Annotated in this window: 46 protein-coding genes (1 of these 46 running past the window's edge); 21 read left to right on the top strand and 25 right to left on the bottom strand. The window is 74.5% G+C overall.

Going from position 1 to position 57,671, the window contains the following annotated elements; translation table 11 throughout:
• Positions 1-673 carry the 5' portion of an AraC family transcriptional regulator gene (locus IF30_RS0124910; protein ID WP_030242510.1) on the bottom strand. The gene continues 203 nt to the left of window position 1, outside the view, so 673 of the gene's 876 nt are visible here — the first part of the coding sequence; its start codon is at positions 671-673; its stop codon lies beyond the left edge, outside the window.
• A gap of 212 nt (positions 674-885) precedes the next feature.
• Positions 886-2,313, bottom strand: coding sequence for an NADP-specific glutamate dehydrogenase (gene gdhA / locus IF30_RS0124905; RefSeq protein ID WP_051711071.1), 1,428 nt, complete (start codon positions 2,311-2,313; stop codon positions 886-888).
• Positions 2,314-2,582: 269 nt separating this feature from the next.
• Here gdhA and IF30_RS0124900 point away from each other — a divergent pair, with 269 nt between their 5' ends.
• Positions 2,583-3,212 carry a GTP cyclohydrolase II gene (locus tag IF30_RS0124900; protein ID WP_030242507.1) on the top strand — a complete coding sequence of 210 codons (630 nt, stop codon included), beginning with the start codon at positions 2,583-2,585 and terminating at the stop codon, positions 3,210-3,212.
• Positions 3,213-3,312: 100 nt separating this feature from the next.
• Here the strand turns inward: IF30_RS0124900 and IF30_RS41955 are convergent, their stop codons facing one another.
• The 3 genes from IF30_RS41955 to IF30_RS0124870 form a co-directional block, all read right to left on the bottom strand.
• Positions 3,313-6,756 (bottom strand): protein kinase domain-containing protein, encoded by a 3,444-nt coding sequence (locus IF30_RS41955; protein ID WP_037901117.1) that lies wholly within the window; start codon positions 6,754-6,756, stop codon positions 3,313-3,315.
• Between the two features lie 287 nt (positions 6,757-7,043).
• Positions 7,044-9,161 carry a putative bifunctional diguanylate cyclase/phosphodiesterase gene (locus IF30_RS0124880; RefSeq protein ID WP_030242501.1) on the bottom strand — a complete coding sequence of 706 codons (2,118 nt, stop codon included), beginning with the start codon at positions 9,159-9,161 and terminating at the stop codon, positions 7,044-7,046.
• Between the two features lie 250 nt (positions 9,162-9,411).
• Positions 9,412-10,218 carry an SAM-dependent methyltransferase gene (locus tag IF30_RS0124870; protein WP_030242499.1) on the bottom strand — a complete coding sequence of 269 codons (807 nt, stop codon included), beginning with the start codon at positions 10,216-10,218 and terminating at the stop codon, positions 9,412-9,414.
• 244 nt (positions 10,219-10,462) lie between these two features.
• Here IF30_RS0124870 and IF30_RS0124865 point away from each other — a divergent pair, with 244 nt between their 5' ends.
• From IF30_RS0124865 to IF30_RS0124830, 8 genes are all read left to right on the top strand, one after another.
• Complete coding sequence (locus IF30_RS0124865) at positions 10,463-11,089, top strand: SRPBCC family protein (RefSeq protein ID WP_078891659.1); 627 nt, start codon at positions 10,463-10,465, stop codon at positions 11,087-11,089.
• Positions 11,086-12,321 (top strand): aminotransferase class I/II-fold pyridoxal phosphate-dependent enzyme, encoded by a 1,236-nt coding sequence (locus tag IF30_RS0124860; RefSeq protein ID WP_158835455.1) that lies wholly within the window; start codon positions 11,086-11,088, stop codon positions 12,319-12,321. Before IF30_RS0124865 ends, IF30_RS0124860 begins: the two co-directional genes overlap by 4 nt.
• Before the next feature lie 215 nt (positions 12,322-12,536).
• Positions 12,537-13,892 (top strand): ergothioneine biosynthesis glutamate--cysteine ligase EgtA, encoded by a 1,356-nt coding sequence (egtA, locus tag IF30_RS0124855; protein WP_324605652.1) that lies wholly within the window; start codon positions 12,537-12,539, stop codon positions 13,890-13,892.
• Positions 13,889-15,334 carry an ergothioneine biosynthesis protein EgtB gene (gene egtB / locus IF30_RS0124850; protein WP_078891657.1) on the top strand — a complete coding sequence of 482 codons (1,446 nt, stop codon included), beginning with the start codon at positions 13,889-13,891 and terminating at the stop codon, positions 15,332-15,334. Before egtA ends, egtB begins: the two co-directional genes overlap by 4 nt.
• Positions 15,334-16,083 carry an ergothioneine biosynthesis protein EgtC gene (gene egtC, locus IF30_RS0124845; protein WP_030242489.1) on the top strand — a complete coding sequence of 250 codons (750 nt, stop codon included), beginning with the start codon at positions 15,334-15,336 and terminating at the stop codon, positions 16,081-16,083. Before egtB ends, egtC begins: the two co-directional genes overlap by 1 nt.
• Before the next feature lie 47 nt (positions 16,084-16,130).
• Complete coding sequence (egtD, locus tag IF30_RS0124840; protein WP_030242488.1) at positions 16,131-17,102, top strand: L-histidine N(alpha)-methyltransferase; 972 nt, start codon at positions 16,131-16,133, stop codon at positions 17,100-17,102.
• A 242-nt stretch (positions 17,103-17,344) separates the two neighbouring features.
• Complete coding sequence (locus tag IF30_RS0124835; protein ID WP_030242487.1) at positions 17,345-18,769, top strand: sugar porter family MFS transporter; 1,425 nt, start codon at positions 17,345-17,347, stop codon at positions 18,767-18,769.
• Positions 18,770-19,166: 397 nt separating this feature from the next.
• A complete protein-coding gene (locus tag IF30_RS0124830) occupies positions 19,167-20,282 on the top strand; it encodes a nitric oxide synthase oxygenase (RefSeq protein ID WP_051711078.1) in 1,116 nt (371 codons plus the stop codon).
• 131 nt (positions 20,283-20,413) lie between these two features.
• Here the strand turns inward: IF30_RS0124830 and IF30_RS0124825 are convergent, their stop codons facing one another.
• Positions 20,414-21,058, bottom strand: a complete 645-nt coding sequence (locus IF30_RS0124825) for a TetR/AcrR family transcriptional regulator (RefSeq protein ID WP_030242482.1) — start codon at positions 21,056-21,058, stop codon at positions 20,414-20,416.
• A gap of 265 nt (positions 21,059-21,323) precedes the next feature.
• On the opposite strand from IF30_RS0124825, the gene IF30_RS0124820 reads away from it, so the two are divergent.
• The 4 genes from IF30_RS0124820 to IF30_RS0124805 all read left to right on the top strand — a co-directional run bounded on the left by IF30_RS0124820 (position 21,324) and on the right by IF30_RS0124805 (position 26,310).
• Entirely contained in the window at positions 21,324-22,487 is a 1,164-nt protein-coding gene (locus IF30_RS0124820) for an acyl-CoA dehydrogenase family protein (RefSeq protein ID WP_030242479.1), read from the top strand.
• Between the two features lie 45 nt (positions 22,488-22,532).
• The gene (locus tag IF30_RS0124815) at positions 22,533-23,732 is read left to right on the top strand and encodes a thiolase family protein (protein ID WP_030242478.1); all 1,200 of its coding nucleotides are present in this window, start codon (positions 22,533-22,535) and stop codon (positions 23,730-23,732) included.
• A gap of 166 nt (positions 23,733-23,898) precedes the next feature.
• On the top strand, positions 23,899-24,657 hold the full coding sequence (gene fabG / locus IF30_RS0124810) for a 3-oxoacyl-ACP reductase FabG (protein WP_030242476.1): 759 nt from the start codon (positions 23,899-23,901) through the stop codon (positions 24,655-24,657).
• A gap of 282 nt (positions 24,658-24,939) precedes the next feature.
• Positions 24,940-26,310 carry a S53 family peptidase gene (locus tag IF30_RS0124805; RefSeq protein ID WP_030242473.1) on the top strand — a complete coding sequence of 457 codons (1,371 nt, stop codon included), beginning with the start codon at positions 24,940-24,942 and terminating at the stop codon, positions 26,308-26,310.
• A 165-nt stretch (positions 26,311-26,475) separates the two neighbouring features.
• Here the strand turns inward: IF30_RS0124805 and IF30_RS0124800 are convergent, their stop codons facing one another.
• The gene (locus tag IF30_RS0124800) at positions 26,476-28,713 is read right to left on the bottom strand and encodes a hypothetical protein (protein WP_030242471.1); all 2,238 of its coding nucleotides are present in this window, start codon (positions 28,711-28,713) and stop codon (positions 26,476-26,478) included.
• A 412-nt stretch (positions 28,714-29,125) separates the two neighbouring features.
• On the opposite strand from IF30_RS0124800, the gene IF30_RS0124795 reads away from it, so the two are divergent.
• The gene (locus IF30_RS0124795) at positions 29,126-29,665 is read left to right on the top strand and encodes an HAD domain-containing protein (protein ID WP_030242469.1); all 540 of its coding nucleotides are present in this window, start codon (positions 29,126-29,128) and stop codon (positions 29,663-29,665) included.
• Between the two features lie 186 nt (positions 29,666-29,851).
• Here the strand turns inward: IF30_RS0124795 and IF30_RS43910 are convergent, their stop codons facing one another.
• The 13 genes from IF30_RS43910 to IF30_RS0124735 form a co-directional block, all read right to left on the bottom strand.
• The gene (locus tag IF30_RS43910; protein WP_051711066.1) at positions 29,852-34,021 is read right to left on the bottom strand and encodes a LysM peptidoglycan-binding domain-containing protein; all 4,170 of its coding nucleotides are present in this window, start codon (positions 34,019-34,021) and stop codon (positions 29,852-29,854) included.
• Positions 34,021-34,467 (bottom strand): hypothetical protein, encoded by a 447-nt coding sequence (locus IF30_RS0124785; RefSeq protein ID WP_158835452.1) that lies wholly within the window; start codon positions 34,465-34,467, stop codon positions 34,021-34,023. Before IF30_RS0124785 ends, IF30_RS43910 begins: the two co-directional genes overlap by 1 nt.
• A gap of 166 nt (positions 34,468-34,633) precedes the next feature.
• Positions 34,634-35,104, bottom strand: coding sequence for a TadE/TadG family type IV pilus assembly protein (locus IF30_RS0124780; protein WP_107054508.1), 471 nt, complete (start codon positions 35,102-35,104; stop codon positions 34,634-34,636).
• Positions 35,101-35,475, bottom strand: coding sequence for a TadE/TadG family type IV pilus assembly protein (locus IF30_RS0124775; protein WP_037901115.1), 375 nt, complete (start codon positions 35,473-35,475; stop codon positions 35,101-35,103). The genes IF30_RS0124780 and IF30_RS0124775 overlap by 4 nt, the downstream gene beginning before the upstream one ends.
• A gap of 38 nt (positions 35,476-35,513) precedes the next feature.
• Positions 35,514-35,798 (bottom strand): hypothetical protein, encoded by a 285-nt coding sequence (locus IF30_RS41950; protein ID WP_037901112.1) that lies wholly within the window; start codon positions 35,796-35,798, stop codon positions 35,514-35,516.
• 92 nt (positions 35,799-35,890) lie between these two features.
• A complete protein-coding gene (locus IF30_RS0124770; protein ID WP_051711062.1) occupies positions 35,891-36,769 on the bottom strand; it encodes a type II secretion system F family protein in 879 nt (292 codons plus the stop codon).
• Positions 36,766-37,728 (bottom strand): type II secretion system F family protein, encoded by a 963-nt coding sequence (locus IF30_RS0124765; RefSeq protein ID WP_063752768.1) that lies wholly within the window; start codon positions 37,726-37,728, stop codon positions 36,766-36,768. Before IF30_RS0124765 ends, IF30_RS0124770 begins: the two co-directional genes overlap by 4 nt.
• Positions 37,728-39,371, bottom strand: coding sequence for a CpaF family protein (locus tag IF30_RS0124760; protein ID WP_234322831.1), 1,644 nt, complete (start codon positions 39,369-39,371; stop codon positions 37,728-37,730). Before IF30_RS0124760 ends, IF30_RS0124765 begins: the two co-directional genes overlap by 1 nt.
• Positions 39,361-40,809 carry a hypothetical protein gene (locus IF30_RS50625; protein ID WP_063752766.1) on the bottom strand — a complete coding sequence of 483 codons (1,449 nt, stop codon included), beginning with the start codon at positions 40,807-40,809 and terminating at the stop codon, positions 39,361-39,363. Before IF30_RS50625 ends, IF30_RS0124760 begins: the two co-directional genes overlap by 11 nt.
• Positions 40,809-41,666 carry an SAF domain-containing protein gene (locus IF30_RS0124750; RefSeq protein WP_051711060.1) on the bottom strand — a complete coding sequence of 286 codons (858 nt, stop codon included), beginning with the start codon at positions 41,664-41,666 and terminating at the stop codon, positions 40,809-40,811. Before IF30_RS0124750 ends, IF30_RS50625 begins: the two co-directional genes overlap by 1 nt.
• A gap of 64 nt (positions 41,667-41,730) precedes the next feature.
• Positions 41,731-42,510: a hypothetical protein gene (locus tag IF30_RS0124745; protein WP_158835450.1), complete on the bottom strand. Its 780-nt coding sequence runs from the start codon at positions 42,508-42,510 to the stop codon at positions 41,731-41,733.
• Between the two features lie 167 nt (positions 42,511-42,677).
• Positions 42,678-43,157 (bottom strand): hypothetical protein, encoded by a 480-nt coding sequence (locus tag IF30_RS0124740; RefSeq protein WP_158835448.1) that lies wholly within the window; start codon positions 43,155-43,157, stop codon positions 42,678-42,680.
• A gap of 280 nt (positions 43,158-43,437) precedes the next feature.
• Entirely contained in the window at positions 43,438-44,292 is an 855-nt protein-coding gene (locus IF30_RS0124735) for a hypothetical protein (RefSeq protein ID WP_030242442.1), read from the bottom strand.
• Between the two features lie 232 nt (positions 44,293-44,524).
• On the opposite strand from IF30_RS0124735, the gene IF30_RS0124730 reads away from it, so the two are divergent.
• The 5 genes from IF30_RS0124730 to IF30_RS0124710 all read left to right on the top strand — a co-directional run bounded on the left by IF30_RS0124730 (position 44,525) and on the right by IF30_RS0124710 (position 48,984).
• Positions 44,525-44,968, top strand: coding sequence for a pyridoxamine 5'-phosphate oxidase family protein (locus IF30_RS0124730; protein WP_037901109.1), 444 nt, complete (start codon positions 44,525-44,527; stop codon positions 44,966-44,968).
• A gap of 182 nt (positions 44,969-45,150) precedes the next feature.
• Positions 45,151-45,603, top strand: coding sequence for a MaoC family dehydratase (locus IF30_RS0124725; protein ID WP_030242437.1), 453 nt, complete (start codon positions 45,151-45,153; stop codon positions 45,601-45,603).
• A 294-nt stretch (positions 45,604-45,897) separates the two neighbouring features.
• Positions 45,898-47,139, top strand: a complete 1,242-nt coding sequence (locus tag IF30_RS0124720; protein WP_030242435.1) for an MBL fold metallo-hydrolase — start codon at positions 45,898-45,900, stop codon at positions 47,137-47,139.
• 195 nt (positions 47,140-47,334) lie between these two features.
• Positions 47,335-48,243 (top strand): acyl-CoA thioesterase II, encoded by a 909-nt coding sequence (locus tag IF30_RS0124715; RefSeq protein ID WP_324605651.1) that lies wholly within the window; start codon positions 47,335-47,337, stop codon positions 48,241-48,243.
• Positions 48,244-48,333: 90 nt separating this feature from the next.
• Positions 48,334-48,984, top strand: coding sequence for a TetR/AcrR family transcriptional regulator (locus IF30_RS0124710; protein WP_030242429.1), 651 nt, complete (start codon positions 48,334-48,336; stop codon positions 48,982-48,984).
• Positions 48,985-48,996: 12 nt separating this feature from the next.
• Here IF30_RS0124710 and IF30_RS0124705 read toward each other — a convergent pair whose 3' ends face one another.
• Entirely contained in the window at positions 48,997-50,289 is a 1,293-nt protein-coding gene (locus tag IF30_RS0124705) for a sulfite oxidase (RefSeq protein ID WP_051711056.1), read from the bottom strand.
• Between the two features lie 519 nt (positions 50,290-50,808).
• On the opposite strand from IF30_RS0124705, the gene IF30_RS0124700 reads away from it, so the two are divergent.
• A complete protein-coding gene (locus IF30_RS0124700) occupies positions 50,809-50,988 on the top strand; it encodes a hypothetical protein (protein WP_030242426.1) in 180 nt (59 codons plus the stop codon).
• Positions 50,989-51,128: 140 nt separating this feature from the next.
• Here IF30_RS0124700 and IF30_RS43905 read toward each other — a convergent pair whose 3' ends face one another.
• On the bottom strand, positions 51,129-52,925 hold the full coding sequence (locus IF30_RS43905; protein WP_051711054.1) for a DUF2398 family protein: 1,797 nt from the start codon (positions 52,923-52,925) through the stop codon (positions 51,129-51,131).
• Positions 52,926-53,173: 248 nt separating this feature from the next.
• On the opposite strand from IF30_RS43905, the gene IF30_RS0124690 reads away from it, so the two are divergent.
• On the top strand, positions 53,174-53,941 hold the full coding sequence (locus IF30_RS0124690; protein WP_051711052.1) for a lysoplasmalogenase: 768 nt from the start codon (positions 53,174-53,176) through the stop codon (positions 53,939-53,941).
• Between the two features lie 70 nt (positions 53,942-54,011).
• Here IF30_RS0124690 and IF30_RS43900 read toward each other — a convergent pair whose 3' ends face one another.
• The 3 genes from IF30_RS43900 to ggt all read right to left on the bottom strand — a co-directional run bounded on the left by IF30_RS43900 (position 54,012) and on the right by ggt (position 57,497).
• Positions 54,012-54,599, bottom strand: coding sequence for a hypothetical protein (locus IF30_RS43900; protein ID WP_030242419.1), 588 nt, complete (start codon positions 54,597-54,599; stop codon positions 54,012-54,014).
• 177 nt (positions 54,600-54,776) lie between these two features.
• Positions 54,777-55,580 (bottom strand): exodeoxyribonuclease III, encoded by an 804-nt coding sequence (locus IF30_RS0124680; RefSeq protein WP_030242416.1) that lies wholly within the window; start codon positions 55,578-55,580, stop codon positions 54,777-54,779.
• Positions 55,581-55,706: 126 nt separating this feature from the next.
• Positions 55,707-57,497: a gamma-glutamyltransferase gene (gene ggt, locus IF30_RS0124675; protein WP_030242414.1), complete on the bottom strand. Its 1,791-nt coding sequence runs from the start codon at positions 57,495-57,497 to the stop codon at positions 55,707-55,709.
• Positions 57,498-57,671: the final 174 nt, after the last annotated feature.

The following is a 57,671-nucleotide window of genomic DNA, read 5'->3' as shown; positions in this document are numbered from 1 at the left end:
CGGCCGGGACGTCGAGGACGTCCAGGTCCGCCGGGACCACGGCGTCCTCGCGCGCCACCACCGCGTGCCAGTAGTCGAGTTCGGACCCCTCCTCCCGGTTGGGCGAGAAGTCGTCGCTCACCGACACGATGCCGGCCGGGTCCGTCCCCGCGAGCGCGGTGATCCGCTCGACGGTCTCCGTGCCGAGTCCCTTGATGAACTCGGCTATCTCCGGGTTGATCCCCAGGTAGACCAGGGTGACCCGGGCCTTCTTTCCGACGATCCGGAAGTCCGGCTTCTCGACGATCCGGTATTCCATACTGCTGTTTCCTTCCACGACGAGTCGGAAGGACATCCGGGGCTGGGAGGTGAGCACCGCACCGTCCCGCCGGGCCTCCCCCGGCCCGACGCCGTGCATCGCCCGGAACGCCCGGGCGAACGCCTCCCCCGAGGTGTACCCGTACCGGACCGCGATGTCGAGCAACGTCCGTTCGCCGTCCAGGACTTCGGCCCCCGCGACGGTCAGCCGCCGACGCCGCACGTACTCCGAGAGCGGCATCCCGGCGAGCATCGAGAACAGCCGTCGGAAGTGGTACTCCGACGTCATCGCGATGCGTGCCAGCTCGGCCACGTCGATCTCGCCGTCCAGGTGCCGTTCGATGTGGTCCATCGCCCGGTTCAGGTGCTCAATCACGCCAACCCCGTCCTTCCCTTACTGATCACCACCGTAGGAAGGACCCACCCTGCCGCACCCGACAATCGGTGCCCGCTCCGGTCGGGTACCGATCGCCGGGTGGCCGGGTCGGGAAGCCAGCGGGTCAGGAGGCCGGCTGGTGGGGCCGGCAGGTCAGGCCGGCTGGTCAGGCCGGCAGGTCAGGCCGGCAGGTCAGGCCGGCAGGCCGGGGTTCAGACCAGGCCCTGGGCCAGCATCGCGTCCGCGACCAGTTCGAAGCCCGCGACATTCGCGCCCACCACGTAGTCACCGGGGCGGCCGTAGCGCTCGGCGGTGGTGAAGCAGGACTCGTGGATGTGCTTCATGATCCCGGCCAGCCGCTCCTCGGTGCGCTCGAAGCTCCAGGAGTCCCGCGAGGCGTTCTGCTGCATCTCCAGCGCGCTGGTCGCGACGCCGCCCGCGTTCGCCGCCTTGCCCGGGCCGAAGGCCACCCCGGCCTCCTGGAACACCCGCACCGCGTCCGGGGTGGTGGGCATGTTGGCGCCCTCGGCGACCGCGAGGACGCCGTTGCGCACCAGGGCGAGCGCGTCGGCCTCGGCCAGTTCGTTCTGGGTGGCGCAGGGCAGTGCGACCTCGCAGGGCACGCTCCACACGCCCGGCCCCTCGACGAACCGGACGTGGCTGCCCCGCAGTTCGGCGTAGTCGGCGACCCGGCCGCGCCGGGTCTCCTTGACCTCCTTGAGCAGGCCGAGGTCGATGCCCTTCTCGTCCACCACGTAGCCGGAGGAGTCGGAGGCGGTCAGTACCGTCGCGCCGAGTTGCTGCGCCTTCTCGATCGCGTAGAGGGCGACGTTGCCGGAACCGGAGACGGCCACCCGGCGCCCGTCCAGGCTCTCCCCGCGGCTGCGCAGCATCTCGGCGGTGAACAGCACGCAGCCGTAGCCGGTGGCTTCGGTCCTGACCTGTGCGCCGCCCCAGCCGAGGCCCTTTCCGGTGAGCACGCCGGACTCGTAGCGGTTGGTGATCCGCTTGTACTGGCCGAAGAGGTAGCCGATCTCCCGGCCGCCGACGCCGATGTCCCCGGCCGGCACATCGGTCTGCTCGCCGAGGTGGCGGTGCAGCTCGGTCATGAAGGACTGGCAGAACCGCATGATCTCGGCGTCCGACCGGCCCTTGGGGTCGAAGTCGGAGCCGCCCTTGCCGCCGCCGATCGCCAGCCCGGTGAGCGCGTTCTTGAAGATCTGCTCGAAGCCGAGGAACTTGACGATGCCGAGGTTCACCGAGGGGTGGAAGCGCAGGCCGCCCTTGTACGGGCCGAGGGCGCTGCTGAACTCCACCCGGAAGCCGCGGTTGACGTGGATGGCGCCGGAGTCGTCCGTCCACGGCACCCGGAACATCAACTGCCGCTCGGGCTCGCAGATCCGCTCGATGATCCGGGCGTCGACGAGTTCGGGGCGACGGGCGAGCACCGGGGCCAGGGTCTCCAGCACCTCGTGGACGGCCTGGTGGAACTCCGCCTCGCCCCGGTTGCGGCGGACCACGTCCGCGTAGAGCGCCTCGATCACGCGCTGCTCGGCGTCGAAGGAGGAGGGGGAGAGGGCGGAGGCTGCGGAGGGGGAGGCGGTGGAGGCTGACGTGGACGTGTCTCGGCTCGTGGGCATCTGATCAGGACCCTTCCGTGGTTGTCGGTGGTCGTGCTCGGGCGTTCCCGTGCCCAGGAAACGGGTGAAGTCTCGCAGTGTCCACACCGCCGCCCCGGCGCCGTTCCACATCTCGGATGCCGTCACGGGAACAGACGGCACGGGAGGGGTGTTCTGCGCTCCGTGATCGCGAGGGCACCGGCGGCGTCCAGTTGTTCAAATTGGAACTACCGAGTACGGTCAGCATCCGATCCAGCCCGGTCCACCCCCGATCGACGGAGGCCCGTTCCATGCCGCTGCCCGGCTCCGCCACGGTGCGCTCGCGCGTGCGCATTCCGCTGACCTTCCCCGACGGCTACCGCGTCGACGCGGACGTCTTCACCTTCCACGGCCTCACCGACGGAGCCGAACACCTGGCACTCGCGCTCGGCACGGTGCCCGAGGGCGGGACGCCGCTGGTGCGGTTGCACTCCGAGTGCCTGACCGGGGACGTCTTCGGCTCGGACCGCTGCGACTGCGGCCCCCAGCTGCGTGAATCGGCCGAACGGATCGGCGCGGCCGGCGGGTACCTGCTCTACCTGCGGCAGGAGGGCCGGGGCATCGGGCTGTACAACAAGCTCGATGCGTACGCCCTACAGGACTCCGGGCTGGACACGTACGACGCCAACACCGCGCTCGGACTGCCCGAGGACGGCCGGGACTACACCGCCGCAGCCCAGATGCTCGCCGCGCTCGACACCACGCGCATCGACCTGCTGAGCAACAACCCGGACAAGGCGGCGCAGTTGGGCGACCTCGGGATCACCGTCCGCCACCGGGTGCCGACCGGCGTCCACCTCTCGGCGAGCAACGTCCGGTACCTGCGGGCGAAGGTGGAGCGGACGGGGCACTCGATCGAGCTCTCCCAACTCGTCGGCTGATCGACCGAACGGCGGATCGGCCGAACGACCGACCAGCCGAACGACGGACCAGCCGAACGACGGATCGGCTGAACGGGTGGCAGCCGTCAGCCCCCTCGGCTCACCTCTCCCCCGGCCGCTCCCGCACCGTCCGGAGCACTCCGTACGCCGCCAGCGGCAGTGCCAGCAGCAGTGCGGCCCAGAAGGCGCCGTGCCCCCACAGCTCCGCGACGGCGCGGAACTGCGCTTCGAACACCGGGATCCGCAACGCCTCGACCGGGCCCAACGGCTTGGGCCAGGCGCCGAGGAACAGCGTGGCGGGGATCCAGACCGCGAAGAGCGCCCGGGCGGTGGGCCTGGTCCCGAGGGTGCTCACCAGCGACACCACCGCCAGCAGGATGACGAACCCGGCCTGGTAGGCCGCACCCGCCTCGCCCGCCCCCCAGGAGGCCGGTGTCGGGTGCACCCTGGTGGCCGCGAGCCGCACCTCGACCGCCGCCCACAGGAGCAGGACCAGCACCGCCGTGGTTCCGAGCGCGAATCCCAACCGGTCGCGCACGCCCGCGCCGCCCGGGCGCCACTGCCCGCCGGCCGCGCCCGCAGCCGGCCCCGGGCGCTGGCCCGGGCGCGGGCGGGAGGCGGTGCCGGAGCGTGGCGCCCTCCGCGCGTCGAGCCGTTGCCAGGCCTGCCTGGTCAGCCGCCGGGCCTCATGGGCGGGCTTCAGCAGCCGGTTGGACGCCCGCTCGATCAGCCAGAGCGACCCGACGATCGCCACGACCGACACGATTCCGGCCCAACTCCCCATTCCGCCCTCGAACATGATGACCCGCTCGGCCACCGGTTGCGGCGCTTCCACCCCGGTCATCGGCGGCCCGAGCCGCAGGTAGCCGATCGTGAAGGCCCCGGCGCCGGTCAGCAGGGCGGTGCCGACGCCGACCCGGGCGGGGAAGAAGGCGAGGACGACGGCCGCGACGAAGGCCCCGCCGAGTTGGCCGGCCACCTGCCGTGCCGCGTGGTCGCCGGCCGACCTCAGGGGCCCGCCGAAGGCGCCGCCGGGCGCGATGCCCAGCTTCTCGCCCGCCTCGACCGGGTAGCGGAGCACCGCGCCCGCCCAGAGCAGCAGTCCGAAGCCGAGGACGAGCAGCAGGACGGCCCCGGCCCGGCGCGGCAGTGCGGTGCGGGCGTGCGGCCACCAGGCCTCCAGCCGGGCGCGCCAGTCCAGCGGCGGCCGTCTGCGCCGGTTGCGCCAGAGCCGGGTCAGCCGGCTCTCCCGCCGCACCCCGGGCTCCGGTCCGGGCCGCTCGGGACGCCCCCGGCCGCGCCGCCGCAACGCCTCGGCCGCGACCAGTGCCGCGCACCCGGCCGTCTGCGCCGGGTCGGCTCCCACGGCCTGGCGCCGCAGCGCCGACCAGCGGCGTCGCACCACGTCCCGCGGGGTGGCCGCCGCCGGGTCGGGTGCCGCTTTCCGGGCCGCCGCGCGGGCAGCCGTACGGGCGAGCGCACCGGCCGCCAGCGCCCCGTCCACCACCACGGCCGCGACGACGGCCGCCAGTTCCGACACCCGGTCGGGCAGGGGCAGCCGGTGCAGCGCGGCGGGCAGCGGCGAGAGCCGGCCCAGCAGCCGCGTGCGCTCCTCGGGGCGGATGCTCAGCCAGACCGCCTGCCGGTGCGCCTCCTCGCGTTCCTCCGGGCTGAGGCCGCCGCCGCCCCGCCGGCCGCCGCCGACGGTACGGGCCAACCGGTCGACCTCGGCGAGCACGTCGGGCAGTGCGCCCAGCGCGAGGAGGCGCGAGCAGTGCTCACTCGCGCACTCGCGGTGGAAGCAGTCGTAGCGCGCGGCGACGGCCGGTGCTCCGCCGCGGACCAGCTCGTCGACGAGCTCGGCGCCGTCGGGCTCGGTGAGGATGCGTTCCAGGCCGGGGGTGTCGATCGGACGATCGCGGTAGTGCGGGGTGGCGGACGGGGCGAAGGCGGCGCCGAGGGCGAGTACGGCGACGGCCGCTGCCGCCTCGCGCCGGGAGCCGGGCGCCCGGGCCACGTCGGTGAGGTAGTGCAGGTCGAAGACGGTGTCCTCGACCTCGTCGCGCAGCCAGTCCCGCAGGCGCTCCGCGCCGCCGGTGGAGAGCCAGCGTGCCGCGGCGCCCGAGTTCTTGAGCAGCGCCCCGGTGAGCCGCACCGGATCGGTGAACGGGTTGCCGAGGAAGGTGACCGGCCGGTGGGCCCGGGCGTGTGCCCGGGGCCGGCGGCGGATCACCTCGGGGCTGCCGCCGGCGAGCCAGGCGCGGACCTGCGGCGCGGTCCAGCGGTCCTCCGGTTTCTTGGTGAACAGCCCTTGCAGGAGCAGCAGTTGGCGTGGGTCCTGGACGGCGGCGAGGTCCACCTCCTCGCCCATCACCAGTTCCAGTTCCAGTTCCTGGTCGGCGGCGCGCTCGCCGTCCGCACCGAGGAACCGGGGGCGGCCGACGAACAGTTCGTACAGCACGTTGCCGAGGCCCCACCAGGGGCCGGCCTGGTGGTTCTTTCCGGCCAGTTGCTCGGGGGCCATGTAGGCGACGGTGACCATCATCGCCGAGCTGAACCGGCGGCTGTCGGTCAGCCGGTCGACGCCGCCGAAGTCGGCGATCACGAACTCGCCGGACCCGCTGCCGGGGCGCACCAGGATGTTGGCCGGCTTGAAGTCCAGCGGGTTGCGCTTGATCCGCTGCTGCCAGAAGTCGAGCAGGGCGACCAGCTCGTAGACGATCTGCTCGGTGGTCCGCCGGTCGGTGTGCCCGCCCCGGCGCCACAACTCGGCGACGTGCGCGGCGAGGGTGACCGGCAGGTACTCCATCGCCACCCAGTCGACCAGGGCGCCGTGGTGGCGGACCCGCCCGAAGTCGATCAGGTGCGGGACGTGCCGCCGGAAGCCGTCGTTGCGCAGGTGGTCGAGCAGGTCGTGGTCCATCGGCTGCCCGGTGGCGGCCACCTTGACGGCCGCGTCGCCGCCGCCGTCGGTGCGCCGGACGTACCAGACGGTGCCCTCGGAGCCGGCGCCGGCCCGGCCCAGCGGGATGAACCGCGCCCGCAGGGCCCCCGGGAAGGCGTCCTCGGGCGGGCCGTCGGCGCCGAGGGGCCCACCGAAGCCGTGGTCCTGGCCCGGGTCGGCTCCGACCGGGGCGGCTCCGACCGGGGCGGATCCTCCGCCCGGACTCGGGCCCGGTCCGACGCTGTCCTGCCAGGACGGGCCCGGTGCGGCGCCGCGCCGGGGTCGGACGACCTCGGTCACCGCCTCCGGGTCGGACCGGCCCCCGCCGCCCGTGCGGACCTTGGTCGGCGCCTGCGGGTCGTGGCGCGGCTCGGCGCCGCCCACCCGACGGGTCGCGGCCTCCGGGTCCACCCGGGTGTGCGGGACGGACCCGAGCCGGGACGCCCCGCCCGGTACGGCCTCGGAGCCGCGCCACCGCCCCTTCGACCACCGCTCCACCCTGCTCCGCGGCTGTTCCTCCGGCTCGGCGCCGGCCTCCGACCGGGACCGCGGCCCGCGCAGGTCGCCCTCGGCCGGGTCCGCGCCCTCCGTCGTGCCCATGCGGCGATCCCCTTCCCCGCAGCCCGGACCGGCGCGGGGCCGTGAGCATGGGCGCGCCGGTGCCGGGTGGTGATTTTGACGCGCCATCATCCCGCATGGCGGGCGCGGGTGTCGGGCGCTTCCGCGGATCAGGACAGACCCGCCGCAGGACCGGTACGCAACCGCGACCGGCGGCCGCGAACCGGGTGCCGGTCGCCGGTCGCGGTCGCGGTCGCGGTTGCGTACCGGCCAGGCGCCGGGTCCGCCGAACCGCCACCGGGCGCCCGCCGCGCCACCCCGGCCGGCCCTCAGCGCTCCTCGACCGGGCGGCCCTTCGGCTCCTCCGTGATCCGCCGGGCGATCTCCGCCGGCCGTACCGGGCGGCCGAAGTGCCACCCCTGCGCCCAGTCGCAGCCCATGGTCCGCAGCCGTTCGGCGTCCCGCCGGGTCTCGACGCCCTCGGCGGTGACGGTCAGCCCGAGGGTGTGCGCCATCGACACCAGGCCGCTGACGATCCGCCACCCGGTGGACTCGTCCTTGCCGGGTTCGTGCAGGTCGCCGACGAAGGACCCGGCGATCTTGAGGCCGGAAACCGGCAGGTCTCGCAGGTAGGAGAGGTTGGACCAGCCGGTGCCGAAGTCGTCCACGGCCAGCGACACCCCGAGGTCGACCAGCCCGTGCAGGGTGCGCAGCGCCTCGTCCTCGGGCCCGACCACGGTCGACTCGGTGATCTCCAGCTGCAGCCGGGCCGGGTCCAGGCCGGTGCCGTCCAGGATCCGGCCGAGGTCGGTGACCAGGGCGGCGCTGCGGGCCTGGCGGACCGCGAGGTTGACGTTGAGCTGCGGCGCGGCGTCGCCGAAGCGCTTGATCCAGTCCGCGGCCTGGCCGCAGGCCTGTTCCAGCACCCAGCGGCCGAGCGGCATGATCAGCCCGGTCTCCTCGGCGGTGGTGACGAACTCGTCCGGGCCGAGCACGCCGAGCTGCGGGTGGCGCCAGCGCACCAGGGCCTCCACGGCGGCGAGGCGGCCGTCGGCGAGGCGGTAGAGCGGCTGGTAGTCGATGAAGAACTCGCCGCGGTCGAGGGCCGCGGGCATCCGCACCGAGACCGCGTAGCGGCTGACCGCGCGGGCGTTCTCCTTGGGGTCGAACAGCGTCCACCGGCCGCGGCCGGCCTCCTTGGCGCGGTAGAGCGTGAGGTCGGCGGCACGCACGGCCGCGCCCGGGGTGGTGGTGGACACCCGCCGCTCCAGCACGCCGACGCTGGCGCCCACGGCGAGCTTGTGATCGCCGATCAGCACCGGTCCGGCGAGCGCCTTGAGCACGGTCTTCGCGGCGGACACCGCCTCCTGCTCGCCGCGGCAGTTCTCCAGCAGCACGACGAACTCGTCCCCGCCGAGCCGGGCCACCAGGTGGCCGAGCGGCGTGAGGGCGGCCTTCAGCCGTGCGGCGACGGCGGCCAGCAGCTGGTCGCCCATGTCGTGGCCGAGGCTGTCGTTGACCACCTTGAAGCCGTCGAGGTCGACGTAGCAGAGGCCGAACCGGGCGGCCGGCTCCGGCTCCTCGAACAGCTTCTCCAGCCGTTCGAAGAAGGCCGCGCGGTTGGGCAGGCCGGTCAGCGGATCGTGGGTGGCCTGGTGGCGCAGCCGCTCCTGGAGCCGGTAGCGGTCGGTGATGTCCTCCAGCATGGCGACCTGGTACTGCGGGGAGCCGTCGTCGTCGCGGATCAGCGAGACGGTCAGGTGGGTCCAGATCACCTCGCCGTCCTGGCGGTAGTACGGCTTGTCGAACTGGATGTGGTCGCGCTTGCCGCTGATCAGCTCCTCGTACGCCTCCCACACGCCCGGCGTGTCCTCGGGGTGCACGAGGTCGCCGACCCGGCGGCCGATCATGTCCGCCGGCCCCGCGCCGAACAGCTCCTGCAGCGCCTTGTTGACCGCCAGGATGTTGCCGTCGGTGTCGCCGATGCCGATGCCGATCGCGGCGCTCTCGAACAGTGCGCGGAACCGCGCCTCGGAGGCGCGCAGCGCCCGCTCGGCCTCCTTGCGGGCGGTGTCGGCGGCGGTGCGGATGGCCTCCTGCTCGCTCAGCGTGCGCTCGCGCAGGGCGGCGGCCCAGCCGGCCGCGAAGGCTCCGGTCAGGGCGGGGCCGCGGTCGTCGGCGAGGGGCTGCGCGTGGAGCAGCTCGACGGCCCGGGCCAGCAGCACCGGGTCGGTGAAGTGGGCGTCGACCAGCTCGGCGCCGGCCTGGGCGGCCAGGCGGCGCTCGAACGGCTCGTCCTCCTGGGCGCGGTGCAGCAGCGCGGCGGTGCGCGCGACGAGCCGGTTGAGCAGACCTGGGTGGATGGCGATGCCGTGGTCGGCCGAGAGCAGCCGGGCCCATTCCTCGTGGAACCGCTCGGCACCGCCGCGCAGCGGGAGGCTGCTCATCGCGGCGTCCCGCGGCCGCTGTCCACGACGGGTTCACCGGCCGCGACGAGTCTGCTGGGGGCGACGGGACCGCCGGGCGCGACGAGACCACCGGGGGCGACGAGACCACCGGGGGCGACGGATTCACGGGGGGCTGCGGATCCGCTGCCCGCCGCGCCTGCGCCCGTGCCGGGCGCCGCGCCCAGCACCGTGCTCCCGGCGGCCGCCGCGCGGGACGGGCGGCCGTCGGTGCCTCGTCGGTCGCGTCCGCTCAAGGGCGGAACCCCACGCCCGCCACCCCGGTCATCCGCTCGGGGTGCTCACCGACCGTGTGGGGCTGGTCCGGGCGCCACTGCGGCAGGTAGACGACGCCCGGCTCGACCACGTCGAAGCCGTCGAACATGGCGGCGATCTGCTCGTGGGTGCGCATGGTCAGCGGGGTCGGCGTCATCCGGTAGAGCTTCTGGTGGTCCTCCGCCTGGTCGGGGCGGCCTTCCAGGGAGGCGTGCGAGAGCACCAGCGCGCTGCCTGGCGGGAGCGCGTCGCGGATCACGCCGATCAGCTTCCACGGGTCCTCGCCGTCGCTGACGAAGTGCGCGACGGCCACCAGCAGGACGCCTACCGGCTCGCCCTCCGCGAGGAGCGCGGTCACCTCGGGGCGGCCCAGCAGGTCGGCGACGTCGCGCAGGTCGGCCTGGATGACGTTGCTGGCCGGGTCGTCCTCCAGCAGCAGGCGGCTGTGGGCGACGGCGACCGGGTCGCGGTCCGCGTAGAGGACCTTCGCCTCGGGGCGGATCGCGCGGGCGATCTCGTGCACGGCGCCGAAGGTCGGGATGCCGGAGCCGATGTCCAGGAAGCGGGTGATGCCCTGTTCGGCGAGGAAGGTCACGGCGCGGCGCAGGAAGGCACGGTTGGAGCGCATGATCTGCGGCAGCTCCGGCCACAGGGCGAGCGCCTTGCGGGCCATCTCCCGGTCGACCTCGAAGTTGTGCGAGCCCCCCAGGTAGTAGTCGTAGACCCGCGCGGCGTTCGGTTTGTCCAGGTCCGTGCCCTCCGGTACCCAGCTCGGTCGCCGCATGCCTGTGACTCCTTCACTCCGGTTCCGGGGGTGCAGCGCCCTGGAGATGCTGCCGTGACAGACGAGACTACAAGCACAGAAGATCCTCCTCCGCACGCCGAACAGGTGCAAGCGGAGCGAACCCCTCCCGACAGGCGGACGTTTCCGGGGCGTTCACCTCCGCGCCAGGCCGGCCACCGGACCAACTCGGCAACGGCCCACCGGTGTTCGTCCACCACGCCGCCCCGGCCGCTAGGGTGGGCCCGTGGATCCCAACCACTACCGCTTCCGAGGAATGTGGCGGCTCGCGGCACCTGCGGCCGTCGTGTACGCGGCACTGGAGGACGTCCGGAACTACCCGCTCTGGTGGCCGGAAGTCCGCGAGGTGCGGGAGACCGGCGAGACGACCGGGGACGTGGTGGTGCGCGCCCTGCTGCCGTACCGGCTGGTGATCAGCCTGGAGGCGCGGCGGCGCGACCCGGCCGCCGGGGTGCTGGAGGCGGTCATGCGGGGCGACCTGGAGGGCTGGTCGCGGTTCACGGTGACGGCGGACTCCCCCGACGACGCGGGCCGTACGCGCGCCGCGGGCGGCGCGGGCGCCCGGAGTGCAGGTGGCGCGGGTGGCGCGGGTGACCGGAGTGCGGGCAGCCGGGTGCTGTTCGAGGAGGACACCCGGCCCGGCAAGGCCCTGCTGCGCCGCCTCGCCCTGCCGCTGCACCCGGTGTTCCGCGCCAACCACGCGATCATGATGCGCCGGGGGCGGCGCGGACTGGCGGCGCACCTGGCGGCTTCCGGGTCGGTGGACGGGGCCGCCCGCGGCGCGATTCACGGGGCGGCCCACGGGGCGGCGCACGGGGCGGCACACGGGACGACAGAGGGAGGTGACAGATGACAGATGACAGCTTTCAGCGAACAGATGACAGATTTCGAAATCTGTCATCTGTTCGCCGCGCCCCCGCCCCCGCTCCCGACGCTCCCTTCGGCTTCGACTCCCCCTTCGACCGCACCGGCACCGCCAGCAGCAAATGGAGCCGCGCGACCGCCCCCGGCGTGATCCCCATGGGCCTCGCCGACATGGACCTCCCCGGCCCGCCCGCCATCGCCCGCGCCCTGCAGCGGCGCGCCCGCCACCGCGCCTACGGCTACACGGCGTGCGACCCGGCCGGCCGCACGCTGGTGGCCGACTGGTACCGCGCCCGGCACGGCGCCGAGGTGGACCCGGACTGGGTCCTGCTGCTGCCCTGCGGCCCGCGCACCACGCTGCGCGTCCTGCTGGAGATCGTACGGGCGGAAGCGCCCCGGCCGCAGGCACCCGTGCTGTTCCCGACCCCGGAGTGGGGCGGCTTCGCGCAGTTGTGCCGCGCCGCGCGCATCGACTTCCGAGAACTGCCCCTGCCCGTCGGCCCGGAGGGGTACCGACTACCGGACGGTCCGCTCCCCCGCCCCACCGCCGCCGTCCTGCTGAGCAGCCCGCACAACCCCTCCGCCCGGGTCTGGCCCGCCGAGGGGCTGCGCGCGCTGGCCGAGCGGGCGGCGGAGGCGGGCGCACTGCTGGTCTCGGACGAGGTGCACGGCGACCTCACCCATCCCGGCCGCCCGCACCCCGTCGCCGTCACCACCGTCGACCCGGCGCACCGCCGATCCACCGTCAGCCTCAACTCCGTGGGCAAGACCTTCAACTGCTCCGGTATCCCCAGCAGTTTCGCCCTCGTGCCCGACCCGGGGCTACGCACCCGGTTCGCCGACGCCCTGGCCGGCTACGGCCTCTGGGAGGGCGGCCTGCTGGAGCAGACCGTGCAGCAGGCGGCGCTGCGCGAAGGCGGCCCGTGGCTGGACGCGCTGCTCGCCCACCTCGCCGCCGCCCGGGCCCGGCTCACCGACCGGCTCGGGGCCGCCGTCCGGTCGGCCCCGCAGGCCTCGTACCTGCTCTGGGTGGACGCCGCCGCCCTCGGCCTGCCGCCGGGTACGGCCCGGCGGGCACTGCTGGAGCGCTCCGGCCTCGAAGCCACCGACGGGGCCGAGTTCGGCCCGGGCGGCCGGGGCTCGCTGCGCCTGAACTACGCCTTGCCGGGCTCGACCCTGGCCACCGCCCTGGAGCGGCTGGCGCGCCTCGACCTGCCGTGACCCCGGCACGTGCCGGGGGGCTCGTCCGCCCGCGCACGTGCCCGCCGATACGGCGCCCGCAAGACCCCCGCAAACCCCGATTCACCCGTTCGTCACGCCCCTGACCTGGGGAAACGAACATTCACACGATATTTGCGGAGCGCGCCCGCATGCTCCGTAGCAGACTGGGCAAAGTAGACCGGGCCGCAATCGTGATCCCGAGGATGGTGAGTCCGGTGATACCGACATCCCGCACCACTCCGCCCGACCGGCAGAGCACGCCACCGCCCCCGACAGGGGTGACCCCGCTGACCGAATCGGGGGCGCGCAGCCACGTGTCGGGCGTCTGTTTCAAGATCGGACCACCTCGACTGGTAGGTGTCGAAGTCGAGTGGTTCGTCCACGACGACCGATGTCCCACCCGGCCCGTCCGGCCGGACCAGCTCCACGCCGCACTGGACTCGCTGCCCCTCGGCGGGCCCGCCGGCGATTCGCTCCCCTCCGGTTCGCGCCTCACGCTCGAACCCGGCGGACAGGTCGAGCTCAGCTCCCCGCCCGCCGACGGCCTCCTCGCCTGCGTCGACGACACCCGGCGCGATCTGACCGCCCTGCGGGCCGCCTTCGCGGCGCAGGGCCTTCGACTCACCGGCACCGGTACGGACCCCCTGGCCCGGCCCCGCCGGATGGTGCTGGACCACCACCCGCGCTACCTCGCGATGGAGCGCTTCTTCGACTCCGCCGGGCCCTGGGGCCGGATCATGATGACCGGCACCGCCTCGGTGCAGGTGTGCCTGGACGCCGGTGACACGGGCGGTCCGCACGCGATGGAGCGCCGCTGGCAGCTCGTCCACCGGCTGGGTCCGGTGCTGGTCGCCGCCTTCGCCAACTCCCCGCTCCTGGACGGGAAGCCGACCGGCCACCGGTCGACCCGGCAGACCGTCTGGTCCCGGATGGACCCGACCCGCACACTGGCCCCGGCGCCGGACCACGGCGATCCGCGCGAGGCCTGGGCCCAGTACGTGCTGGACGCCGAAGTCCTGTGCATGCAGCGGCCGGAGGGGCTTCCGTGGACCGCCCCGCCCGGGCTGACGTTCCGCGACTGGATCCGGGGCGCGGGTGAACGCCCGCCCACGCTCGCGGACTTGGACTACCACCGCACCACCCTCTTCCCCCCGGTGCGCCCGCACGGCCACCTGGAGCTGCGGATGGTCGACGCCCAACCGGGGGACGGCTGGATGGTGGTCGCCGCCCTGGTCACCGCACTGCTGGACGACCCGGTGGCCGCCGACACCGCGCTGGCCGCACTGGAGCCGCTGGAGTGCCGGGACGGCCCGCGCCCGCCGCGCAGCGAAGTCTGGCGCCGCGCCGCCACCCTGGCCGTCGCCGACCCGGAGCTGCGCCGCGCCGCCCTCACCTGCTTCGCCGCCGCCGACGCCGCGCTGGGCCGCCTGCCCGGCGCCGGGTGGCTGCGCACCGCCGTCGCCGAGTTCGCCGAGCGCTATCCCGCGCGCGGCCGCTGCCCGGCCGACGACCAGCTGGACGCCCTGCGCTCCGGCACCCGACGCACTCCCCCGGAGGAGGCCGCACCATGACCGACGTCCGACCGAACGGCCCGACCACAGCCCCCGCCGCCGGGGTCGAGGCGAACGGCACCGGGGGCCTGCCCGGCACCTCCAACGGCTCCGGGGGCCTGCACGGCACCTCCAGCGGCACCGAGCACCTGCGCGGCACCGAGCACCTGCGCGAGACCATCGCAGCCGAACTGCTGGCCGCCCGCGCCCGGACCGCCGCGCTGACCGACTGCGTCGAGGACGGCGACCTCACCGCCCAGCACTCCCCGCTGATGTCCCCGCTGGTCTGGGACCTCGCGCACATCGGCAACCAGGAGGAGCTGTGGCTGCTGCGCAACGTCGGCGGCCGTGACCCGATGCACCCGGAGATCGACCCGCTGTACGACGCCTTCCAGCACTCCCGGGCCGAACGCCCCGCCCTTCCCCTGCTGGCGCCCGCCGAGGCCCGCGCGTACGCCCACGACGTGCGCGGCCGGGTGCTGGACCTGCTCGCCGCCAGTCCGCTGGAGGGTGCGCCGCTGCTGGAGGCCGGGTTCGCGTTCGGGATGATCGCCCAGCACGAGCAGCAGCACGACGAGACGATGCTGATCACCCACCAGCTCCGCAAGGGCGAGCCGGTTCTGGCCGCTCCTCCGCCGCCGCCCCCACCCGCCGACGCGGCCACGCTGCCCGCCGAGGTCCTCATTCCCGCCGGGCCGTTCACGATGGGCACGGACACCGAGCCGTGGGCGCTGGACAACGAGCGCCCGGCGCACGTCGTCGACCTGCCGGCCTTCCTGCTGGACACCACACCCGTCACCAACGCCGCCTACCAGCGGTTCATCGCGGACGGCGGCTACGACGACCCGCGCTGGTGGACTCCGGAGGGCTGGGAGCACCGGCGCCGCGCCGATCTGACCGCCCCGCTGTTCTGGCGGCGCGAGGGCGGCCAGTGGCTCCGCCGCCACTTCGGCTCGGTCGAACCCGTACCGCCGAACGAGCCGGTGCTGCACGTCAGCTGGTACGAGGCCGACGCGTACGCCCGGTGGGCCGGGCGACGGCTGCCGACCGAGGCGGAGTGGGAGAAGGCGGCCCGGCACGACCCGGCCGGGGGCCGCTCCCGCCGCTACCCCTGGGGCGACGGACCGCCCGGCCCCGAACACGCCAACCTCGGCCAGCGCCATCTGCGCCCGGCCGGCGCGGGCAGCTACCCGGACGGCCAGTCCCCCTACGGCGTGCGGCAGTTGATCGGCGACGTGTGGGAGTGGACGGCCAGCGACTTCCGTTCCTACCCGGGCTTCCGCGCCTGGCCGTACCAGGAGTACTCGGAGGTGTTCTTCGGCCCGGAGTACAAGGTGTTGCGCGGCGGCTGCTTCGCGGTGGCGCCGGTGGCCTGCCGGGGCACCTTCCGCAACTGGGACTATCCGGTCCGGCGGCAGATCTTCGCCGGGTTCCGCACCGCCCGCGACGCGGAGCGCGACTGATGTGCCGCCACATCGCCTACCTGGGCGAGCCCGTGGCGCCGCGCGAGCTGCTGGTGCACCCGCCGCACGGTCTGTACCGGCAGTCCTGGGCGCCACGGACGCAGCAGTACGGCACGGTCAACGTGGACGGCTTCGGCCTGGGCTGGTACGCGGACGGCGACGAGGTGCCCGCCCGCTACCGCCGGACCGGGCCGATCTGGGCGGACGAGAGCTTCGCCGACCTGGCCCGGGTAGTCCGCACCCGGGCCCTGCTGGCGGCCGTCCGCTCCGCCACCGAGGGCTGCGCGCCGGGCGAGGGCGCGGCCGCACCGTTCGCCGCCGAGCGCTGGCTGTTCAGCCACAACGGCGCGGTGGCCGGCTGGCCGGGCAAGCTGGACGCGCTGGCCGGGCTGCTCCCCCCGGCCGAGTTGCTGGAGCTGGAGGCGCGCACCGACTCGGCCCTGCTGTGGGCCCTCACCCTGCACCGGCTGCGGGCCGGCGCCGGGCTCGGCGAGGCCCTGGCCGCCACCGTCGCGGACGTGGCCGCGCACACCGGCGGGCGGCTGAACCTCCTCCTCACCGACGGCACCGCGATCGCCGCGACCGCCTGGGGTGACAACCTGCACCACCGCACCCTGCCGGGTCTGGGCACGGTGGTGGCCTCCGAGCCGTACGACGACGGACCGGGCTGGACGGCCGTCCCGGACGGCTCGCTGCTGCTGGCGGACGCCGGCGGCGTCACCGTCCAGCAGCTCCCGAACCAATACTGACCACTCCCACTCTCCCTTCATCTTCTGAACAGAGGAACCACCCTGTCATGGACACCTTCGATCTGGTCCGACTGCTGCCCGCCGACCACTTCAGCACCGCACTGCACCACGACGTGCGGCACGGACTGACCGCCGCACCCAAGTGGCTGCCGCCGAAGTGGTTCTACGACGCGCGGGGCAGCGAGCTGTTCGAGGAGATCACCCGGCTGCCCGAGTACTACCCGACCCGCGCCGAACGGGCCATCCTGACCGCCCGGGCCGGCGAGATCGCCGCCGCCACCGGCGCCCGCACCCTGGTCGAGCTGGGCTCCGGCTCCTCCGAGAAGACCCGGCTGCTGCTGGACGCCCTGCGCGCGCTCGGCACCCTGGAGACGTACGTCCCGGTGGACGTCTCCGAGAGCGCGCTGACCGCGGCCGGCGCCGCGCTCGCCGCCGAGTACCCCGGGCTGGCCGTGCACGGCGTGCTCGCCGACTTCACCGCCCGGCTCGGACTCCCCCCGGAAGGCGGTCCGCGGCTGGTCGCCTTCCTCGGCGGCACCCTCGGCAACCTCCTGCCCGAGGAACGCGCGGCCTTCCTGAGCCGCCTGCGGGCCGCCCTCGACCCGGGCGACTTCCTGCTGCTCGGCACCGACCTGGTCAAGGACCCGGCAGTGCTGGTCGCCGCCTACGACGACGCCTCCGGGGTCACCGCCGAGTTCAACCGGAACGTGCTCAACGTGCTCAACCGCGAACTCGGCGCCGACTTCGACCCGGGCGCCTTCGAGCACGTCGCACTCTGGGACGCGGAGCGGGAGTGGATCGAGATGCGACTGCGCTCGCTGCGCTCACAGACCGTGAAGATCCCGGCCCTGGACCTGCCGGTGCACTTCGAGCAGGGCGAGGAGCTGCGCACCGAGGTCTCGGCCAAGTTCCGCCGGGAGCGGGTCGACGAGGAGCTGGCGGCGGCCGGGCTGCGGCTGGACCACTGGTGGACGGATCCGGAGGGCCGGTTCGGGCTCTCGCTCTCCACCCCCGCCTGAGGGGGAGCGGGGGCGCGCCGGAGCGGCGGACGGGCAGCGGGGCAGGTGAGCCACGGGCGGGTGAGTCGCGGGGCGGGTGAGCCGCGGGCCGATGAGCCGCGCACGGGGCCCCGGCACGCCCAATTTGCCTTTTCACCTTACGAATTCTCAATGGCGAAATCGAGGCCCCGATGTACAAGAGTTAAACGAACGGGCTTACGATCGCGCTACCGAGCTCAGCGTTGAGTACCAGGAGTCAGATCGTGAGCGTCACCCAGAAGCCCTCCGGGGCGGTCGAGGCCCCCGCGCCCGGCCGCCTCGGCTTCGTCGTCTTCATCACCGCAGCCGCGGCCCTCGGCGGGTTCCTGTTCGGCTACGACAGCTCCGTGATCAACGGCGCCGTCTCCGGCATCCAGGACAAGTTCGGCGTCGGCGACGGCGTGACCGGCCTGATCGTCTCCTCGGCCCTGCTGGGCTCGGCGATCGGCGCGGCGCTGGCCGGCCGGTTCGCCGACCGGTACGGCCGCATCAAGGTCATGAAGGTCGCCGCGCTGCTGTTCGCGGTCAGCGCCGTCGGATCGATGCTGCCGTTCTCCGCCTGGGACCTCGCCCTGTGGCGCGTCCTCGGCGGTGCGGCCATCGGCATCGCCTCGGTGATCGCCCCGACCTACATCGCCGAGGTCGCACCGACCAAGTACCGGGGCCGGCTGGCCTCCTTCCAGCAGGCCGCGATCGTGCTCGGCATCGCGATATCCCAGCTGGTCAACTGGGTGCTGGCGCGGGCGGCCGGCGGCGACACCCGGGGCCAGCTGCTCGGCCTGGAGGCCTGGCAGTGGATGCTCGGCATCTGCGTCGTCCCGGCCGCGGTCTACTTCGCGCTCTCCTCGGTGATTCCCGAGTCCCCGCGCTTCCTGATCCAGGCCGACCGCCTGGCCGACGCCCGCAAGGTGCTCGCCGCGGTCGAGGGCGAGGGCGTGGACACCGACGCCCGGATCGCCGAGATCCAGGCCCTGATCGCCTCGGACCACCGCCCGCGCTTCCGTGACCTGCTCGGCGGCCGGTTCGGCCTGCTGCCGATCGTCTGGGTCGGCATCGGACTGTCGGTGTTCCAGCAGCTGGTCGGCATCAACGTGATCTTCTACTACTCGTCGATCCTGTGGCAGTCGGTCGGCATCGACCAGAGCAACTCGCTGCTGATCAGCTTCATCGGCTCGGTCATCAACATCCTCGGCACCGTGATCGCGATCGTGCTGGTCGACCGGATCGGCCGCAAGCCGCTCGCCCTGATCGGCTCGGTCGGCATGGCGGTCGCCCTCGGCGCGGCCGGCTGGGCGTTCTCCTCGGCCACCGGCAGCGGCGACAACCTCACCCTGCCCGACCTGCAGGGCACCGTCGCGCTGATCGCCGCCAACGCCTTCGTACTGTTCTTCGCCATGTCCTGGGGCGTCGTCGTCTGGGTGATGCTCGGCGAGATGTTCCCGAACCGGATCCGGGCCGCCGCGCTCTCCGTCGCCGCCTCCGCGCAGTGGATCGCGAACTGGGCGATCACGGTGTCGTTCCCGTCGATGTCGCGGTGGAACCTGTCGGTGACCTACCTGATCTACGCCGCCTTCGCGGCGCTGTCCGCCCTCTTCGTGGCCAGGTACCTGAAGGAGACGAAGGGCATCCGCCTGGAGGACATGGGCTGACGCCCGGACGCCGACCACCGGACGCCTCGCGTCGCACGTCGCACGTCGCACGTCTGCAGTCCGTCCGACGCCGGCAGTCCGTCGAACATCGGCTGATCCGACTGTCGGACCTTCGGCCCCCGCACCCTAGCGCGCTCGGCGCGGGTGCGGGGGCCGAATCGTTCACTCCCAGCGGCGGACCGCGCACATTCGGTACTCCTGTCCCGACAGGAGGGATGTGTCCTTGATCTTCAACCGGCTTCGCACGCGCACACCCGCGGCCGCCGCGCCCACCGTCGGCTGCCCGTACGCCCACACCCACACGCACGCGCAAGCGCAAGCGCGCCAGGCCGAGCCGACGCACGCCGTCCGGCAGCCGTACCCGACGGAGCCGACGCACACGGCGCAGCCGCAACCGCTGCCCGGCCCGCAACCCGCGCCCGCTCCCCCGCCGTTCACCGACCCGGGCCAGGCCGCCGACTTCGTCCGGCAGTTCCACCGCGAGCAGCCCGCCGCCGGGGATCCGGAACCGCGCCTTCGCGCCGTCCTCGACGAGATCGACCGCACGGGCAGCTACCGGCACACCCCCGCCGAACTCGCCTACGGCGCCAGGCTCGCCTGGCGCAACGCCGCCCGCTGCATCGGCCGGCTCTACTGGCGCAGCCTGATGGTCCGCGACCTGCGTCACCTGTCCGCGGCCGACGACATCGCCGCCGAGTGCTTCGAGCACCTGCGGCTGGCGGGCAACGGCGGGCGGATCCGGCCGGTGGTGTCGGTGTTCGCCCCCGACCGCCCGGGCCGCCCGGCCGCGCGCATCCTCAACCAGCAGTTGGTCCGCTACGCAGGCCACCGCACCGAGGGCGGCCCCGTCGGCGACCCGGCCGGCACGGTGCTCGCCGCCCGGGCCCGCGACCTGGGGTGGAAGTGCGCCGAGGAACGCTTCGAGGTGCTGCCACTGCTGATCCAGGAACGCCCGGGCGAGCGCCCGGCCTGGTACGAACTGCCGGACGACACCACGCTGGAGGTGGCACTCAGCCACCCCGAGCACCACTGGTTCGCCGACCTCGGGCTGCGCTGGTACGCGGTGCCCGCGATCAGCGACCTGACCCTGGAGATCGGCGGGGTGCGCTACCCCACCGCGCCGTTCAACGGCTGGTACATGGGCACCGAGATCGGCGCCCGCAACCTCGCCGACGCCGACCGCTACGACATGCTCGGCACCGTGGCCGAGCGGCTCGGGCTGGACACCTCCAGCGACCGCACGCTCTGGCGCGACCGCGCGCTGATCGAGCTCAACATCGCGGTGCTGCACTCCTTCCAGGAGGCCGGGGTGACGATCGCCGACCACCACACCGAGTCGGAGCGCTTCCTCAAGCACGTCGCCCAGGAGAAGCGGCTCGGCCGGCCCACTCCGGCGGACTGGAGCTGGATCGTGCCCCCGGTCTCGGGCGGGCTGACGCCGGTCTACCACCGGTACTACGACCCGGTGGACCCGGCGTTGCGGCCGGCCTTCGTCCCCCGCGTGCCCTGGTAGCCCCATCCCGTTGCCCCGGTGGCGCCCGGCCGTCCTGGTGCTGCCTGGCCTTCCCGGAGCTGCCCGGCCGCCCCGCTGCCCGCTGCACCGGCGGTGGGGCCGGTGGAACCGGCTGGGCCGCCGGGGCGGCGTCAGGCGCGCTCGGGAAGGCGGGCGTAGCGCAGGGCGAGGCCTTCGAGCAGCGCCTCCAGGCCGGTCTCGAAGGCACCCTCGTCGACCGCCCCGCGGTGCCCGGCCAGCCGGTGCGCCTCGCCGAGGTGCGGGTAGTCGGCCGCGTCGTAGACCTCGGCGTCCGCCGGGAAACCGGCCGCGAAGGAGGCCAGCGCGGAACCGGTGACGAAGTAGCGCATCAGCGCGCCGATCCGGGTCGCCTGGCCGCGCGGCCACCCGGCGTCGACCAGGTGGCCGAAGACCGCGTCGGCCAGGCGCAGTGCGTTCGGCCGACGCCCCGGGCCCTGCGCGAGCACCGGGACGATGTTGGGGTGGGCGGCGAGGGCGGCCCGGTAGGAGCGGGCCCAGTCGTACAGCGCCTCCGGCCACGGGGCCCCCGCGGCACCGAACATCGACAGGTCGACTTCGCCGATGACGCTGTCCACCACCGCGTCCAGCAACTCGTCCTTGGTGGCGAAGTGGTTGTAGAGCGACGGCCCGCTGACCGACAGCTCGGTGGCGAGGCGACGGGTGGACAGGGCGTCCAGCCCCTCGTCGTCGATCAGCCGCAGGGCGGCGACGACGATGCGCTCGCGGCTGAGCAGCGGGGTGCGTGGACGGGCCATCTCGGCGACTGCCTCCGGTTCCTCCGGTCGGGTGCGGTGGGGACCGATTCTGGCAGGTGCCCCTTCCCAGCGCGGGCCGGCCGGGGCTACAGTCCCTCCATAAAACTTGCAGCGCTAGTTTAACGCCCGGAGCCGCTGTGACAGCCGTGGCAGCCGCAGTCGGCATCGCCGGCGCCGTCGCCGCCACGGCAGCCGTCGCCGTATCCGAGGCCGCGGCCACAGCCGTAGCCGCAGCCACCGCCGGGCCCGAGTCGGGAGAGCCGCCGTGAACCTGGAACTGTCCGAGGAGCAGAGCGCCGTCCGGGACCTCGCCGCCTCCTTCACCGACCGCGAGATCGTGCCGTACGCCGCCGAGTGGGACCGCGTCGAGTCCGTCGACCGCGCGATCATCGGCAAGCTGGCGAAGGTGGGCTTCCTCGGGCTGACCATCCCCGAGGAGTACGGCGGCAGCGACGGCGACCACCTCGCCTACTGCCTGGTGCTGGAGGAACTCGGACGCGGCGACTCGGCGGTGCGCGGAATCGTCTCCGTCTCGCTCGGCCTGGTCGGCAAGTCGATCAACGGCTTCGGCACCGAGGAGCAGAAGCGGCACTGGCTGCCCCGGCTCACCTCCGGCGAGGCACTCGCCTGCTTCGCCCTCACCGAGCCCGGCACCGGCTCGGACGCCGCCAACCTCACCACCCGCGCGGAGCGGGACGGCGCGGACTGGCTGATCAGCGGCAGCAAGATGTTCATCACCAACGGCACCTGGGCCGACGTCGCCCTGGTCTTCGCCCGCACCGGCGGCAGCGAGCCCGAACACCAGGGCCACCGGGGCATCACCGCCTTCCTGGTCCCCACCGACCTGCCCGGCTTCACCCGCACCGAGATCCACGGCAAGCTCGGCCTGCGCGGCCAGGCCACCGCCGAACTCTCCTTCGAGGACGTCCGGGTACCGGACAGTGCCCGGCTCGGCGAGGTCGGCAAGGGCTTCACGGTCGCGATGGCCGCGCTCGCCAAGGGCCGGATGTCGGTCGCGGCCGGCTGCGTGGGCATCGCCCGCGCCTGCCTGGAGGCCGCGGTCCGCTACGCGGGCGAGCGCGAACAGTTCGGCCGGCCGATCGCCTCGCACCAACTCGTCCAGGAACTGCTGGCCGGCATCGCCGTGGACGTCGAAGCGGCCCGACTGCTCACCTGGAAGGTCGCCGACCACATCGACCGCGGCCTGCCGTTCGCCACCGAGTCCTCCGTCGCCAAGCTCTACGCCAGTGAGGCCGCCGTCCGGTCCGCCAACAACGCACTGCAGGTGTTCGGCGGGTACGGGTTCATCGACGAGTACCCGGTCGGCAAGTACCTGCGCGACGCCCGCGTGATGACCCTCTACGAGGGCACCAGCCAGATCCACCAACTGCTCATCGGGCGCGCCCTCACCGGCGTCAACGCCTTCTGACCCCCGCAAGAGCATCCCCGCCCACCTCACAAGGAGCCCGACGACGTGCGTCCCGTCTACTTCGCCGCAGCCCGCCGCACACCCATCGGCCGGCTGCGCGGAGCGCTCGCCACGGTCCGGCCGGACGACCTCTCGGCCACCGTGCTGCGCGCCCTGCTCGCCGACGTACCCGCCCTCGACCCGGCCCGGATCGACGACGTCTACTGGGGCGCCGCCAACCAGGCCGGCGAGGACAACCGCAACGCCGCCCGGATGGCCGTCCTGATGGCCGGCCTGCCGGAGACCGTCCCCGGAGCCACCGTCAACCGGCTCTGCGCCTCAGGCCTGGAAGCCGTCACCCTCGCCGCCCGGGCCATCGGCTCCGGCGAGGCCGACGTGGTCCTGGCCGGCGGCTGCGAGTCGATGACCCGCGCCCCGTTCGTCCTGCCCCGCCCCGACGAGGCACTGCCGCACCGGATGGAGACCTACGACACCCGGCTCGGCTGGCGCCTGACCAACCCCCGGATGGCCGAACTGCACGGCGTGCTCAGCATGGGCGAGACCGCCGAGGAGGTGGCGAGCCGGTACGGCATCGACCGCGAGCGCCAGGACGCCTTCGCGCTGCGCAGCCACCAGCGGGCCGCCGCGGCCCGAAAGGACGGGCACTTCGACGCCGAACTGGTCCCGGTCGAGCGGCCCGACGGGGTGACGGTCGGCCAGGACGAGAGCATCCGCGAGGACACCAGCCTGGCGAAGCTCGCCGGCCTCAAGCCCGTCTTCCGCGCCGGGGGCACCGTGACGGCCGGGAACGCCTCGCCGATGAACGACGGCGCGGCCGGGCTGGTCCTGGTCAGCGAGGAGGCGCTGCGCGACCTCGGCCTGCAGCCGCTCGGCCGGTACGTGGCCGGCGCCTCGGCCGGGGTGCACCCCGACGTCATGGGCATCGGTCCGGTGCCGGCCACGGCCAAGGTGCTCGGGCGGGCGGGCTGGTCGCTCGCCGACCTGGACACCGCCGAACTGAACGAGGCCTTCGCCGCCCAGGCGCTGGCCTCCGCCGACGGCATCGGGTTCGACCCCGCGCAGGCCGACGAACTGGTCAACCCCAGCGGCGGGGCGATCGCCCTCGGCCACCCGCTGGGCGGCTCGGGCGCCCGCATCCTCACCACCCTGCTGCACCGGATGCGCCGCACCGGCGCCCGGCGCGGCCTGGCCACCATGTGCGTGGGCGTCGGGCAGGGTACGGCCGTGCTGGTCGAGAACGCCTGACCGCGGGCGGGTGACCGGCGGCGGACAGCGGGCCGAAGGGCAGCAGTACGGCAGTAGGCAGTGGGCAGTAGGCAACAGCCGACGGCTGACAGATGACAGATGACAGATGACAGATGATGAAATCTGTCATCCGTCGGCCGTCTTCACACTCTTCCAAGGAGTTCACATGGGGCGTTTCGCGGGGAAGGTCGCCGTGGTGACCGGCGCGGCACAGGGCATCGGGGCGGCCACCGCCCGGCTGCTGGCCGAGGAGGGCGCGGCGGTCGCCGTGGTCGACCTCAGTGCCGAGCGGGCCGCCGGGACGGTCGCCGAGATCACCGCCAAGGGCGGCACCGCCCGGGCGTACGGCTGCGACGTGGCCGACTACGACGCCGTCGACGCGGTGTTCGCGCAGGTCGCGGCCGATCTCGGCGGTCTGCACATCCTGGTCAACAACGCCGGGATCACCCGGGACAACCTGTTCTTCAAGATGCCCAAGTCCGACTGGGACGCGGTGCTGACGGTCAACCTGACCAGCGCGTACAACTGCAGCCACGTCGCGCAGAAGTACATGGTGGCGCAGAAGTACGGGAAGATCGTCTCGCTCAGCTCGCGCTCCGCCCTCGGCAACCGGGGCCAGGCCAACTACGCGGCCGCCAAGGCCGGCATCCAGGGCCTCACCGCGACCCTGGCGATCGAGCTCGGGCCGTTCAACATCAACGTCAACGCCGTCGCCCCCGGGTACATCGCCACCGCCATGACCGCGGCCACCGCCGAGCGGGTCGGCAGCACCGCCGAGGACCACCAGACCGAGGTCGCCGCCCGGACGCCGCTGCGCCGGGTCGGGCAGCCGGAGGAGGTGGCGTCGGTGGTCGCCTTCCTGGCGAGCGAGGACGCCTCGTACGTCAGCGGGCAGACCCTGTACGTCAACGGCGGGGCCCGATAGTCCGGGTGATCCGGAATTTCCAGGGGTCCTGGTTGAACCGACCGGCCCCCAGTGGATACGCTTGATATTCATTGAATATCACTGACGTGTCATCAGATGGCCGTCCCAGGTGCAGGGTTACCTTCACCTGGGACGGCCTTTACCTTTTCTCGTGGCCGAGCATGACCATGACCTTGATCGTATGACCCCACCAAATGACTATGGCATGATCATGTGGCACTCGATGGGATGGCCCAACCGACCCGACCGGACCAGGTCGGGCCCTGCGTCCCAAGGAGTTCCATGGGCAGCCCCGCTCCCCTCCGCCGCGCCCTGGCTCTGCTCGCCGTCGGAGCCACCGCTCTGACCGCCGGCACCATCGCCGTACCGGCCGCCGGCGCCGCGACCGCCGCCCCCTCGCACGACCTCACGGGCGTCCACGTCCGCCCCGCCTCCTTCGGGCACCACAACGCCCAGGCGCGCCCCGCCCCGCTGACCACCACCCAGTGCGTCAGCCAGATCGGCCTCCACTGCTACTCCCCGCTGCAGTACCGCGCGGCCTACAACCTGAACCCGCTGTACGACCAGGGGATCACCGGCAAGGGACGCACGATCGTCATCGTCGACTCCTTCGGCTCGCCGACCATCCAGCACGACCTGGAGGTCTTCGACAAGCAGTGGGGCATCCCGGACACCAACGTCGAGGTGGTCAAGTGGGGCAACGTCCCCGTCTTCGACCCGAAGAACCCCGACCACACGGGCTGGGCCGGCGAGACCACCCTGGACGTCGAGTACGCCCACGCGGTCGCCCCCGACGCGCACATCGTCCTGGTCGAGACCGGAGTCGCCGAGACCGAGGGCACCACCGGCCTGCCCGAGATGATGGACGCCGAGAAGGCCCTCATCAAGTCCGGCCGCGGCGACGTCATCTCGCAGAGCTTCGGCGCGACCGAGAACACCTTCCCCGGGTACGACAAGGGCGACTTCAAGTCCCTGACCGACCTGCGCTACGCCTTCCAGGCCGCCGCCGACCGCAACGTGACGGTGCTCGCCGCGTCCGGCGACAACGGTGCCACCGACGCGAAGGAGAACGGCACCGACCTCTACCCGTACAAGGTCAACTCCTGGCCGTCCTCGGACCCGCTGGTCACCTCCATCGGCGGCACCCAGCTCACGCTGGACGACTCCGGCAAGCGCACCGCGGCCGACAAGGTGTGGCACGACCAGTCCGGCGCCGGCGGCGGCGGCGTCTCCGGCATCTTCGAGCGGCCGTGGTACCAGGCGGGCGTCGCCAACGTCACCGGCAACCACCGCGGCACGCCCGACATCAGCATGAGCGCGGCGGTCGACGGCGGGGCCTGGACCTACGAGTCCTACGACCCGACCGCGGTCGGCTGGCACCTCACCGGCGGCACCAGCGAGGCCACCCCGATCTTCTCGGGTGTCGTCGCCCTCGCCGACCAGCTCGCCGGCCACCGCCTCGGCCAGCTCAACTGGCGCCTGTACGGCCTGAGCCTGCTCCCGAGCCAGTGGAGCGGCATCGTGGACGTGAAGGACGGCGACAACGGCTGGAACGGTGTCACCGGCTACAACGCCACGGCGGGCTACGACCTCGCCAGCGGCCTGGGCACCATCGACGCCTCGAAGTTCGTGCACGCGATCGCCGGTCGCTGACCGCGTAACGGCTGACAAGTAACAGCGGACAGATAACAGATTTCGAAATCTGTTATCTGTCCGCTGTTTTCTGTTACCCGCTACCCGTTACCTGTTGTCCGTCCGCTGACTTTCGTCTTTTCGGCTTCCGGCTTCCGGCTTCTGCTACCCGGCTTGTGGCACGCGTCAGCCGGTGGCGGCCAGTTGGGCGAGGTAGCGCTCGGCGGCGCGCAGCTTCCGGCCCTCAGGACCCGGAAGATAGGCGCGCAGCTCGATGATCTCCGGGGCGATGCGGATGGCCTCCGCCCGATCGGTGATCGAACGCCAGCATGCCTCGGCGTTGGTGGCCGCCTGCTGGGTCTCCGGGTGGTCCGGGCCCTGCGAACGGAGCAGCGTCAGGGCCACCTCGCGGTAGATGTCCGCGGCCTCGGCCGGGCGGCCCGCCAGCCGACACACGTGCGCCCGGACCTGGCGGACCTGGAGAACCGGTTCGGAGACGGCTCCGTGCTCAGCGATCGCCTCCAGTTCGAGGGCGAACGCCAGGTCGGTCGCAGCAGCGTGGTCCCCGGCATCGGCGCTGCGGACGATCCGTCCGATGATCTCGCGGTAGTCCGGGCGGGGCAGGCCGGCCTCCGGCGCATCGGCTGGGGCCTCGGCAGGCGCATCGGCGGGCGCATCGGCAGGCGCATCGGCGGGCGTCTCGGCCGCTACCTCCGCCGAAGCGGGCGGCGCGTCGGCCGGGGCCTCGGCGGCGGGCACGTCGTCCTGCGGCGTGACATCGGCCGACGGAGCGTCAGCAGACGCGACCTCGGCGGGCACGGCATCGGCCGGGACGGCGTCCTCGGGTTCCTCGGCGGCCTCCGCCGGCCCTGCGGGCTCTGCCACGTCCTCGGCGGCGTCCACGGCGGCTTCAACGTCCACGACGTCTCCGGACGCCGTCGCCTCCGCCTGCGGGAGTTCATCCTCGATGAGGACGTCCTCGGCCTTCGCGCCACCGCCCTTCAGGAGCGTGACTCCGGCCGTGGGCTTGCCGGCCTCGGAAACGGCGGTCACGGACGAGGCCGGGTCGGACGAGGTGACCGTCTCCGTGCCGTCTTCCGGCACGACGGCGGCCGGCGCGGTCTTGCGCAGGGTCACGCCCGGTCCGGCGACCGCCTCGACCACCTCGGCCACCTCGGCCACCTCGACCACCTCGGCCACCTTCACCAGGCTGACCGGGCGGGCCGGGCGGGGCGGGGTCGGCGGCACCCCCGGCTTGACCAGGCTGACCGGGCCGCCGTCGGTGGCCGTCGCGGCCGTAGTGGGCGGGGCGGTCACCGACCGGGTGGCGGTGCCGTCCGCGGGCCGCGTCTGGCGCGGCAACACCGGCGCCGCGGGCGGCGGGAACTGCGTCGGGTCCATGGCCGGCACCGCGTCCGCCACCGGCGTCACCGGCATCGCGTCCGGGGTCGACGCCGTCTCCGTCGGCTGCGGCGTCTCGGCCGACAGGGCGTCGCCGCGCCGGGCCGTGTTGCGGAAGAACGGGCGGTCCGGCGCGTGGGTGGCCAGGATGACCACGTCCGGCCGCAACACCGAGTAGACCTGCTGCCGCAGTTGTTCGGGCGCGAGCACATCGCCCGCGCCGGGGCGCCCGCCGTGCAGCGCCTCGATCAGGGCGCGGGTGAAGGTGCCGATCTGCTCCGGGTCCGGGCTGACGACCGCCCACAGCGGAATGCCCTCGCTGAGCGGTGAGACGGTGCCCTGGAGGTACGGCCAGGCGTTCTGGTCGGCGCTCAGGTCGGCGATGACGAGGGTCTGCCACTCGGCCGGACGGTGGCTCAGCTCGGCGGCGACGGCCTGCCAGGGCAGGCCGTCCTGCTTGGCGTCGCGCAGGGTCAGCTGGAGCTGGCCGCCCCGCTTGTCGGCGACCACGTGGCCGCCCACGTGCACCAGCAGCGGCCCCGGGTGCCGGGACGCGGCGCGCAGGTGGGCGAGGACGGTGTGCGGGTCGCTGGCGCCGGGGAGGTGGACGGCGTCCACCGCGTCGGCGGCGAGCAGCACCTGCGGGGAGACGGCGGCGAGCATGGCCGAGAGGACCGGCGCCTGCGCCGGGCCGCCCCGGCCCCAGGTACGGCGGCCGGAGTTGCCGTACCCGCCCTCGATCACCAGGATCCGCCCGCGCGGCGCGGCACCGAGCCCGCCCGCACCGGCGACGGCGGCGCCCGGTGCGCCACCCGGCAGCCCGCCCGCGGCGGGGAACGGCGGCGGCGTCGCCGGGCCTGCCGGGCCTGCTGCCGGAAGACCGGTGAGGGTCCACCCGGTGGGTGGGACCGGCGGCGCGACGGGGGGCGCGGACGGCGGCGTGGGCGCCTGCGCGGGCTGATGCCCGACCGGCTGCGGGCCGGACGGCGGCGCGGCGGCCGACACGAACACGGGGGCGGTCACGGGAGGCGGCGCGGTCACGGGCGCCGCGGCAGTCACGGGCGCCGCGGCAGTCACCGGCGCAGGAGCGGGAACAGCTGCCGGAGCGGGCACGACCGGAGGCGTGGGCGGCGGCTCGTAGAGCGCGGCCGGGCCTGGCGGGTGTTCCTCGGACGGAACGCGCGGGGGTGGCGGTACGGCGTCCCACGGGCCCGGATCCGCTGCCGGGTCGGGACCTCCGGGACCCGCTGTGGTCTCCGCCATCTCTTGGTCACCGCCCCGCCCCGCCGCTCCCGCGGCGTCTGATGCCCTTGCCTGCGTGGTGCTTGCCACCACACTCCGTGCGCGCCACCCTACGAGATCCCCGCGCACCCTATCCAGGCCGGGTCTCCGATCGGCACGCCACACCACCCGTGATGCCCGCTATGGTGCGATCATGACCGTTCCCGGCCGTCCCCTGCTGTTCCTCGACGTGGACGGCCCGCTCATCCCCTTCGGGGCCCCTCCCCCGGGCGGCTACCCCACCTACGGCGGCCCCTCCCGCGCCGGAACCTCCCCCGGCGGCAACCCGTTGGTGGCCCGCGCCGACCCCGCCTGGGGGCCGCGCCTGCTGGGCCTGCCGTGCGACCTGGTGTGGGCGACGACCTGGCTGGACGACGCCAACGCGTGCCTCGCGCCGTGGCTCGGCCTGCCGCAACTGCCCGTCGTGGACTGGCCGGTGAACGAGGATCCGGTCGACGAGGAGCCGGTGGACGAGGCGAACGCCCCGCTCGGGGTGCACTGGAAGACCCGCGCACTGGTCGCCTGGGCCGCCGGGCGTCCGTTCGCGTGGGTGGACGACGAGATCACCGAGGCGGACCGCCGGTGGGTCGCGGCCCACTCTCCGGCCCGCACCCTCCTCCACCGGGTCGATCCCCGACGCGGCCTCACCGAAGCGGACTTCACCGCTCTGGCCGCCTGGCTGCGCACCGTCTGAGACCGAACCCTCAGACCGGGGCCCGAGGACGGACCACCGGGCGGCCCGAGGCGTCGAGCCGTGCGCAGCGGCCCACGATGGGACCGGGAGGTCGCGGACGCTGACGCCTGACAACGACGCGCCGCGGCCGCGTGGCATCCGTCGGTGCCACGCGGCCGCGGCAGGTCAGTTCCCGCCTCGCGGCCCTCAGGACCCGGCGAGCAGGTCCCTCAGCAGGGCGACCGTGTCGGCGTCGAGGTCGCGGCCGGTACGGCGGCTGAGCGCGTCCAGGCGGTTGACGGCGCGCAGGAGCTGGTCCCGGGCGCCCGCCGAGGCGTAGGCGTAGAACAGGTCCCGGTGCAGGAGTTCGACGTCCGGGGCGACGGCGAGGCCGCGGAAGACGGCGGCCTCGGCACTGCGGTGGTCACCGTACTGGAGGCGGCGGGCGGCCAGTTCGTGGGCGGTGTCGACGATCGCCGCGATCATGTCCTGGCGCTCCGCCTCGGCCCAGCCGAAGGACGCGGGCGGGGCCTCGGCGAACGGGGCACCCCGCACCAGGGCCAGCGCGTGGGCGAGCGCGGCGTCAGCGGTGGCGCTGGTGCTGCGCATGCCGCGCCGGTAGAGGCTGCGGAACTCGTCCCAGTCGCAGGTGACCGTGGGGGCGAAGGAGTAGCCCTCGGTGCCTTCGACGGGCAGGAAGGCCAGGCCGTCCGGCGAGGTGCCGAACCAGGCCGCCAGGTCGGCGAGTTTGCCGGGCAGCGGGCTCTTGGCGTCGCCTGCGGTGGGATGCGGGTCGAGGTGCGCGGCCCCCGGGTGCAGGTCGTGGTCGAGGGCGTGGTGGTCGGAGCCGGGGCGCAGCGCGAGGTAGACGGCGAGCTCGGTGAGCCGGGGCAGCGCGCCGGGTTCGGCGCTGCCGAGGGCACCGGCGACGTCCACCGGGCCGAGCAGCCGGATCCGGGGCGCGTTGCGGGGAGCGTGCGCCTCGGGCGAGCGGAGGATGCCGAGCAGGTCGTCGCTGTCGCTGCGGCCGGACGTGGTCCGGGCGACCGGTGCGACGGCGGCGGGGCCGGGCTCCACGGCCACGGGGCCGGAGGCCACGGCGGCCGCGGGGGCGAGGGCGGCTTCGGTCTCGCCGCGCTCGTCGCGCTCGCTGCTTTCGTCGGTTTCGTCTGCCTCGGTCCGCACGGCGGCCTCGGCGCCGGCCGCGGGAACGGGCGACGGCGCCGGCGTCGCCGCATCGACGGCCTGCTGTCCCGGGGCCTGCGCACCCGGTTCCGGAAGGCCGCCTTCCGACTCGACCGGCTGCGACTCGACCGGCCGCGACTCCACCGGCTCCGGGACGGCGGGCTCCGCGGCAGCAGGCCGTGGCACGACGGGCTGGACGGCGAGGACGACCGTCCCGGCGGTCTCCGCCGCGGCCTCCACCGCCTCGGCGGCGGCCTCGGCCACGGCCTCGCCGCCGATGCCCTCGCCGCCGATCCCCTCGGCGTCCTCCCCAGCGCTCCTCCCAGGCTCCTCCCCGGTCCCGTCCGGCGCGCTCGGCCGCCGCAGGTCCCGGGTGGTTTCGTCGGCTGCCGCCTGCCGCCCTTGCCCGTTGACGGCGAACCGCGCCGGGCCGACCGGAACCGAAGTCGGGCCGGGGACCGGACCCGGCAGCGGGGTAACCGGGTCGGTGCCCGCGAAGGGACTGGCGCCGGTGCCGATGACCCGGGCCAGCAGCCGGGGCCCGGCGGCGGCTCCCGCGCCTTCCTCGTCCGCACCGCCAGGGGCTCCGACGGCGGCCAGCACCGGTACGGCGCGGGGAAGTTCGGTGGTGTCGGTGTCCTCCGGTCCGTCGAGGGTCCAGGCCGGGGCCGGGTGCTGGGTGGTGTCGTCGGCGACCCTGAGCAGTTCGGCGACCTGGTCGTACTGGGGTCCGCTGAGCCGCTGCAGTTCGACGGTGAGGTGCAGGCCCGGGATGGCGGCCTGGCCGCTGGTCGGCAGGGTCCAGCGGGCGACCGGGCCGGTGCCTCGCTCGGGGGCGCGGGTGATGACGGCGACGCAGGTGCGCGGGCGGGCGTCGAGCAGCCTGCCGAGCTCCGCCGGGATGTCGCCGCCGGGCTGATGCGCGCAGAGCACGATCTCCGGCGTCCAGGCCTCGTCGGCCTGGCCCCGGCTGCGGGCGTCCCGCGGGCTGGCGGCCTCGGCGGCGACCAGCGTGGCGCGGGCCTTGGCGGTGCGCGGGCCGAGGGCGGCGAGCGCGGCCTCCAGGGTGGCGTGCCGGTGGACGCGTTCGGCGGCCGGGCCGCTGATCGGCACCTCTTCGGCGAGGTCCACCAGGTGCAGGTGGAGCCGGTCGGCGAGCGGGCTGTGGGCGAGCTCGACGGCGAGGGTCCGCAGCACGTCGCGGGCGTCGTCGGGGTGGCCGGAGAGGTGGAGCAGCCGGACGGCCTCCAGGTCGGCGAGGACCACCGAGCCGTCGGGTGACGTACCGAGGGTGACCAGCGCGGGGTAGGGCGCGGCGGTCTTCCGGGCCTGGGCGGCGCTGAGCATCTCGCCGGATTCGGCGCTGCACCACCACACGTTGGCGGCGTGCGCGGCGCGGAACGGCGCGATCGGGGTCGCCGGGCCGGACAGGTGCAGCTCGACGGTGTGGCCGGGGGTGATCCGGGCGGCGACGATGGCGGGCAGCCGCTTGCCGCCGCGCACGGTGTTCCGGGCCAGGGTGCGCAGGGCACGGTCCAGGAGTTCGAGCCCGGCCTGGTCCTGTCGGGCCATCAGCTCGTTCTCGAAGGCGGCGGCCGCGACGCCGGGCATCGCGATGCGGTGGCGGGGGCGGCGGGCGCGCTGCTGGGTACCGCGCTTGTGGGCGACGGTGCCGACCATGATCGCGGCGAGTAGGACGCCGACGGTGGAGGCCGTCAGGGCGACGGTGTAGTCGCCGCTGGGAGCCGGGTCGGCGTGCGCGGCGGGGGCGGGCGCGGGAGCCGACTGCGGCGCACCCGGCGCGGGCGCCTGGGTGGCGGGCGCTTGGGTGGCGGGAGCCTGGCTCGCCGGCGCGGGCGCCTGCCCCTCCGCCGGAGCGGGCGCGGGAGCAGGCGCGGGAGCCTGCTCCGGAGCAGGCACGGGCGCGGGCACCGGAGCAGGCGCAGGCGCGGGGGCGGCAGCCGCACCCGGCACCGTGAGCACCATCCCGGGCACCACCACGTCCGGGTTCGTCAGCCGCTCGCCGTCCGGCGCCTGCACCCCCTTGTTCGCCTCGAAGAGCTTCGGCCACTCCTCCCCGTCCCCCAACTCCCGCTGGGCGATGGCCGACAGGCTGTCTCCGGCCTGGACGGTGACGGTGTGCCGGCCACCCGAGCCGTCCGACTCGCCGGGCTGCGGCGCCGTCGGCGAGTCCGCCTGCGGGTTCGCAGGCGGTGTCGCCTGTGCCGTCCCCGGTGCTCCCTGGGTGGCGTCCCCCGAGGGCGCCGGCGTCGAAGCAGCGTTCGGGCCCTTCGCCTCGTCCGGTTTGGCGTCCGCCGGCATCAGCAGGTCCCAACCGGGCTGGATCGGCCGGTCGGCGTCGAAGCGGACCCCCGAATCCTCCATCACCCGGCCGTCGTTGAGCTTGGCGATCTCCACCCACCGTTCTCCCGAGCCCAGTTGGCGCTCGGCGATGGACCAGAGGCTGTCCGCGGGCCGGCTGTCACGCACGGTGTACGTGGGCTGCTGCTCGGCGGCGGGCGTCAGGACGGGGGCGGACTGGGCGGCGGGTAGCGCGGCGCGCTGCACGCCCGGGGTCAACTGCGCCTGGACGGCCGGGCTGTGGGCCAGCTCGGGGACGGCCGCGAAGGCCGATCCGGCGACCGGCAGCAGGGCGAGCACCGAGCCGACCAGCCCGGCGGCGAGCCGCTGGCTCCAGCCGAAGGCCGGGATCCGGCGCGCGACCCGGCCGCGCAGCTGGGCCGGGATCTCCAGCAGCACGGAGAACGCGAAGCAGGCCCAGGCGAGCCAGCCGACCACCACCAGCGCCCACAGGAACAGGTGCCCGTCGTCCGGGCTGGTGAGCGCCTCCCCGATGCCGCCGGGCGCGACCTCCCCCATCCCGGCGACCGCCTGGGTGCCGTACAGCAGCAGTGCGGGGACACCGATCAGGAGGACGGCCAGGGCGGCCAGCGCGGCGAGGGCGGTGACCAGGGCTCCGGCGCGGCCGCCCCGGCTCGGCGGTCGGGGCGACGGCGCGGCGGACCGGCGGCCGGCGGCATGGGCCCGGCCGGAGCCGTCCCGGTCAGCATGCGTCCGGTCGGTACGGGTCCGGTCGGTTCGGTCCCGGTCGGTACGGTCCCGCCCGGTACGGTCCCGCCCGGTACGGGCCCGGGCAGTTCGGGCCTGGTCCTTGGCACGTGGCGCGGCCATCAGTCGGTCTCCGCTTTCTCGACTCCGTGGACGAGGGTCGCACTGCCCTTGCCCGTTACCTTCCGATTTCCGAGGGCGCCCAGCAGGGCCGGGTGGAAGTCGGCCTGCACGGTGACGATGACGACCCTGCCGTCATCGGAGAAGTCGACGCTCGCGGATTTGAGCCCGTACAGGCCGAGGTAGGCGTCGGCGGCGGCCTGGGCGTACTGCTGCTGGGCCTTGAAGCCCTTGCCCTTCAGCAGCTCCGCCTGGTCGAGCTGCTGCCCGCCGACCCGCGCGGCCTCCAGGGCGTAGGCGTCGGTGCGCTCGGCGACCCGGAGCCTGCCGCCCGCGTCGATCACCAGGGCGATGACGAGCACGACGTACGCCGCGCAGATCGCCACGAAGAGCGCCACCGCGCCCCGGTCCGACCGGCGCGACGCCCGTCGCCGCAGACGGCTCAGCACCCGCATCCCCCTCCCCCAATCCACACGTCGCTCTCCCCACCGGCCCCCACCGGGCGCCGCTCGGTACCGCTGTGTCATCCCCCGAGCGCTCTCCGCTTGCGTCTCCCCCGCGCGGGCCGCCTCCAATCCCCCGTCGTGGTGTTGCCCGTGGCGGCGGCGCGCGCCGTCACGTGCCCCGGTAGCGGTCCACCACCGAGGTGAACTCGCCGACGAGGTGCTTCGTCACGGGTACCCCGGACGGTCCGCCGAGCAGGTCGGCCAGTTCGACGTCGCAGGCCACCCTGACCTTCACGGTGTCGACCGGGCCGCCCGGCAGGTCCAGCGTGCCCTTCTCGACCCGGACGTCCCCGTCGCGGCAGGAGACTCCCTGCTGGCGCAGCGCCGCGAAGGCGGAGTCCCTGGCCGACTGGTTCATCGCGCCCGGGTCGCGCTGGAGCGTGGCCGTGCGGGCCCCCGCACGGGCCGCGGCCTCGACCGTGGCCGCCGTCGTCTGCACCCGTCCGGCAGCGACGGCCAGCAGTACCAGGCCGACCACGGGCGGAACGACGATCGCCGCCTCGATGGCGATCCCGCCCCGGTCCCTCCTGCGCAGCCGCCACCGTCGCGCCGTCGCCGCCCAGGGCGACGCCGGTCTCACGGCTTCACCCCGGGTGGGACGAAGCGCTCGCGCGGCGCCTCGGCGAACTGGGTGATGCTGGGGGCGCGGAGCCCCGGTATCAGCAGCGGCGGCGTCAGCTCCACGGTGACCCGGATGGTCAGGGGCGTGCTGCCGTCCGTCCTCACCGAGTAGCCGTGCGCGCCCTGCCGGTCGAGGAAGTCCCGGGCCTGGCGCTGCGCCGCCTCGTTCTTCACCTCGTCCGTCGCGTTCCCCTGGACCCGACCGGCGTCCACGCCCTCGCGGGCGGCGGTGAGCGCGACCTGCCGGTCGAACCACCACAGCGAGGCCTGGACGACGAGCAGCAGGAGCAGCAGGACGACCGGGAAGACGATGGCGAGACTGACGCTCATCGACCCCCGGTCGTCCCTGCGGCGGAGAGGGCGGCGCATCACTTGGTGGCGCCGCCCGCGCCGCCCGGCATGTTCGGGTCCTGCTCCACCTTCTGAACGACCTTGTCCTTGAGCAGGTACAGCGCGGTCGCGACGGCACCCGCGACGAAGACCAACGCGATGATGGCGAGGGCCAGTTCGATGCTGATAGCGCCGCGGTCGCCGCGCGCGCGGGCGGCGCGCAGCCGGCCCAGCCGCAGCGTGAACAGCAGCAGCGCGAACTGCACCGGCAGCAGGACGGGTCGCAGCACCCGGCCGGCCAGCTGGGCGAGTCGTACGGTCATCGGGGTCTCCCGGGGCTGTGGCGATGTGGTGTGGTGTGGCGTTGTGTTGCGTTGTGCTACGTGCTCTGGTGTCAGCTGCTCGGCCGGGCACCTCAGTTGAGCATCTGGTGCAGTGCGGGGAAGACGATCAGGACCGTCATCAGCAGGGTCAGGGCGGCCCCCGGCGCGACCATCCGCTCGCTGTCGGCGTTGGCGCGGGCCAGGTCCTCGGCCAGGAGTTCGCCGCGCAGGCCCTTGGCGCGGGCCCGCAGGGTGTCGTACACGGCGGCGCCGTCGTTGCCGGACAGCCGCATGATGTCGGCCACGTCCTGCAGCGGGCTGAGCCCCAACTCCTCGGCCAGCGCGTCGAGTCCGGCCCACGGCGGAAGGCGGTCGGTGGCCGCGCGCTCGAGTGCGTCGCGGATCCGCCGGAACACCGCGCCCCGGCCGACCGCGGCGGCCCGGCGCAGCGCCTCGGCGGGCCCGCAGTCGGCGGCCCGCTCCAGTGCGACGAGTTCCAGGTAGGCGGCGATGCCGTGCAGGTACTCGGTGCGCGCCTCCTTCGCCTCGCCGCGCACGATGGCGTCCGGGACGAACCAGAGCAGGCCGGCCAGCAGCGGCCCGGCGACCAGCGGCAGCGCGAACGGCAGGCCGACGTCCATCAGCACGGCCATCGCGCCCAGGTAGGCGGGCAGCATCAGGCCGAGCGCGGCGAACAGCAGCTTGTGCACCATGAACCGGGCCGGGGTGCGGCCGATCAGGGAGAGTTCGCGGCGCGGTACGGAGACCCCCCGCAGGTGGACGGACCGCTCGCCGATCCGGTCGTACCAGCGCGGCCGCTCGTCCGGGTCCTGCGCGCGGTCGGCGGGGACGGCGTGCAGCCGGTCCAGCGCCTGGCGCAGGTCGGGCGGCGCGGGCCGGAGTTCGGCGACCAACAGGGCGACGCCACCGGCCGCGACGGCGCCGGCCAGCACGGACCAGGAGGAGATCACCGGACCTCCCCGAGCTGCTCGGCGGGCTTCTGCTCGCGCACCCCGGCGCCCGCCCGGCGCCCGCCGCGGCTGCGCCGGTCCGGCGTGAGCAGCCGGGGCACCGGCGGGTGGGAGGCCAGCGCCCGCATCCAGGCGATGATCGCCACGAACAGGGCGGCGACCACCGCGAGGACCAGCTGCCCGAGGAAGGTGCCGTACGGGCGGGTGTACTCGGTGTTGAAGGAGCCGACCGTGACGACCAGCACGATGATGCCGACCAGCCAGCGGATGGTGGTCCGGTGCTTGGCCCGGTCGGCCTCGATGGCGCGGCGCTGGCGGACCTCCTCGCGGACCGAGTCGGCCATGTCGGCCAGGGTCCGGGCCAGGCCGGGGCCACTGTCCCCGGCCCGCAGCACGAGCGCGGCGAGCACCTTGTCGGCGGTGGCGTCGGCGAGGCTGTCCGCGAAGGCGCGCAGCGCCTCCTCGGGCCGCCAGCGGGCCTGCAGCCGGGCGGCCAGCTCGCCGATCTCGTCCTCCAGGGCGGCGGGGGCGGTGCGGCGGCTGGTGACAATGGCCTGGTTGAGGCCGACACCGAGCAGCAGCACGTCGGCGATGCGCTGCGTCCATTCGGACAGTGCTTCGAGCCGCTCGATCCGGTGGGTGTCCGGCCGGGTGGTGTCGAACAGCCAGGGCAGGCCGAAGACGGCCAGCGGCACCAGCAGCGCGGTCAGCGGGATGCCGGTGAACAGCCAGGCCAGCGGCGCGCCGGCGAGCGCCAGCGGCAGTTGGACGCGGCGCAGCCGCACCATCCGCGGGGCGGCCGATCCGGGGGCGCCGTACCAGAACACGTGGGCGCGCCCGGCCAGCGGGTTGGGCCGCGCCGGCGCGTCCTCGTCGCCCGGCTCGCTGCCGCGGAACCACGCCACCAGGGCGACCAGTCCGCCCGCGACCGCCAGCCCGCACAGGGTGAACAGCAGCATCACCGTGCGCCACCCCCGATCCGAAGCTGCAGCGGGGTGGCCCAACTCCCGTACCGGGAGTCGAGCAGGGCGGCGTCGAAACCGGCCCGGCGCAGGTCGTCGAGGCACTGCGGCGGGGTGTGCGGGACGGCTCGCGGCTCGCCGAGGTCCGGCCGGGGGCCGAAGACGGTGTTCAGCGCGGGCCGGCCGCTCTCGCCGAGGCCGGTGACCTCCAGGACGTGGGAGACGAAGCGGTGCCGGCGGCCGCCGACGGCGGTCTCGTCGACCATGGCGACGTGCACGATGAGGTCCAGGGCGTTGGCGGTGAGCCGGTAGGCGAGCGAGTCGGTCATGTGCGAGCCGTATTCCAGGCAGAGTTCGGCGATGCGGTCGACCACCATGTGCGGACCGCGGGCATGCAGGGTGCACATCGAGCCGCCCTCGCCGTTGGTCATGACCCGCAGCATCGGGACGACCTCGCCGGAGCGCACCTCGCCGACGATGATCCGGGACAGCGTCATCCGCAGCGCCGCGGGGATGAGGTCGCCGATCGTCAACTCCCCGGCCAGGCGGCCCTCGACGCGTTCGCCGTTGCCCTCGCGGGCCTCCATCGGGACGACCTGGCGCAGGTGGCCGAGGGTGTGCAGCCAGAGCTCGAACTCCGACTCCAGGGTGCCGATCCGCTCGTCCGGCGGGATCTCGGCGGCCATCGCGCGCAGCAGGCTGGTCTTGCCGACGCCCTGGGTCCCGGTGATCATCACGTTCTTCCGGGCCCGGATCGCCGCGGCCAGGAACGCGGCCAGCGTACCGTCCAGGGTGCCGAGTTCGACCATCTCGGAGAGCGTCGCGGAGGCCACCCGGTGCCGGCGGATCGCCACGTACGGGCGGGGCGTCACCTCGGTGAGCGCCTGCAGGCGCATGCCGCCCTCCAGGCGCAGCGCGAGCGTCGGGCTGGCGGTGGACAGGCTGCGCTCACCGCCGCCGTGCTGGCGGGCCAAGTCCTGGAGCAGCTCGACGAGTTCGGTGTCGGTGTCGGCCACCGGCGGCACCTGGCGCAGGGGTTGGTGCACCTTGGAGACCCAGACGTCGTCGCAGCCGTTGATCAGGATGTTCTCGATCTCCGGGTCGTCCAGGTAGGGCTGGAGCCGGCCGGCCCGGAAGAGCAGGTCGAACACGGCCTCGGCGAGGGCGCGGTCCTGCTCCCGGGTGGGCGGGATGCCGTGGGTCTGTGCGTAGGCGTCGGACCAGCGGGCGACGGCCTCCTCGATCAGTGCCCGGCCGCGTTGGCGGCGGGTGGCACGATCCGGCTCGGAACCGGAGGTGGTGGTCAACCGGGTGATCTGCTGGTGCAGTTCGGCCGCGACCTGACGCTTGAGCTCCCGGGCGACCTGCGGGTCGACGGCCGGCCGGGTCGCGGCGCCGCGCACGTCCAGCGAGGGCAGCTGGGAGGGGACGGCGGTCGGCGTGACGGGGCCGGCGGCCACGGGCGGCGGCGCCACCGGGCCCGGCCGGTAGGCCTGGGGCGGGGCGACCGGGCCGGTCGCGTGCGCGGCGGGCGGAGCCTGAGCCGGCGCGGGCGCCGGCGTCGCGGCCGGTGTCGGAGCGGCCCAGGGCAGGGCGGCCGGGTCGGCCGCGGAGCGCTGGTGCAGGGGGCTACCGCGCACGGAGCACCTCCCCGGGATTGGGCGGGTACTGCCCGTTCACCTCGACCTGACCATTCGTCATCGATGCCTGCTGGGAGTTGTTCTGATCGTCGAGGCCGCCCCGGTCGCGGCGCTCGGCCTGCTGCGGCGACTGGACGTGCGCCGGGAACGGCGCCGGCGCGGCCGGCTGGGGGGCCAGCCCGGCGAGCGGCGCGACCGGCCCGGTGACGATCACCGGCGGGACCGGCTGCGGCGGGCTGTACGACGGCGGCTCGGCCTCGGCGGCTGCCTGCCGGTACGGCGGCTGGGCGAACCCGCCCTGCGCGTACCCCGCCTGCGCGTACCCCGCCTGGCCGTACCCCGCCTGGCCGTACCCGGCCTGCCCAGGCCCCGCCTGAGCGGACCCGACCGCGCCGTAGGCGCTCTGCCCGTGCGGATACTGCCCGTAGGCCGCCTGCGCAGGGCCGCCCTGCCCGGAGCCGCCTTGGACGTAGCCGGTCTGCCCGTAGCCGGTCTGGCCGTACGTGGTCTGGCCGTACGTGGCGGACGCGGGCGTCGGCACCGGCTGGGCGTGCACCGGACCAGCCGCCACCGGAGAAGCCGCCACCGGGGAAGCCGCCACCGGACCGGCCGCCCCCAACCGGGCCGGCGCCGGAGCCGGTTCGGCGGTCGGCGCGAGCCGCTGCCGCCTGCGGCGGACCAGCAGCTGCACCTCGTCCGCCGCCGACCGGGCCGTCCGCATCAGTTCGGAGCGGACGAACCGCCGGTCGGTGGTGTCGCCGCCGTCGGAGAGCACCTTCGCGGTGCGGGTGGCGTACGGCAGCACCCCGAGGACCGGCAGCCCGAGTTCGCGGGCCACCTCCGCCCGCGCGTACGGCCCCTCGGCGACCAGCAGCAGCCCGAGCGCGTCCGCGCCGGTGCCGGCGGAGGCCAGGTCCTCGGCGAGGGCGGCGAGCCGGGGCCGCACGGAGCTGAGCCCGCGCAGCGTCGTCCGGACGGTCGCGGCCACCACGTCGGCCCGGCGGGCGAGTACCGCGCTCGCGCCGGTGGCGCCGGAGCGGCCGAGGTCCACGATGACGTCGTAGCCCTGCTGTTCGATGCCGTGCAGCAGTTCGGCGAGCGGCTCCCAGGTGTAGGCGAGGCCGGGGGCCTGGGTGGGGTCGGTCAGCCCGGGCAGCAGCAGGCGCTGGGCCTCGCCGTCGGGCGACAGGTCGATCAGCTGTTCCCAGATGGTCTGGGCGAGGAGCCCGCGCCGGTCGGCGACGGCCAGGTTGCGCAGCCCGTACACCGCCTCGACCCGGCCCTCCAGGGCGCCGGCGAGCACCGCGCCGCCGTCCGGGTCGGCCTCGACCAGCAGGATCCGCCGGCCGGGCTGGAGCGGCCAGGCCAGCAGCAGCGCCAGCGCAGCCGTGGTCGCGCCGGGCGCGCCCGGGCCGCCGACCACCGCGATCACCGCCATCAGGCGCCTCCCGTCGCGGCCGGGGCCCCGGGCGTGCCGGCACCGCCGGACGGCGCACCCGAAGGCGCCCCGACGGACGGCGCGCCGCTCGGGGCGGGGCTGGGCGCGGCGCCGCCGCCCGGACCCCCGGTCGTGGTGCCGCGCGGCGCCAGCAGCACCTGGATCCGGCCGCTCGCCACCCACTGCGCCAGCCGGGGCCCGTCCGCCGTGCCGACCGCGACGTCGATCACCTGGCTGCCGTCGGTGTCCACCCGGCCGACGGTGATCACCGTCGCGGGCAGCGAGTCGGCCCGCCCGTTGTCGGGCGTGTAGACCACGACCAGCTGCACCCCGGGCTGGAGGCGGCTGGCGGGCAGTTGGCTGCGCTTGGCCGACACGCCGACCACGATCTGCCCTGGCTGGACGGTGAGGCCCTGGGCCAGGTCGCCGCCGGTGAGCATGGCGCCGCGCTTGAGGTCGGTGGCGGCGCGCATGCCGACGGCCTTCGTCCGGTCCTGGGCGGACAGCGGGTGCAGTGCCGGGTCGCCCGCGATCCGGGCCACCACCAGGTCGTCCTCGGTGATCACCTGCCCCCACGGCACGTCCCGGGCGAGCGCCAGCACCGCGACCCGCTGGCCGGTGCTGTCGTAGAGGACGGCCCCGCCCAGGCCGCCGGCCGCGATCAGCGCGACCGCCATCGCCAGCACGGCCGGGCGCCGCCGCCTCGCCCGCATGGTCCGCCCGGGCGCGTGCGGCGCCGTCCGCCCGCGGCCCTGGCCGGCGGCGCCGCCCGGCTCCGGCTGTTCCGGGAGCGCCACGGACGCGCCGGCGCCCGCGGGTGTGCCGGATCCCGGCGTCGCGTACGTACGGTTCTCCACCGGGTTCCGCCTTTCCCTCGTTCGTCTCTGGATCGTCAGTGGTCGGATCGCCGCCGTGGCGGGCTCAGTTGAGCACCTGCACCTCGGCGACCCTGAGTCGGAAGACCGGGCTGGTCTGCTTGATGCCGCCGATCTTGAAGGTCCTCGGGTTGGGCCCGCCGGTGACGACCACGGTGGCTTCCCAGTTCATCGTCACCGTGGCGGCGAAGACCCCGTCCTTCTGCTTGCCTGAGCTGGTCTTGAACACGAAGCCGCAGTCCGGTGACCGGGCGCCCTCGTACTTGGGCTCGTACGGCGTGCCGGCCGTCGCGCAGGACGTCTTGAGGCCGTCCCCGAAGTCCCAGTCCGCCCGCACCGGCTTGGGGGTGACGGTGACGGAGATGCCCTGCACCGCCGCCGTTCCGGGCGCCGGTGTCGCGGCGTGGTCGGCCCAGAGCCAGACCGGCGAGTTGACGACCGCGGTGCCGTCCGGCGCGACCCGGCCGACTGGCTTCCCGAAGACGACCTGCTCCCTCGCCGACTCGATGGCCATGGCCTCGGCGTCCGGCGCGGGCCCGTTCTCCGACCTGGGCACGAAGACGATCTCGGCCCCGTCCTGGCCCCCGCCCGTCTGCGGGCAGACCTTCGAGTAGAGCGAGCCGTCCTTCGGGTCGTGTCCGTCCCATGCCGGGTCGCCCGCGGCCGGGGGGTTGTCCAGTGCGCGGAAGTAGCAGCCCTTGTCGCTGTTGAACCAGCCCAACTGCGGGTCGTGGCAGGCCCAGGGGACGTCGTGGTAGCTGCACAGCTGCGGGCCGGTGTCCGCACCTCCGCCGCCCCCGCCGCCCGGTTTCGTGGATCCCGGCACGGGCGTCTTTCCGCCGGAATTGGCGTCCGCACAGATCACGTTCGGGAAACACTGCTCGGCTCCGCCGCTGGGCGGTTCGTCCGCCGTCGCGGCCACTGCCGAGGACAGCAGCAACCCGACCGACATCGACGCCGCGGCCGCGATTCGCCGGGCCGGTTTCCGCGCGTTCAGCATGTCCGGTCCACCTCCCGTGTGAACTCGTAGATCAGCCAATGTGCTTGGAACATGCGCAGGGACGCCTTCGCGACGTAGCGGTTCAGCCGCTGCCCCGGATCCTTGGTGGCCCCGGTGGCGGCATCGACGCGGTGCCAGGCCGTCAGGTCGACGCAGTCCTCGATCACGGCGGTCTGCGGATCGGCTTTCAGGTCGATGGCCTCGACCACCGGCGAATTGCGCGGCGTTCCGGTCATCACCGCTTTGGCGTCCCGGAGTTGGCGGAGTCCGACCAGGGTGTCCGACAGGGCCCGGCCGGAAGAGTACTGCTCCAGTGTGTACCCGTCCGAATCCGGCCGTCCGAAAACCTCGGCCTGGACCTCCCACCAGTCCTGATACGCCTTCAACGCGACCCGGCCCATGGCCCCTTCCGGCCCTTCGGTCGGCGCGATCGTGGCGTTTACCGAACCACCCGAAGGAGTTACCGGGTTCACTCCCGCAACAGTGGGCACAGCCGTCCCCAGGTGATCGACGGAACCGCCGGCCCCGCCACCCGCGCAAGCACCGAGCAACAACACCAGAACCGCCCCGCCGAGCCCAACCGCCCCGGGGCGCACCACATTTCCGCGCTGCCGCATCGCCCACCTCGTCGCGACCGACCCGATCCGTGATCTACGGCCGCCGGAAGAATTCCGTCGTCCCGCCGGGCTTTCCGCTGGGGATCGATTCTTCGCCAACCCACCCCATCACGGCAACACCTCAGGCCCCCTGACCTTACGTGGAAGGCGGTTCCGTCGGGGCACTTTCCCGCCACAGAACGGCCAACAGTTCTTCGGAAAGCGACAATCCGGCCAATGCGCCCCGAACTGCGGCCCGATTGCGCATCAACAGGCGCCCGCCCTGCGGCGGAACGAGCAGGCGCGCGCCCGGCGCACCCGAACTACCGACCGACTCCCGCCCGTCCGTCAGCGCCGCCACGGCGGGCTGGAGGTCCAGTGGGGCGACGGCCGCCGGAGCCCCCGGGACGCCGTCGCGCAGGACGGCGGTGAGGGCCCGGCTGAACGAGCCGTCACCGCCCGGCAGCACGGCGTCCCGGCCGCGTCTGCCCGGGGCGTAGCGCCCGACCCGGCCCCACAGGGGGACGCGCGGGAAGCTCAGCAGTTCGCCGGCGCCGTCCTCGCCGCCGCCGCGCTCCAGCGCCGCCCAGGTGTCCCGGTCGGCCACCGCGTCGACCAGCAGCAGCGCCTCCTCCTGGTCGCCGTGCACCATCGCGCTGACCACCCAGTCCCAGGCCAGGCCCCGGCGGTAGGCGTTGTCGGCGGTGCTCCCGCCGGTGACCAGGGCGAGGCGGCGCCCGCGCGGATCGGCCACCAGCTGCCCGACCAGGCAGACCACCAGCCAGCGTCCGGGGTGCTGGGCCGCGTCCCGGACGGCGGTGAGCATCGCGTTGGCGTCCGCGTCCGGCGGCGCGGTGGTCAGCCGGCAGCCGGCCGCGCCGGTGTCGAAGAACATTCCGGGCAGCACCTCGGCGAGCAGCCCGGCGCCGGCCGACGCGAGCGCCGAACCGCCGAAGGCCCGCTCGGGTCCGCCGTGCGCCCCGATCACCACCAGATCGACCCCGCCCGCCATCCGTCCCCCCTCCTGGCCGCCCCGGCACCCGGGGCCGGCACCCGCCGCCGCGGTCGGCCGCCGCGCGGTTCGCGGGCGAGCCACCGTGCGCGGCACCGATCCGTCTCCGCGTCACTGTTGCGCCGCCGGGCAGGCTACCGCCCCGGCCGGCCGCCGCCGGGGCTCCCGACCCGACTCCTCAGGGACCATGGGCCCTATCGACGCGGTCGGCGACCGGAGGACGATCGGACGCATGGAGCGTGAGGACTGCGTGGAGACCCTGGGCGAGGCCGAGTGCCTGCGGCTGCTCAGCACCGTGCCCGTCGGACGCGTGGTGTACACCGAGCACGCACTGCCGGCCGTCCTGCCGGTCTCCTTCGAGGTCCTGGACGGGCGGCTGGTGCTCGCCGTGCGCCGGGGAAGTGCCACCGCGCGCGGGCTTGACGGCACCGTGGTGGCCTTCCAGGCCGATCGGCTGGACCCGGTCACCCGCACCGGCTGGAGCGTGCTGGTGCACGGCCGGGCCGACGCGGTGCGCGATCCCGAACAGGTGCGACGGGTGCTGCGCTCCGGCCTGCGGCCGTGGGTGTGCGACCCGGAGCCGCTGTTCGTGGCGCTGGTGCCGGAGCTGGTGAGCGGCCGGCGCCTGTCCCCGACCGGGCAGGGCAGCCCGGGGTACGCCGCGCTGCGCCCCTGAGCACCGGCGCCCCTCCCTCGCCCCCTCGCCGCCCGACACCTCGGCTCTCCCCCGACCTCGGCCCCCTCGGCGCCGGATTTCGCCCGCGGGATCTTCGGGCTCCTGACAGATACCAGCGGGTAGGCATACGCTTCCGGCGTCCTGGCCCCCTCCCGGGGCCCGTCCCCCTCCAGGAGCGCACCGTGACGACCTTCGCCTCCCTCGCCGAGTTGACCGCCGCCGTCGGCACCCAGCTGGGCACCAGCGAGTGGCACACCATCGAGCAGCGGCAGATCGACCTGTTCGCCGAGGCGACCGGCGACCACCAGTGGATCCATGTGGACCCGGAGCGGGCGAAGGAGAGCCAGTTCGGCTCGACCATCGCGCACGGCTATCTGACCCAGTCGATGATCCCGGTGCTGGCGAAGGAGTGCTACGCCGTCGAGGGCGTGCGGATGGCCCTGAACTACGGCTCCGACAAGGTGCGCTTCCCGGCCCCGGTGCCGGTCGGCACGGCGATCCGCGCGACGGCCGAGCTGCTCTCGACCAGTGAGGTGCCCGGCGGCGTCCAGGCCGTGGTGCGGTTCACGATCACGAGCGAAGGGAGCGCCAAGCCGCACTGCGTGGCAGAAACGATCACCCGCTTCTACGCCTGACCGAAGAGGGCGCAGGGCCCGGCCGGGTACGCCGATTGGACCGCGCCGGGCCCTCCACCAGGTCCGGACGGCCCATGGCGAGTAATCTCCGACGAGATGGTTGTCGTATCACGAGGGCCCCACCCGCCACTGCGATACGCGCCCCGGGCACGCCCGGTAGCCGTGACCGTCCTTGGAGGAGCCGTGCCCCGCCCCGCCCCGTGGTTCTCCCGCCTCGCCGGTCTGACCTCGCAGTTCGCCCCGCCCTCCGCCGGCACCGCCGCCGAGCTCGCCGCCGACCGCGCCGTCCCCGGATTGGCCGGGCTGCCCCGGGCCGCCTGGCACCGGGTCCGGGCCGACGCCTTCGGCGCCGAACCCCGGGGCGAGCGGCTGGCCCGGATCCGCCGCTCCCCGAACTTCGCCGACGGCGCCTTCCGCAACCCGGTGCCGACCCGCCGCCTGGTGTACGAGCGCAGCCCGCTGGAGATCACCCGCGCCCAGCTCAGCGGGGACAAGACCCGCCGGGCACCGGCCGCCGCCGTACCGGTCCACCGGCTGCTCCCGGCCGACCTGGCCGCACCGCCGGAGTCCGGACTGCGGCTGACCTGGCTGGGCCACGCCACCGTGCTCGCCGAGATCGGCGGACGGCGCGTCCTCATCGACCCCGTCTGGGGCGAGCGCTGCTCCCCGTTCGCCTGGACCGGGCCCAAGCGGCTCCACCCGGTGCCGCTTCCGCTGTCCGAACTCGGGCCGGTGGACGTCGTCGTGGTCTCGCACGACCACTACGACCACCTCGACATGGCCACCGTCCAGGCGCTGATCGGGACGGGCACGGTGTTCGCCGTGCCGCTCGGCGTCGGCGCGCACCTGGAGCACTGGGGCGTGCCGGTCGACCGGATCGTCGAGCTGGACTGGTGGGAGTCGGCCGAGGTCGCCGGACTGACCCTGACCGCCACGCCCGCCCGCCACTACTGCAGCCGGGGGCCGCGCACCAGTTCCCTGTTCCTGTGGGCCTCCTGGGTGGTCTCCGGCGGCGGGCACCGGATCTTCCACAGCGGGGACACCGGCTACTTCCCCGGGTTCGCCGAGATCGGCCGGCGGCTCGGCCCGTTCGACGCGACCATGGTGCAGGTCGGCGCGTACAGCGACTTCTGGCCCGAGGTGCACATGACGCCCGAGGAGGGCGTGCAGGCGCACCTGGACCTGGGCGGCGAGCTGCTGCTGCCGATCCACTGGTGCACCTTCAACCTCGCGCTGCACCCCTGGGAGGAACCCGTCGAACGGGTGGTCGCCGCCGCCCGGGCGCTCGGCGCCCAGATCGCGGTCCCCCGCCCGGGCAAGCCGTTCGAACCCACCGACCCGCCCGCCCTCCGCCTCTGGTGGCGCGCCGTCACCGCTTCGCCGGTCGGCACCGAGCCGCCGACCGGGGCAGCCGAGGAGGCCGAGACGCCGAAGGCGGCCGGGACGGCAGGGACAGCAGGACCGGCCCCCTCGACGAGCGAGGCACGCGAACAGGTAACAGAGCTCAGCGAACAGATTTCAAAATCTGTTCGCTGAAAGTTGTCATCTGACATCTGACATCTCCCATCCGTCACCTGTCATCCGTTCGTTGCCATCCGCGCCATCCCTGCACCCCCGCCCTCCGACCGTCCCCAGCTCCCCGGACTGGAACGCGTTCTACCGACCCCTCGCTCCGCGCCACCGTTACCCACGTCACACCACCGGACGGTTGGGTTCTGCCACTATGGCCCCGTGACCGACCTGACCGAACCGCACGTCCTGGCCGCCGGGGCCGCCCGGCCGACCGGACCGTTCGCCGAGCTGCTGGAGATCGAGCGGCTGGACGAGAACACGTTCCGGGGCTTCTGCCACGCCGGCGCCCCGATGCGCGCCTTCGGCGGCCATGTCGCCGCGCAGGCCCTCGTCGCCGCCGGCCGCACCGTCGAGGACCGCCGCCCGGTGCACTCGCTGCACGGCTACTTCCTCCTTCCGGGCATCCCGGCCCTGCCGATCGACTACCTGGTCGAGCGGGTGCGCGAGGGCTTCTCGTACACCACCCGCCGGGTCACGGCGGTCCAGGACCGGAACGAGATCTTCTCGCTCACCGCCTCCTTCAAGCACCCCGAGCCCGCCGCCGACCGCCACCGCGCGATGCCGCCGCTGCCCGGCCCGGAGTCCCTGCCGGACGCCGTGGCCCACGCACCCGACGACGTCCGCCGGACGGTCGCGGCGACCGGCGGCTTCAACGACCTCGACGTGCGCTTCGTCCCGCCGGGCGCCCCGGGCGTGCCGCCGGCCGTCCCCGGCCTGCTCCAGCATTTCGTCTGGATGCGCACCGCCTCCCCGCTGCCGGGCGACGACCCGCTGCTGCACGCCGGCGCGCTCGCCTACCTGTCCGACCTCACCCTCGCCTCGACCGCCGGGCTGAACGAGCAGCCGAACTTCTTCCAACGCACCGCGCCGCCCACGCTGCTGATGGCCTCGCTGGACCACGCGATGTGGTTCCACCGCCCGTTCCGGGCCGACGAGTGGCTGCTGTTCGCCCAGCGCAGCCCGTCCGCCTCGGACGGCCGGGGCCTGGCGCTCGGCGAGTTCTACGACCTGGGCGGCCGGCTGGTCGCGTCCGCCGTCCAGGAGGCCCTGATCCGCAGGCAGTCGTAGCGCCGCCGCACCCCGGTGACCCGCGGGCGAACGGAAGGGAGCCGGTCGGCGTCATACTCCTGAGCGGTCCCGGCCCGTATCATGGTGCGGGTGACCAAGGTTGACCTGTCACCACGGCCGGTGGAGGCGATGTCTCCACGTCAGCTCGAACGCCGCGAAAGCCTGATAGCGGCCGCGCTCGCCCTGGTGAACGAGATCGGCGTCGAGCGGCTGCAGATGAAACAGGTCTGCGAGCGGTCCGGAGTCGCACTGGGGACGGCGTACCGCTACTTCTCCTCCAAGGACCACCTCCTGGCTGCGGCGATCGCCGAGTGGCACCGCCTGCTGCTGGCCGACCTGGTGGCCGAGCTGCGCGGGCCCCGGGCCGGGCCGGGCGCGACGGACCGGGCGGTGCGCTTCGTCCGGGGCGGGATGCGGGCCTACCAGCGGCAGCCGGAGCTCGCCAGGCTGCGGGTGTCCGTGGCCGCCTCCACCGACCCGTTCGCCAGCGAGGCGCTGCAGGGCATGGCCCGGGCCGACAGCACCGCCCTGCAGGCGGTGACGGCGGAGGTGCCGGCCGCCGCGAGCGACCTGGTGCGGCACATCGTCGCGCATGCCTGGCAGGGCGAGCTGACGGCCTGGGTGACCGGCCGCACCACCCTCGGGGACGCGCGGCGGCGCCTGGAGGACGTGGTGCGGCTGGTGCTGAACCCGTACGAGACGCGCTATCCGGCCCCGTACGAGGTCCAGTCCACCGGCTGAACCCGGGCGGGCTCAGACCACCGTCACCGGGTGGGCCACCACCGCACCGAACAGGTAGCCCTCCCGGTTGAACGCCTCCCGCTCGGGCTGGGTGTTGCCCCGGCGGTCCGTCGCGCGGGCGCGCAGCTCGTACCGGCCGGGCCGCTCGGGGCGCCAGTCGACGCTCCAGCGCGTCCAGTCGTCGGCGTGCGACCCGCCGTGCAGTTCGGCGCGCCGCCACGTCCGGCCGCCGTCGGAGCTCACGTCGACCCGGCGCACCGCCGCCGCGCCGGACCACGAGCGCCCGTGCAGCCGGTGGACGCGGCCGGCCTCCAGCACCGCGTCCGGGGCCAGCTCGAAGGCGCTGCGGACCACCTGGACGGTGAGCGGCGCGCCGCCGCCCGGCGGGTGGTCCGGGCCGAACATCCGGTAGAAGTCGGTGTTCCAGGGCGAGTGGAGCGGGTGGTCGGCCACCTCGATGGTGCCGACCCACTTGATCGAGGCGATGCCCACCCAGCCGGGCACCACCAGCCGCAGCGGCGCGCCGTGGTCGGGGGTCAGCGGCTCGTCGTTCATCTCGTAGGCGAGCAGCGCGTCGTCCAGCGCCTTGGCGAGCGGCAGGGGCCGGCGGACCGGGCCGTGGTTGACCCCGTCGACCACGTAGTCCGCGTCGAGGCCGGTCGGCAGCACGTCGACCGCCCCGCCGGTCAGTCCGGCCGCGCGCAGCACTTTGGCCAGCCGCACGCCCCGCCAGCGGGCCGAACCGATCCCGCCGAGCGCCCACGGCGTGCCCGGGACGCACTGGCCCTGCTGGCGGCGGAAGTAGTCGCGGCCGTTGCCCGCGCACTCGATCACCGCGCTGATCCGGGTCGCGGGCAGCGCCCGGAGGGCGGCCAGGTCGAACTCCACCGGCCGCTCCGGCGTCGGCGCGCCGCGCAGGCCGCTGCCGAACAGCCTCAGCCGCCAGGTGTCGGGGTCGATCAGCGGCGTGCTGGTGTGGTTGCGGACGAAGAACCGCTCCACCGGCACGTGGCGACCGACGACGGACGCGCCGTCGGCGTCGCGCAGTGCGTCCCAGCGCATCTCGGCGTTGGTGCCGTGCGGGACGAACCACTCGACGGGCAGCGGCTTGACGATCCCCGGCGGGGCGCCGGCGGACGTGGGGATCCCGGACGGGGGGATCGCAGGCGTGCTGCCTCCGAGCGTGACGTTGCCGGACGTGACGGTTCCGGGCGTGACGGTTCCGAGCGTGACGTTCCCGGACGTGACGGTTCCGGGCGTGACGTTTCCGGACGTGACGTTTCCGGACGTGACGTTTCCTGACATGGAGCCTGGGCACCTCCTCGGCGACCGCCCGGCCCGGGGTGACGCCGGCGCGGCCGACCCGGGCACGGTGGGCACCCCGGCGGCGGAGATTCGTTCGTGCGGTGTTCGAACGGCATCCCACCGTCCCAGCGTAGGGGCTCCGCCGCGCGCTGTGACCCCCGCCACCCGTCGCACACCCGGCCCCGGACCGGCGGCGCGTCGTTTCGGCCGTTCCCCGCCCCCTGGCCGCCCCACTGGCACGGCCGCCGGCCCGTCCCGCTTCCGCAGGCCGCGCGGCCTGCGGGACGCCGTCCGGGTCGCTGTCCGGGTCGCTGTCCGGGTCGCTGTCCGGCTTCGCCCTCGGGAAGATGCCCGGATGGCTGTCCGGATCACTGTCGGCGATCCGAGCACACGGCGCTGACCAGCTCATACGCCCCACTCCGGGCGGGTGGGGCGTATGCGGCCAACCGACGCCCAACCCCCGTCCGGACTTCACCCGCGCGTACCGACCGTTCACGCCGCCCTGGAAACCTCCCTGTCATGAACGCCAGCCCTCAGGCGCCTTACCAGGAACCGCGCTTCCCCCTCCCGCAGCGGCACCGCCGCCTCCTCGCCTGCACCGCCGTCCTCGCCTCCATCGCCCTCGGCACCCTGGGCGTCGGCGCCACCGTGGAAACCGTCGATCACGGGCCCCTCGCCGGCGTCACCGCCAGCAAGTAGCCGCCGCTACCCGCCTCACATCCGCGCCCCCACCACCCGCCACCGCGCTCCCGGCATCACCGCCCCGGCACGCCGCCCCGGCACCGCCGGCCCGCACTGCGGACGCGGTGCTTCCGCGTTCGCGGAGGCCGCGACCTCCCCTAGGCCCGCTGTTCGGTGCGAGGGGCCGACGGGGAGGTGACCGGCGGGACGGGGCGGGAGTGGCGGCCGGTGCCGGGGGTGGGTCGGAGGTCGGCGGCCGGGGCGAAGCGGGCGGCGTGCGGACGCAGGTGCCAGGTCGGGGGCCGCTTGGGCTGGGGGGTGGGGGTGATCAGGCCGAGGCGGTGGAGCAGGTCCAGGGCGTCGCGGCGCAGGGCCGTGCGGTCGCAGAGGTAGCGGGCCGGGAGGCCGTAGTCGTCGGCGATGTCGCCGAGGACGCCGTCTATCAGCGCGTCCGGGATCGGGGCGTCGCCGTCGGCGCTCTCGCCGGGCAGCGGGCGGACCTCCTCGACCAGGCACTCGACCAGCAGTTGGGTGGCCTGGGCGAGGGTGCCGGCGCCGGGGAGGGCGAGGTCGGTGAGTTCGGCGGCCGGGTCGAGCAGGGCGACGCCTTCGGCCCGCAGCTCGACCTCCAGGCCGAGGAACTCGGCGAGCGCGGCCGGACCGCTCAGCCGGTGCTCGTGCAGCCAGCCGCGGTGGCTCTCGGGGAGGTCGGCGGTGAGGACGGCGGGCGTCTCGGCGAGCAGGCGGCGTACGGCGGTGGCGGGTTCGGCCTCGGATGCGCGGCGGATGAGGTCGGCGGCGTCGGCGGCGAGGGCGGGCGGGCCGGCCGGGACGGCGCGGGCGAGTTCGCGGTCCACGGTCAGGACGAAGGTGTCGTCGGCGGGGTCGGCCGGCAGGTCGCCGAGCACCTGCCACCCGGCCAGCGCGGCCAGCGCCATGTCGACCTCGCCCGGGTCGGCGGCCAGGCCGGGTGCGGCGGTGCGCATGGCGTCGAGCAGCCGCCGGTACCCGAGCCGCTCCGGGGCGTCGACCAACAGTGCCAGGGCGAGGGCGAGTTGGGCGTAGGCGCCCGGGGTGAACGGAGTTCCGGTGGCGGGGTGTTCGAGACGGCGGGCGGCGCCGGCACCGAGGCCTGCCTTGCAGAGCCGGGCGTGCCAGGGCCCCACGTCGAGCCGGTAGCCGAGCAGGGTGTCGAAACGTTCGGCGAGCCAGGCGCGGTGACGGCGGATCAGGGGGAAGCCGTCGGCGTGCGGGCCGGAGGCGGTGACCAGCGGGTGGGCGAGCAGCAGCCGTGCGGCGATCCGCCGTTCCGCGACGGGGAGTTCCTCGCCGGGCAGTTCCGCAACGGGCAGTCCCGCGACGGGCAGTTCCGCGACGGGGAGGCCTTCGCCGGAACGATCCTGCGTGGCCTGCGGCGGCTGCGGCCACGCGTCGACGGGCGCCTCCGGCATCACGCGGATGCGCTCGGGCTTGCGGTGCCTGCCGGGCCTGCCCGGCTTCGCACCTGAGCGGACGACGGGCAGCGCGGAATCGTCACGGCGGGCACGGCGCAGGCCGCCCTCGCCGCCCGACTCGCGGGCCCCACGCGGGCGCGGGGACGCGGCGGCATGGACGGTGGGCCCGTGCCACCAGCTGACGTCGGGGTCGGCGGGCGCGGCGGGTGCGCCGAGGTGGCGGGCGGGGTAGAGGCCGAAGGAGGCGGCGCAGAGGTCGTCGGCGGTGCCGGGTGCGGCGGCGGCGAACCAGTGGGCCAGCCGGAGCAGCCCCGGGTCGGGCGAAAGGGCGGCGCTGCTGGAGACACCGGTGGCCTGCGGGTCGTCAGCACCGCAGGAGGGAGCGGCTTCGCGTACGGCGAGGACGGCGGCGGCGGTTCCCCGTCCCGCCCCGCCCGTGCGTCCGTCCGGCCTGCCGGCGGCCACCCGGGTGGCGCCGACCGCGTAGTCCTGCTGATCCATGTCGGGATCCAGACTAGACGGTGCCCGGGTCACCCGGTGGCAGCAACCGCCCTCCTGCGGAAGTCTCCGCAGGAGCCCTCGAACCGGCCGCCCGCCCTCCGTTCCCGGCCCCCTCCTGCGGGCTCCACGTCGTCACCCGCCGTGCCCCGCCCGGGTTACGCACCGGTAACCCGGCCTTTCGCCGCCCGTCCGGCTCCCTTAGGGTCGGTGCGATCCCCCATCGTCCGACCGCCGGAGGCCGCAGCAGCATGAGTATCCGTACGACCACCCGCGCCGTCCTCGGCGCGCGCCTGCGGTCGGCCAGCGGCCTGCTGGGCGGCTTCGCGGTCACCTCGGCGGCGCATCTGGGCTCGATCCTGTCCGGTGCCTCCGTGGTGCAGAACGCCACCAAGCCGGCCCTGATGCCGCTGCTGGCCGCGCACAGCGTGGCGGCGGCCAGGGCGGCCGGGCGGGAGGCACCGAAGCTGCTGGCGCCGGCGCTGCTGCTGAGCGCGGGCGGGGACGTGCTGCTCCAGCTGAAGAACGATCCGGCCTTCCTCGCGGGCATGGGCTCCTTCGCGGCGGCGCACGTCTGCTACGTCACGATGTTCGTCCGCCGGGGCGCGCTCACCGACCGCCGACGGGCCCTGGTGGTCGCGGCGGCGTACGCGACGGCCTGGGTGACCCTGGTAGGCCGGCTCTGGCCGGACCTCGGGGACCTGCGGATCCCGGTGGCCGGCTACAGCCTGCTGCTCGCCTCGACGGCCGTGACCTCGGCCGGGCTGGGCCTGCGGACCGGGCTGGGCGGAGCGCTGTTCCTGCTCTCCGACACGCTGATCGCCACCAAGCTGGCCAAGTGGCGGGAGCTTCCGGGGCATCAGTTCTGGATCATGGCGACCTACGTGCTGGCCCAGTACCTGCTGGCCGGCGGCATGCTCGCGCACGAGGACGGGCGCCTGCGGCAGGACGGCGCCACCCGGCAGGCCGGGGCCGCGCGGACGGAGCGCCCGGCGGGCCCGGTGCCCCGGACCGTCTGACACACCGCCGCGCCGCCGGTCCCGTCAGGATCCGGCGGCGCGGCACAGGGGCGCGGCGGGGCGGGGGCCGTCAGGCACCGCGCCTCCGCAGCAGCCAGAATCCGCCGAGGCCGCCCGCGACCAGCGCGAGGCCACCGGCCAGTTCCCCCGGATCGCCCGCGACCGAGCCGCCGAGACCGGTCTTCACGGCGCCGTGCGGGGCGACCTGCTGGCTGCCGGCTCCCGATTGCCCGAGCGAACCGGCCCACTCCCCCGCCGCCTCGCTCCAGCCGCCGAGGCCCTTGTCGGGGGTGGCGGCCGCGACGCCGGCGACCGTCACGGTCGTGGAGAAGGCGCCGCGGTCCGGGCAGGTGCCGTCGATCTTGCTGTCGCCGCTGTGCTGGGAGTTGAGGCGGGCGGAACCGGCGTGCTTGCCGTCGGGGCCCAGGGTGAGGGTCGCCGGCCCGCCCTCGAAGGCGGCGGAGCGGGCGGTGATGGTCTTGGCTTCGGGCTTGTCCGACTTCTCACAGGAGACCGTGACCGTCACGGTCTGGCCCGGTGCGGCCTGGGACGGGCTGACCGAGGCCGCGCCGTCCCTGGCGGAAGCGAGGGGGGCCGTCAGGCCGGTCAGTGCCGTCGCGCCGATCAGGGCGGCGGCGGCCGTACGCGTGCGGCGCATGCCGGAACCTCCGGGATTCTCGGGCGCGGCCGGGGACTCCCATGTCCACGTGGTCGATCAACCGCACCCGGTCATTCACCGACGGTAGGCACGCGTCGTGCGCCCAGCCAGCGCTCAGGACCGTTCGAGTTACCGGCCGTCACGCACGGTGACTCACTCCCATGGCTTCCGGGGTGCTCACAGGTCGAGGTCGACCACGACCGGCGCGTGGTCCGACGTGCCCTTGCCCTTGCGGGCCTCCCGGTCGACGTAGCTGTCGGTGACGGCGTCGGCGAAGGCCTTGTTGGCGTAGGTGAGGTCGATCCGCATGCCCCGGTTCTTGGGGAAGGCGAGCTGGCGGTAGTCCCAGTAGGTGTAGGGGCGGTCGTACTTGAGCGGGCGCGGCACGACGTCCTGCAGCCCGATCCCGCCGAGGGCCTCCAGCGCGGCGCGCTCGAGCGGGGTGACGTGGGTGAGGCCCTCGAAGGCGGCGACGTCGAAGACGTCCTCGTCGGTCGGGGCGATGTTGAAGTCCCCGAGGACGGCGAACGGGCGGGAGCCGGCGGCGTCCTCGACGGAGGCCGCGCGCAGCGCCTCCAGCCACTCCAGCTTGTAGTGGTAGTGCGTGTGGCCGACCTCGCGGCCGTTGGGCACGTAGACCGACCAGACCCGGACCGGGCCGCAGGTGGCGGCGATGGCGCGCGGCTCGACGTCCGGCAGCAGCGCGCCGTCGGCGAGGTACCCGGGCTGGCCGGGCAGGCCGCGCACGACGTCCTCCAGGCCGAGCCGGGAGACGATGGCGACGCCGTTCCAACGGCCGGTGCCGTGCGCGGCCGTCTCGTAGCCGAGCTCGCGGACCTCGTCGTACGGGAAGGCGTCGGCCGCGCACTTGAGTTCCTGCAGGCAGAGCACGTCGGGCTTGGCGCTCTCCAGCCACTCCAGGAGCTTGGGCAGCCGCGCGGTGACGGAGTTGATGTTCCAGGTGGTGATGCGGACGGTCACGGCGGGCGGCCTTCCCGGTGGTTCGGTACGGACGGGGTGGGCCACCCCTCGCGGGAGGAGCCCACCCCGAACATACCGTCCGGCACTGACGATCCGGACGGCCCCGGCGCCCGGCCGCCGGACCGGTCAGCGCGCGGGCCGCACCACCGCCGCCGAACCGCCGCCGCGCCGAACGGGTTCGGCGGCGGCCACCCAGCGGCCGTCCGGCAGCCGTTCCACGCCGGTGGCGGCGCCGATCTCGCCGCCGTTGGTGAAGCTGTGCCCGAGGGCCTCCAGCCCGGCTCGCTCGGGCAGTGCCAGGAAGGCGGGCTCGGCCGGGGTCGTGGCGGTGTTGCGCTGGCTGGCGCGCGGTGCGGCGATGGCCTGCTCCAGGCTCAGGCCCCGGTCGAGGCGGCCGAGCAGCACCTGCAGGGTGGTGGTGATGATGGTCGCGCCGCCGGGGCTGCCGGTGGCGAGGAACGGCTCGCCGTCGCGCAGTACGACGGTCGGGGACATCGAGGAGCGCGGCCGCTTGCCCGGGCCCGGCAGGTTGGGGTCGGGGACGCCGGCGGCGAGCGGGGCGAAGTCGAAGTCGGTGAGCTCGTTGTTGAGCAGGAAGCCCCGGCCGGGGACGGTGATGCCGCTGCCGCCGGTCTGCTCGATGGTCAGGGTGTAGGAGACGATGTTGCCCCAGCGGTCGGCGACCGTCAGGTGCGTGGTGTTGGGGCCCTCGTAGGGCTCGGGGAGGGTCCGGCCGGTGTCGGCGCAGTCGGCCGGGTGGCGCGGGTCGCCGGGGGCGAGGGGGCTGGTGAGGGCATGGTCGGGGCTGATCAGGCAGGCCCGGGAGGCGGCGTAGCGCTCGGAGAGCAGCTGCTTGGTCGGGACGTCGACGGCGGCCGGGTCTCCGACCCAGCGGTTGCGGTCGGCGAAGGCGATCCGGGAGGCCTCCAGGAAGTGGTGGTAGTACTGCGTGTCGCTGTACGTCGAGGCGTCGCCGCCGTCCTCCAGGATGTTGAGCGCCTCTCCGACCGTGGTGCCGCCGGAGCTGGAGGGGGCCATCGAGTAGACGTCGTAGGCGCCGTGGGAGACGTGGGTGGGCGCCTGGTCGCGGACCCGGTAGGCGGCGAGGTCGGCGGTGTCGACCTTGCCGGGGCGGGCGTTGCGGCCGGAGGCCGGGTCGACCGGGGGGTGCTGCAGGGTGTTGACGATGTCCTGGGCCAACGGGCCCTGGTAGAAGGCCTTGACGCCGTCCTTGGCGAGCAGCCGGTAGGTGGCGGCGAGGTCCGGGTTGCGCAGGACGGTGCCGACCTCGGGGGGCTTGCCGTCGGGCAGGTAGAGCTTCGCGGTGGCCGGGAAGTCCTTGAACCTGGCCTGGTTGTCGGCGGTCTGGCTGCGGAAGGTCCCGTCCACGACGAAGCCGTCGTCGGCGATCCGCTCGGCGGGTTCGAGGTTGCGGGCGAGCGAGCGGGTGCCCCACTGCCGCAGTGCGGCGTCCCAGGTGGCCGGGGTGCCGGGGACGCCGACGGACAGGCCGCTGGTGACGGCGTCGGCGAAGGCCAGCGGCTTGCCGTCCTCCAGGAACAGTCCGGTGTCGGCGCCGCGGCCCGCCGTCTCGCGGCCGTCGATGGTGTGCACCCGGCCGGTGGCGTGGTCGTAGTAGACGAAGTACCCGCCGCCGCCGATGCCGGAGGAGTACGGCTCGGTGACCCCGAGGGCCGCTGCGGCGGCGACCGCCGCGTCCACCGCGTTGCCGCCCTTGCGCAGCACCTCGATGCCGGCGGCGGTGGCGTCGGCGTCGACGGTGGCCACCGCGCCGCCCCAGCCCACCGCCTCGGGCGCCTTGGGCGGCGGGGCCGCCGCGCCGGCCGGCAGCGCAGTGGACCAGACCAACGCGGTGGTGAGCAGCAGTGGTGGTACGAGACGGGTCAGAGCCCTCATCCGAGTCCTCCTGGGTCGACGTCAACCCAGTTGTTCCACAGGAGAGATGATCCGACAACCACACCACGTCATTACCAACCGGTAGTTGACGGAGCGACAGCACCCGGGCGTCAGCCACCCGAGCCCACCCCGCCGTCAACCCCACCCGGCCCACACCCCGCCCCCACCCCGGCC

The organism is Streptomyces sp. NRRL S-350 (assembly GCF_000719705.1).
GTDB lineage: Bacteria > Actinomycetota > Actinomycetes > Streptomycetales > Streptomycetaceae > Kitasatospora.
This window is presented reverse-complemented; position numbering and strand designations above follow the sequence as displayed.

Coding starts and splice junctions, on each gene's coding strand:
- gdhA (WP_051711071.1), bottom strand. CDS start 2,313: ATGCCCACGAGCCGAGACACGTCCACGTCAGCCTCCACCGCCTCCCCC.
- IF30_RS0124900 (WP_030242507.1), top strand. CDS start 2,583: ATGCCGCTGCCCGGCTCCGCCACGGTGCGCTCGCGCGTGCGCATTCCG.
- IF30_RS41955 (WP_037901117.1), bottom strand. CDS start 6,756: ATGGGCACGACGGAGGGCGCGGACCCGGCCGAGGGCGACCTGCGCGGG.
- IF30_RS0124880 (WP_030242501.1), bottom strand. CDS start 9,161: ATGAGCAGCCTCCCGCTGCGCGGCGGTGCCGAGCGGTTCCACGAGGAA.
- IF30_RS0124870 (WP_030242499.1), bottom strand. CDS start 10,218: ATGCGGCGACCGAGCTGGGTACCGGAGGGCACGGACCTGGACAAACCG.
- IF30_RS0124860 (WP_158835455.1), top strand. CDS start 11,086: ATGACAGATGACAGCTTTCAGCGAACAGATGACAGATTTCGAAATCTG.
- egtB (WP_078891657.1), top strand. CDS start 13,889: ATGACCGACGTCCGACCGAACGGCCCGACCACAGCCCCCGCCGCCGGG.
- egtC (WP_030242489.1), top strand. CDS start 15,334: ATGTGCCGCCACATCGCCTACCTGGGCGAGCCCGTGGCGCCGCGCGAG.
- egtD (WP_030242488.1), top strand. CDS start 16,131: ATGGACACCTTCGATCTGGTCCGACTGCTGCCCGCCGACCACTTCAGC.
- IF30_RS0124825 (WP_030242482.1), bottom strand. CDS start 21,058: ATGGCCCGTCCACGCACCCCGCTGCTCAGCCGCGAGCGCATCGTCGTC.
- fabG (WP_030242476.1), top strand. CDS start 23,899: ATGGGGCGTTTCGCGGGGAAGGTCGCCGTGGTGACCGGCGCGGCACAG.
- IF30_RS0124805 (WP_030242473.1), top strand. CDS start 24,940: ATGGGCAGCCCCGCTCCCCTCCGCCGCGCCCTGGCTCTGCTCGCCGTC.
- IF30_RS0124795 (WP_030242469.1), top strand. CDS start 29,126: ATGACCGTTCCCGGCCGTCCCCTGCTGTTCCTCGACGTGGACGGCCCG.
- IF30_RS43910 (WP_051711066.1), bottom strand. CDS start 34,021: ATGGCCGCGCCACGTGCCAAGGACCAGGCCCGAACTGCCCGGGCCCGT.
- IF30_RS0124775 (WP_037901115.1), bottom strand. CDS start 35,475: ATGAGCGTCAGTCTCGCCATCGTCTTCCCGGTCGTCCTGCTGCTCCTG.
- IF30_RS41950 (WP_037901112.1), bottom strand. CDS start 35,798: ATGACCGTACGACTCGCCCAGCTGGCCGGCCGGGTGCTGCGACCCGTC.
- IF30_RS0124765 (WP_063752768.1), bottom strand. CDS start 37,728: ATGCTGCTGTTCACCCTGTGCGGGCTGGCGGTCGCGGGCGGACTGGTC.
- IF30_RS50625 (WP_063752766.1), bottom strand. CDS start 40,809: ATGGCGGTGATCGCGGTGGTCGGCGGCCCGGGCGCGCCCGGCGCGACC.
- IF30_RS0124735 (WP_030242442.1), bottom strand. CDS start 44,292: ATGGCGGGCGGGGTCGATCTGGTGGTGATCGGGGCGCACGGCGGACCC.
- IF30_RS0124730 (WP_037901109.1), top strand. CDS start 44,525: ATGGAGCGTGAGGACTGCGTGGAGACCCTGGGCGAGGCCGAGTGCCTG.
- IF30_RS0124705 (WP_051711056.1), bottom strand. CDS start 50,289: ATGTCAGGAAACGTCACGTCCGGAAACGTCACGTCCGGAAACGTCACG.
- IF30_RS0124700 (WP_030242426.1), top strand. CDS start 50,809: ATGAACGCCAGCCCTCAGGCGCCTTACCAGGAACCGCGCTTCCCCCTC.
- IF30_RS43905 (WP_051711054.1), bottom strand. CDS start 52,925: ATGGATCAGCAGGACTACGCGGTCGGCGCCACCCGGGTGGCCGCCGGC.
- IF30_RS0124690 (WP_051711052.1), top strand. CDS start 53,174: ATGAGTATCCGTACGACCACCCGCGCCGTCCTCGGCGCGCGCCTGCGG.
- IF30_RS43900 (WP_030242419.1), bottom strand. CDS start 54,599: ATGCGCCGCACGCGTACGGCCGCCGCCGCCCTGATCGGCGCGACGGCA.
- ggt (WP_030242414.1), bottom strand. CDS start 57,497: ATGAGGGCTCTGACCCGTCTCGTACCACCACTGCTGCTCACCACCGCG.